General features: G+C 61.3%; 50 protein-coding genes and 1 pseudogene (1 of these 51 running past the window's edge). 31 read left to right on the top strand and 20 right to left on the bottom strand.

Annotation, left to right across the window (positions count from 1 at the left end):
- Positions 1–90 precede the first annotated feature (90 nt).
- From D109_RS0119795 to ureC, 15 genes and pseudogenes are all read left to right on the top strand, one after another.
- Positions 91–369, top strand: a pseudogene (locus D109_RS0119795) (TonB-dependent receptor domain-containing protein); the annotation flags it as partial.
- Between the two features lie 139 nt (positions 370–508).
- The gene (locus tag D109_RS0119790) at positions 509–1,297 is read left to right on the top strand and encodes an ABC transporter ATP-binding protein (RefSeq protein ID WP_017478397.1); all 789 of its coding nucleotides are present in this window, start codon (positions 509–511) and stop codon (positions 1,295–1,297) included.
- Positions 1,294–2,241 (top strand): ABC transporter substrate-binding protein, encoded by a 948-nt coding sequence (locus D109_RS0119785; protein ID WP_017478396.1) that lies wholly within the window; start codon positions 1,294–1,296, stop codon positions 2,239–2,241. Before D109_RS0119790 ends, D109_RS0119785 begins: the two co-directional genes overlap by 4 nt.
- Complete coding sequence (locus D109_RS0119780) at positions 2,238–3,248, top strand: iron ABC transporter permease (protein ID WP_017478395.1); 1,011 nt, start codon at positions 2,238–2,240, stop codon at positions 3,246–3,248. The genes D109_RS0119785 and D109_RS0119780 overlap by 4 nt, the downstream gene beginning before the upstream one ends.
- Positions 3,249–3,431: 183 nt before the next feature.
- Positions 3,432–4,697 (top strand): urea ABC transporter substrate-binding protein, encoded by a 1,266-nt coding sequence (gene urtA / locus D109_RS0119775; RefSeq protein WP_003217372.1) that lies wholly within the window; start codon positions 3,432–3,434, stop codon positions 4,695–4,697.
- Between the two features lie 132 nt (positions 4,698–4,829).
- Positions 4,830–6,332 (top strand): urea ABC transporter permease subunit UrtB, encoded by a 1,503-nt coding sequence (gene urtB, locus D109_RS0119770; RefSeq protein ID WP_017478394.1) that lies wholly within the window; start codon positions 4,830–4,832, stop codon positions 6,330–6,332.
- Entirely contained in the window at positions 6,332–7,411 is a 1,080-nt protein-coding gene (urtC, locus tag D109_RS0119765; protein ID WP_017478393.1) for an urea ABC transporter permease subunit UrtC, read from the top strand. The genes urtB and urtC overlap by 1 nt, the downstream gene beginning before the upstream one ends.
- Positions 7,408–8,268, top strand: a complete 861-nt coding sequence (gene urtD, locus D109_RS0119760) for an urea ABC transporter ATP-binding protein UrtD (RefSeq protein ID WP_003217378.1) — start codon at positions 7,408–7,410, stop codon at positions 8,266–8,268. The genes urtC and urtD overlap by 4 nt, the downstream gene beginning before the upstream one ends.
- A 127-nt stretch (positions 8,269–8,395) precedes the next feature.
- The gene (gene urtE, locus D109_RS0119755; protein ID WP_017478391.1) at positions 8,396–9,094 is read left to right on the top strand and encodes an urea ABC transporter ATP-binding subunit UrtE; all 699 of its coding nucleotides are present in this window, start codon (positions 8,396–8,398) and stop codon (positions 9,092–9,094) included.
- A gap of 30 nt (positions 9,095–9,124) precedes the next feature.
- On the top strand, positions 9,125–9,964 hold the full coding sequence (locus D109_RS0119750) for an urease accessory protein UreD (RefSeq protein WP_017478390.1): 840 nt from the start codon (positions 9,125–9,127) through the stop codon (positions 9,962–9,964).
- Between the two features lie 148 nt (positions 9,965–10,112).
- Complete coding sequence (gene ureA / locus D109_RS0119745; RefSeq protein WP_003217383.1) at positions 10,113–10,415, top strand: urease subunit gamma; 303 nt, start codon at positions 10,113–10,115, stop codon at positions 10,413–10,415.
- Between the two features lie 9 nt (positions 10,416–10,424).
- A complete protein-coding gene (locus D109_RS0119740; RefSeq protein ID WP_017478389.1) occupies positions 10,425–10,946 on the top strand; it encodes a GNAT family N-acetyltransferase in 522 nt (173 codons plus the stop codon).
- Positions 10,947–10,951: 5 nt separating this feature from the next.
- Positions 10,952–11,482, top strand: a complete 531-nt coding sequence (locus tag D109_RS0119735) for an N-acetyltransferase (RefSeq protein WP_017478388.1) — start codon at positions 10,952–10,954, stop codon at positions 11,480–11,482.
- Positions 11,479–11,787, top strand: coding sequence for an urease subunit beta (locus D109_RS0119730; protein WP_017478387.1), 309 nt, complete (start codon positions 11,479–11,481; stop codon positions 11,785–11,787). Before D109_RS0119735 ends, D109_RS0119730 begins: the two co-directional genes overlap by 4 nt.
- A 128-nt stretch (positions 11,788–11,915) precedes the next feature.
- A complete protein-coding gene (gene ureC / locus D109_RS0119725; RefSeq protein WP_017478386.1) occupies positions 11,916–13,616 on the top strand; it encodes an urease subunit alpha in 1,701 nt (566 codons plus the stop codon).
- Here the strand turns inward: ureC and D109_RS0119720 are convergent.
- A complete protein-coding gene (locus D109_RS0119720) occupies positions 13,613–18,778 on the bottom strand; it encodes a dermonecrotic toxin domain-containing protein (protein ID WP_026078092.1) in 5,166 nt (1,721 codons plus the stop codon). The two genes, ureC and D109_RS0119720, sit on opposite strands and share 4 nt — an antisense overlap.
- Positions 18,779–19,064: 286 nt before the next feature.
- Between D109_RS0119720 and D109_RS0119715 the strand changes: the two genes are divergently transcribed.
- Complete coding sequence (locus tag D109_RS0119715) at positions 19,065–24,950, top strand: NEL-type E3 ubiquitin ligase domain-containing protein (RefSeq protein WP_017478384.1); 5,886 nt, start codon at positions 19,065–19,067, stop codon at positions 24,948–24,950.
- Between the two features lie 4 nt (positions 24,951–24,954).
- Here the strand turns inward: D109_RS0119715 and D109_RS0119710 are convergent, their stop codons facing one another.
- Both D109_RS0119710 and D109_RS0119705 read right to left on the bottom strand, forming a co-directional pair.
- A complete protein-coding gene (locus D109_RS0119710) occupies positions 24,955–25,263 on the bottom strand; it encodes a chaperone modulator CbpM (RefSeq protein WP_003217397.1) in 309 nt (102 codons plus the stop codon).
- A 2-nt stretch (positions 25,264–25,265) separates the two neighbouring features.
- Complete coding sequence (locus tag D109_RS0119705) at positions 25,266–26,213, bottom strand: DnaJ C-terminal domain-containing protein (protein ID WP_003217399.1); 948 nt, start codon at positions 26,211–26,213, stop codon at positions 25,266–25,268.
- 288 nt (positions 26,214–26,501) lie between these two features.
- Here D109_RS0119705 and D109_RS0119700 point away from each other — a divergent pair, with 288 nt between their 5' ends.
- Complete coding sequence (locus D109_RS0119700) at positions 26,502–27,770, top strand: Hsp70 family protein (RefSeq protein WP_017478383.1); 1,269 nt, start codon at positions 26,502–26,504, stop codon at positions 27,768–27,770.
- 134 nt (positions 27,771–27,904) lie between these two features.
- Here D109_RS0119700 and D109_RS0119695 read toward each other — a convergent pair whose 3' ends face one another.
- The 3 genes from D109_RS0119695 to D109_RS0119680 all read right to left on the bottom strand — a co-directional run bounded on the left by D109_RS0119695 (position 27,905) and on the right by D109_RS0119680 (position 30,283).
- The gene (locus D109_RS0119695) at positions 27,905–28,918 is read right to left on the bottom strand and encodes an AI-2E family transporter (RefSeq protein ID WP_003217402.1); all 1,014 of its coding nucleotides are present in this window, start codon (positions 28,916–28,918) and stop codon (positions 27,905–27,907) included.
- A gap of 190 nt (positions 28,919–29,108) precedes the next feature.
- Positions 29,109–29,423, bottom strand: a complete 315-nt coding sequence (locus tag D109_RS0119685) for a PsiF family protein (protein WP_017478381.1) — start codon at positions 29,421–29,423, stop codon at positions 29,109–29,111.
- A gap of 71 nt (positions 29,424–29,494) precedes the next feature.
- Positions 29,495–30,283, bottom strand: a complete 789-nt coding sequence (locus D109_RS0119680; RefSeq protein WP_017478380.1) for a helix-turn-helix transcriptional regulator — start codon at positions 30,281–30,283, stop codon at positions 29,495–29,497.
- A gap of 97 nt (positions 30,284–30,380) precedes the next feature.
- On the opposite strand from D109_RS0119680, the gene D109_RS0119675 reads away from it, so the two are divergent.
- Positions 30,381–31,277: a DMT family transporter gene (locus tag D109_RS0119675; protein WP_017478379.1), complete on the top strand. Its 897-nt coding sequence runs from the start codon at positions 30,381–30,383 to the stop codon at positions 31,275–31,277.
- Here the strand turns inward: D109_RS0119675 and D109_RS0119670 are convergent.
- Both D109_RS0119670 and D109_RS0119665 read right to left on the bottom strand, forming a co-directional pair.
- Positions 31,270–31,575, bottom strand: coding sequence for a multidrug efflux SMR transporter (locus D109_RS0119670; protein ID WP_017478378.1), 306 nt, complete (start codon positions 31,573–31,575; stop codon positions 31,270–31,272). The genes D109_RS0119675 and D109_RS0119670 overlap by 8 nt on opposite strands.
- Position 31,576: 1 nt before the next feature.
- Entirely contained in the window at positions 31,577–32,218 is a 642-nt protein-coding gene (locus D109_RS0119665; protein ID WP_017478377.1) for an FMN-dependent NADH-azoreductase, read from the bottom strand.
- A 125-nt stretch (positions 32,219–32,343) separates the two neighbouring features.
- Here D109_RS0119665 and D109_RS0119660 point away from each other — a divergent pair, with 125 nt between their 5' ends.
- Together D109_RS0119660 and D109_RS0119655 are read left to right on the top strand one after the other, a co-directional pair.
- Complete coding sequence (locus D109_RS0119660) at positions 32,344–33,300, top strand: LysR substrate-binding domain-containing protein (protein WP_177325531.1); 957 nt, start codon at positions 32,344–32,346, stop codon at positions 33,298–33,300.
- 54 nt (positions 33,301–33,354) lie between these two features.
- Positions 33,355–33,885, top strand: coding sequence for a bacterioferritin (locus tag D109_RS0119655; RefSeq protein ID WP_017478375.1), 531 nt, complete (start codon positions 33,355–33,357; stop codon positions 33,883–33,885).
- Between the two features lie 127 nt (positions 33,886–34,012).
- On the opposite strand, the gene D109_RS0119650 is transcribed toward D109_RS0119655, so the two are convergent.
- Positions 34,013–36,082, bottom strand: coding sequence for an AsmA family protein (locus tag D109_RS0119650; protein WP_017478374.1), 2,070 nt, complete (start codon positions 36,080–36,082; stop codon positions 34,013–34,015).
- A gap of 368 nt (positions 36,083–36,450) precedes the next feature.
- Here D109_RS0119650 and D109_RS0119645 point away from each other — a divergent pair, with 368 nt between their 5' ends.
- On the top strand, positions 36,451–36,900 hold the full coding sequence (locus tag D109_RS0119645; RefSeq protein WP_017478373.1) for a hypothetical protein: 450 nt from the start codon (positions 36,451–36,453) through the stop codon (positions 36,898–36,900).
- 151 nt (positions 36,901–37,051) lie between these two features.
- Complete coding sequence (locus D109_RS0119640; RefSeq protein ID WP_017478372.1) at positions 37,052–37,684, top strand: TetR family transcriptional regulator; 633 nt, start codon at positions 37,052–37,054, stop codon at positions 37,682–37,684.
- 1 nt (position 37,685) lies between these two features.
- Here the strand turns inward: D109_RS0119640 and D109_RS0119635 are convergent, their stop codons facing one another.
- Positions 37,686–38,174 (bottom strand): C40 family peptidase, encoded by a 489-nt coding sequence (locus D109_RS0119635; RefSeq protein WP_026078090.1) that lies wholly within the window; start codon positions 38,172–38,174, stop codon positions 37,686–37,688.
- Between the two features lie 338 nt (positions 38,175–38,512).
- Here D109_RS0119635 and ureE point away from each other — a divergent pair, with 338 nt between their 5' ends.
- The 5 genes from ureE to D109_RS0119610 all read left to right on the top strand — a co-directional run bounded on the left by ureE (position 38,513) and on the right by D109_RS0119610 (position 42,232).
- Positions 38,513–39,013: an urease accessory protein UreE gene (ureE, locus tag D109_RS0119630; RefSeq protein WP_017478370.1), complete on the top strand. Its 501-nt coding sequence runs from the start codon at positions 38,513–38,515 to the stop codon at positions 39,011–39,013.
- Entirely contained in the window at positions 39,010–39,684 is a 675-nt protein-coding gene (locus tag D109_RS0119625) for an urease accessory protein UreF (protein ID WP_017478369.1), read from the top strand. Before ureE ends, D109_RS0119625 begins: the two co-directional genes overlap by 4 nt.
- 23 nt (positions 39,685–39,707) lie before the next feature.
- The gene (gene ureG, locus D109_RS0119620) at positions 39,708–40,322 is read left to right on the top strand and encodes an urease accessory protein UreG (protein WP_003217431.1); all 615 of its coding nucleotides are present in this window, start codon (positions 39,708–39,710) and stop codon (positions 40,320–40,322) included.
- Positions 40,323–40,346: 24 nt separating this feature from the next.
- Positions 40,347–40,919 carry a HupE/UreJ family protein gene (locus D109_RS0119615; protein WP_017478368.1) on the top strand — a complete coding sequence of 191 codons (573 nt, stop codon included), beginning with the start codon at positions 40,347–40,349 and terminating at the stop codon, positions 40,917–40,919.
- 182 nt (positions 40,920–41,101) lie between these two features.
- Positions 41,102–42,232 (top strand): AGE family epimerase/isomerase, encoded by a 1,131-nt coding sequence (locus tag D109_RS0119610; protein ID WP_017478367.1) that lies wholly within the window; start codon positions 41,102–41,104, stop codon positions 42,230–42,232.
- On the opposite strand, the gene D109_RS0119605 is transcribed toward D109_RS0119610, so the two are convergent.
- The 9 genes from D109_RS0119605 to D109_RS0119565 form a co-directional block, all read right to left on the bottom strand.
- Entirely contained in the window at positions 42,204–43,109 is a 906-nt protein-coding gene (locus tag D109_RS0119605) for a cation diffusion facilitator family transporter (RefSeq protein ID WP_017478366.1), read from the bottom strand. The genes D109_RS0119610 and D109_RS0119605 overlap by 29 nt on opposite strands.
- A gap of 158 nt (positions 43,110–43,267) precedes the next feature.
- On the bottom strand, positions 43,268–44,035 hold the full coding sequence (locus tag D109_RS0119600) for an SDR family oxidoreductase (RefSeq protein WP_017478365.1): 768 nt from the start codon (positions 44,033–44,035) through the stop codon (positions 43,268–43,270).
- Positions 44,036–44,840: 805 nt separating this feature from the next.
- Entirely contained in the window at positions 44,841–45,557 is a 717-nt protein-coding gene (locus D109_RS0119595) for an ABC transporter ATP-binding protein (RefSeq protein ID WP_010173912.1), read from the bottom strand.
- Complete coding sequence (locus tag D109_RS0119590; RefSeq protein WP_010173909.1) at positions 45,554–46,429, bottom strand: ABC transporter ATP-binding protein; 876 nt, start codon at positions 46,427–46,429, stop codon at positions 45,554–45,556. Before D109_RS0119590 ends, D109_RS0119595 begins: the two co-directional genes overlap by 4 nt.
- Positions 46,426–47,703 (bottom strand): high-affinity branched-chain amino acid ABC transporter permease LivM, encoded by a 1,278-nt coding sequence (gene livM, locus D109_RS0119585; protein ID WP_017478364.1) that lies wholly within the window; start codon positions 47,701–47,703, stop codon positions 46,426–46,428. Before livM ends, D109_RS0119590 begins: the two co-directional genes overlap by 4 nt.
- A gap of 2 nt (positions 47,704–47,705) precedes the next feature.
- A complete protein-coding gene (locus tag D109_RS0119580; RefSeq protein WP_003217447.1) occupies positions 47,706–48,620 on the bottom strand; it encodes a branched-chain amino acid ABC transporter permease in 915 nt (304 codons plus the stop codon).
- A gap of 209 nt (positions 48,621–48,829) precedes the next feature.
- Positions 48,830–49,966, bottom strand: coding sequence for an ABC transporter substrate-binding protein (locus D109_RS0119575; protein WP_017478363.1), 1,137 nt, complete (start codon positions 49,964–49,966; stop codon positions 48,830–48,832).
- Between the two features lie 376 nt (positions 49,967–50,342).
- The gene (locus D109_RS0119570) at positions 50,343–51,626 is read right to left on the bottom strand and encodes an FAD-binding oxidoreductase (RefSeq protein WP_017478362.1); all 1,284 of its coding nucleotides are present in this window, start codon (positions 51,624–51,626) and stop codon (positions 50,343–50,345) included.
- A 170-nt stretch (positions 51,627–51,796) separates the two neighbouring features.
- Positions 51,797–53,287 (bottom strand): aldehyde dehydrogenase family protein, encoded by a 1,491-nt coding sequence (locus D109_RS0119565; protein ID WP_017478361.1) that lies wholly within the window; start codon positions 53,285–53,287, stop codon positions 51,797–51,799.
- A 155-nt stretch (positions 53,288–53,442) separates the two neighbouring features.
- Between D109_RS0119565 and D109_RS0119560 the strand changes: the two genes are divergently transcribed.
- The 3 genes from D109_RS0119560 to nadE all read left to right on the top strand — a co-directional run bounded on the left by D109_RS0119560 (position 53,443) and on the right by nadE (position 56,610).
- The gene (locus D109_RS0119560) at positions 53,443–54,339 is read left to right on the top strand and encodes a LysR family transcriptional regulator (RefSeq protein ID WP_017478360.1); all 897 of its coding nucleotides are present in this window, start codon (positions 53,443–53,445) and stop codon (positions 54,337–54,339) included.
- 225 nt (positions 54,340–54,564) lie between these two features.
- Positions 54,565–55,779 (top strand): nicotinate phosphoribosyltransferase, encoded by a 1,215-nt coding sequence (gene pncB, locus D109_RS0119555; RefSeq protein WP_017478359.1) that lies wholly within the window; start codon positions 54,565–54,567, stop codon positions 55,777–55,779.
- Positions 55,780–55,782: 3 nt separating this feature from the next.
- Positions 55,783–56,610 (top strand): ammonia-dependent NAD(+) synthetase, encoded by an 828-nt coding sequence (gene nadE, locus D109_RS0119550; protein ID WP_017478358.1) that lies wholly within the window; start codon positions 55,783–55,785, stop codon positions 56,608–56,610.
- Between the two features lie 143 nt (positions 56,611–56,753).
- On the opposite strand, the gene azu is transcribed toward nadE, so the two are convergent.
- Entirely contained in the window at positions 56,754–57,200 is a 447-nt protein-coding gene (gene azu / locus D109_RS0119545) for an azurin (protein ID WP_008439083.1), read from the bottom strand.
- A gap of 337 nt (positions 57,201–57,537) precedes the next feature.
- On the opposite strand from azu, the gene D109_RS0119535 reads away from it, so the two are divergent.
- On the top strand, positions 57,538–57,671 hold the start of the coding sequence (locus tag D109_RS0119535; RefSeq protein ID WP_017478356.1) for a TIGR00730 family Rossman fold protein. The gene runs 454 nt beyond the window's last position; 134 of the gene's 588 nt are visible here — the first part of the coding sequence; the start codon lies at positions 57,538–57,540; the stop codon falls past the right edge of the window.

Raw genomic sequence — 57,671 nt, 5'->3', positions numbered from 1 at the left:
AAGTACCTTGCGTCCGGCCTGTGCCTGCTCGCCCTGCAAAACACTGCCAAGGCCCTGACGCTGGCGGCCTATCACATCGTCAAAAAGAAGCTGTTGGTGAGCAAGGCCATCGCTGACGACGTTCGCGCCGGTGCCGGCGTGCGTTATGTAGACTCGCGTTTCGCCAACGCCGCCAACACCAGCGAAGTGCCGAGCTACACCATGGTCGATGCCAGCGTGTCGTGGAAAGCCATGCGTAACACGACATTGGGCCTGCAATTGAATAACCTGTTTGACCGCACCTACGCCGTCAGCCAATACAATGACGGCCAGCAATGGATCCTGGGCGAGCCCAGGTCGTTCTTTGTGACGGCGGACTACACCTTCTAACTGAACGCAACACTGTCCAAATGTGGGAGCGGGCTTGCTCGCGAATGCGGTGTGTCAGGCACTGTATCGGTTACTGATCCACCGCTTTCGCGAGCAAGCCCGCTCCCACATTTGTCCTGTGTTGGACCTGAGAGTAAAGATGACCTCACTCAACCTCACCGACCTCGCCTGGGCCCCTGCCGGCCACGAGCACTGCCATCACCAGTTCCAACTGCGTGATGCCAGCCTGCGGGTGGGTGCCGGTGAGTTTGTCGGGCTGATCGGCCCCAACGGCAGTGGCAAGACTAGCCTGCTGCGGTGCGCCTATCGGTTCAGCAAACCGGCCGAAGGTGAGGTACTGCTGGAACACCAGAACGTCTGGAAGCAATCCTCGAAGTGGTGCGCGCAACGTATCGCCGTGGTGCTCCAGGAATTTCCCGATGCGTTCGGCCTGCGGGTGGATGAAGTGGTCGCCATGGGCCGCACGCCTCATAAAGGGCTGTTCGACAGCGACACCGTTGAAGACCGCAACCTGATCCGCCAGGCCCTCGAATCCGTCGGCCTGCTGGGCTTTGAAGACCACGCCTTTGCCACCCTCTCGGGCGGTGAAAAGCAGCGGGTGATCCTCGCCCGTGCCCTGGCGCAGCAACCGCAACTGCTGATCCTCGACGAACCCACCAACCACCTCGACCCACGCTACCAGCTGCAGTTGCTGCAACGGGTCAAGCGCCTGAACATCGGCACCCTGGCCAGCATTCATGACCTGAACCTGGCCGCAGCGTTCTGTGATCGGCTGTACGTGATCAACCACGGGCGTATCGTCGCCAGCGGCACACCTCACGAGGTACTGACCGCCGAATTACTGCGCGAAGTGTTCGGCGTTGAAGCTTTGATCGACACTCACCCCTTGTCCGGCTACCCCCGAATTACCTGGATAACCCAACCATGATCCTGCGCTCCCTGCTGTCTCTCGCGTTGCTGCTCGGCACTTGCCAGGCGTTCGCCGAAGCGACCCATTACCCGCTGAAAATCAAGAGCTGCAACCGCGAGGTGACCTTCGCCGAGGCGCCGAAACACGCGGTCAGCCACGACATCAACATGACCCAGATGATGCTCGCCCTGGGCCTCAAGTCGCACATGGCTGGCTACAGCGGCGTCACCGGCTGGAAGTCGGTCACCCCGGAAATGGCGCAGATCCTCGACGGCCTGCCGGAACTGGCGAGCAAATACCCGTCGGTGGAAACCCTGCTCAACGCCAACGTCGACTTCTTCTTCGCCGGCTGGGACTACGGCATGCGCGTCGGTGGCGACCTCACCCCGCAAACCCTGCAACCGTTGGGCATCAACGTCTACGAGCTGACCGAGTCCTGTGCCTTCGTGATGAAGCGCCCGGCGGCCACCCTGGAAGATACCTATAACGACCTGCGCAACCTGGGCAAGATCTTCGACGTGCAGGACCGCGCCAATGCACTGATCGCACAGATGCAGGCACAGGTCGCCGAAGTGCAGAAAAACCTGCCGGCCGACAAGCCTCGCGTATTCCTCTACGACAGCGGCGAAGACCGCGCCATGACCTCTGGCCGCCTGGGCATGCCCCAAGCGCTGATCGATGCCGCCGGCGGGCGCAATATCCTCGACGACGTGGACGCCAGCTGGACCCGGGTCAACTGGGAAACCGTGGTGGAGCGCAACCCGCAGGTCATCGTGATCGTCGACTACAGCGAAATCACCGCCGAGCAAAAAGAGCAGTTCCTGCTGAACAACCCGGCGCTGCAATCGGTGGACGCCATCAAGAACCAACGCTTTATCGTCATCCCCTACGTGCAAGCCACGCCGGGCATCGACAACGTGGTGGCGGTTGAAACCCTGGCCAAGGGGTTCCACGGCGAATGATCACCCGTCGCTATGCCCTGCTGCTGAGTGCCCTCGGCGCGTTGTTGCTGATCTCGTGCGTGGTCTCGCTGGGGTTCGGCTCGGCGCGGGTGCCGGTGGACGTGGTGTGGCGGATCCTGCTGCATAAAGCCTTCGGCATGGGCGAGGTGGACTGGAGCGCCGGGCAGGAACATATCGTGTGGCTGATCCGCGTGCCGCGCATGTTGCTCGGTGCCCTGGTGGGCGCCGGACTGGCGTTGATCGGTGCGGTGTTGCAGGCCGTCACACGCAACCCGCTGGCTGACCCGCACCTGCTGGGTGTGACCTCCGGCGCCACCCTCGGCGCGGTGATCGTGGTGTTGCATGTGGGTGAAGTGATCGGCTTGCTGACCCTGCCCATCGCGGCGTTCATCGGTGCCTTGCTGAGCATGATCGTGGTGCTGGCGGTGGCCAGTCGCAACGGTCGACTGGAGAGCGACCGGTTGCTGCTGTGCGGGGTGGCGGTGTCATTCGTGATGATGGCGGTGGCCAACTTGCTGCTGTTCATGGGCGACCATCGCGCGGCCTCGGCGGTGATGTTCTGGATGCTCGGCGGACTCGGCCTGGCACGCTGGGAACTGCTGGCGATTCCGTTCGCCACGGTGTTGCTGGGGCTGATGTTGCTGCTGGGCATGGCGCGTCCGTTGAACGCGCTGATGGCCGGCGAACAGACCGCCGTAACCCTGGGCCTGAACGCGCGCAATGTGCGGCTCAAAGTGTTTTTGATCGCCTCCCTGATGACCGGCGTGTTGGTGTCCATCAGCGGCTCCATCGGCTTTGTCGGGCTGATGGTGCCGCACATTGCCCGGCGCCTTGTGGGTGCCGAACACCGGCGTTTGCTGCCGGTGTGTGTGCTGTTGGGCAGCGTGTTCCTGGTGTGGGTCGATGTGGCCGCCCGCACGATGATCGCCCCCGAAGACCTGCCCATCGGCGTGGCCACGGCGGCCATCGGCGGGCTGTTTTTTATCGGTTTGATGCGCAAGCGCTGACGCCCTTTCGCCATCGCCCCGTTGTAGCGCACATTGGCGCACCAGCGCGCCTTCGGTGCCAGTTCATGGTGCGCCGCTGTCGCTGGCCAAGGCGCAAAAACGACCATTTCCTGCCTTTTGCCGACTAGGCACACCCCTTGCAATCACTCCCTCATCACAACGTTGAGTCATGGAGATTGCACAATGAAGCGTCGCAGCTTGATCAAGGCTTTCACACTGTCGGCATCCATCGCCGCGATGGGCATGACCTGGACGGTGCAGGCCGCCGAGACCATCAAGGTCGGCATCCTGCACTCGCTGTCCGGGACCATGGCAATCTCCGAGACCTCGCTGAAAGACATGGCGCTGATGACCATCGACGAGATCAACGCCAAGGGTGGTGTGAACGGCAAGATGCTCGAGCCGGTGGTGGTGGACCCGGCGTCGAACTGGCCGCTGTTCGCTGAAAAGGGCCGTCAGTTGCTGACCCAGGACAAGGTCGCCGTGGTGTTCGGTTGCTGGACCTCGGTGTCGCGCAAATCGGTATTGCCGGTGTTCGAAGAACTCAACGGCCTGCTGTTCTACCCGGTGCAATACGAAGGCGAAGAGATGTCGCCGAACGTGTTCTATACCGGTGCGGCGCCGAACCAGCAGGCGATCCCGGCGGTGGAATACCTGATGAGCGAAGAAGGCGGCGGCGCCAAGCGCTTCTTCCTGCTGGGTACCGACTACGTGTACCCGCGCACCACCAACAAGATTTTGCGTTCGTTCCTGCACTCCAAGGGCGTAGCGGATAAAGACATCGAAGAGGTCTACACCCCGTTCGGCCACAGCGATTACCAGACCATCGTGGCCAACATCAAGAAATTCTCGGCCGGCGGCAAGACTGCGGTGATCTCCACCGTGAATGGCGACTCCAACGTGCCGTTCTACAAAGAGCTGGCCAACCAGGGCCTGAAGGCCACCGACGTGCCGGTCGTTGCCTTCTCCGTGGGTGAAGAAGAACTGCGCGGCATCGACACCAAGCCGCTGGTGGGCAACCTCGCCGCCTGGAACTACTTCCAGTCGGTGGAGAACCCGGTGAACAAGAAATTCGTCGCCGACTGGAAAGCCTATGCCAAGGCCCACAACCTGCCGGGCGCGGATAAAGCCGTGACCAACGACCCGATGGAAGCCACCTACGTGGGTATCCATATGTGGGCGCAGGCGGTGGAGAAAGCCAAGTCCACCGACGTCGACAAAGTGCGTGAAGCCATGGCCGGGCAGACCTTTGCCGCGCCGTCCGGTTTCACCCTGACCATGGACAAGACCAACCACCACCTGCACAAGCCGGTGATGATCGGTGAGATCCAGTCTGACGGGCAGTTCTCGGTGGTGTGGCAGACCCAGGAGCCGATTCGTGCACAGCCGTGGAGCCCGTACATTCCGGGTAATGACAAGAAGCCGGATTACGCCGTCAAGAGCAACTAAGACCGCCGCGCTGATCGTTCCCACGTTCCGCGTGGGCATGCATCCCGTGACGCTCCGCGTCACACAGCGGACGCAGAGCGTCCAAGGCGGCATTCCCACGCAGAGCGTGGGAACGATCTATAGGAAACTGCCATGCCCACTGCCCTATACCGCTTCATCCTCGCCGCCCTGCTGTTGCTGCCCTTCGCCGCACATGCCAGCGACGCCGAAGACTTCATCAACGCCAACCCGATGCAACAAGCCAAGCTGCTCCAGGACTGGGCCGCCCAGCCCGACCCGGCGCGCATCGAGCTGGTGGACGCCCTGCAACAAGGCCAGATCACGGTCAACGGTGAGACCAAGACCGTACGCCTGAACAACCGCCTGCGCGGCTTGATCGACAACGTGCAAGCCAGCCAGCAATTACTCGCCGCCGACCCCAAGGTGCGCCTTGCCGCCGCGCAAACCCTGCAAAAAAGCGCACAACCTGCGCAGCTGAAATTCCTCGACCAGCAACTCGCCGGCGAAACCAATGACGACGTACACGTCGCCCTCAGCCTCGCCCTGGCCAACCTGCAACTGGTCGACCCCGACCCGGCCGTGCGCCTGGCGGCCGTGCGCTTGCTCGGCGGCACCGGCGACCCGCTGGCCCGCACCCGCCTGGAAGCCTTGCTCGCCCCCGGCGTCGAAGCCGACGCTACGGTACACACCGCCGCCGAGACCAGCCTGGCCCAGGTCAAACGCAAATTGATGGTGGGCGAGATTCTCGGCCAGGCCTTCAGCGGCATGTCCCTGGGTTCGATCCTGCTGCTAGCAGCGCTCGGCCTGGCGATCACGTTCGGCTTGCTCGGGGTGATCAACATGGCCCACGGCGAGATGCTGATGCTCGGCGCCTACTCCACCTATGTGGTGCAGTTGCTGATGCAGCGCTACGTGCCCCAAGCCATCGAGTTCTACCCGCTGATCGCGCTGCCGGTGGCATTTTTTGTCACCGCCGCCATCGGCATGGCCCTGGAACGCACGGTGATTCGTCACCTCTACGGCCGCCCATTGGAAACCCTGCTCGCCACCTGGGGCATCAGCCTGATGCTGATCCAGTTGGTGCGCCTGGTGTTCGGCGCCCAGAACGTTGAAGTGGCCAACCCCGAGTGGCTGTCCGGCGGGATTCAGGTGCTGCCCAACCTGGTGCTGCCGTACAACCGCATCGTGATCATCGCCTTCGCGCTGTTCGTGGTGGTGCTGACCTGGCTGCTGTTGAACAAGACGCGCCTGGGCCTCAACGTGCGCGCCGTGACCCAGAACCGCAACATGGCCGCCTGCTGCGGCGTGCCCACCGGGCGCGTGGACATGCTCGCCTTCGGCCTCGGCTCCGGCATCGCCGGCCTCGGTGGCGTGGCCCTGAGCCAGATCGGCAACGTCGGCCCGGACCTCGGCCAGAGCTACATCATCGACTCGTTCCTGGTGGTGGTGCTCGGTGGCGTCGGCCAGTTGGCCGGTAGCGTCATGGCCGCCTTCGGCCTGGGGATCGCCAACAAGATCCTCGAACCGCAGATCGGTGCCGTACTCGGCAAGATCCTGATCCTCGCGCTGATCATTCTGTTCATCCAGAAACGCCCGCAGGGACTCTTCGCACTGAAAGGACGGGTGATCGACTGATGAACCAGCCATTGATGCTCACAGCCGCGCAAAAGGCCGGCCCCAAGGTGACCGTCGCAGTCGGTGCAGTGGTGCTGATGCTGCTGCTGGCGTTGCCGTTGTTCTCGCTGTTGTCACCGGAAAACCCGCTGCACGTTTCCGCCTATACGCTGACGTTGGTAGGCAAGATTCTGTGCTACGCCATCGTCGCTCTCGCGCTGGACCTGGTGTGGGGTTATGCCGGGATGTTGTCCCTCGGCCACGGCCTGTTCTTTGCGCTGGGCGGCTATGCCATGGGCATGTACCTGATGCGCCAGGCGTCCGGTGATGAGCTGCCGGCGTTCATGACCTTTTTGTCGTGGACCGAATTGCCGTGGTACTGGACCGGCACCAGCCACTTCCTCTGGGCGATGTGCCTGGTGGTGTTGGCACCGGGCTTGCTGGCGCTGGTGTTCGGGTTCTTCGCCTTCCGCTCGCGGATCAAGGGCGTGTACTTTTCGATCATGACCCAGGCCCTGACGTTCGCCGGGATGCTGCTGTTCTTCCGCAACGAGACCGGGTTTGGTGGCAATAACGGCTTTACCAATTTCCGCAGCATCCTTGGGTTTGGCATCACCGAGCCGGGCACGCGGGCGGTGCTGTTCGTGGCCACCGTGGCGTTGTTGGTGGCCAGCCTGTACATCGGCTGGCGCCTGGCCCAGAGCAAGTTCGGCCGGGTGCTGACGGCACTGCGGGATGCGGAAAACCGCCTGATGTTCTGCGGCTACGACCCGCGTGGCTTCAAGCTGTTTGTCTGGGTGTTGAGCGCGGTGCTGTGTGGTTTGGCGGGCGCGTTGTATGTGCCGCAAGTGGGCATCATCAACCCCAGCGAAATGTCGCCGACCAACTCCATCGAGGCCGCCGTGTGGGTGGCCCTCGGCGGGCGTGGAACCTTGATCGGCCCGCTGCTGGGCGCCGGTGTGGTCAACGGCATGAAGAGCTGGTTCACCGTGGCGTTTCCTGAGTATTGGCTGTTCTTCCTCGGTGCGCTGTTCATTATCGTCACCCTGTATTTGCCCAAGGGTGTGATTGGCCTGCTGAAGAAAAGGGGCGACCAATGAGGATCACAGCGACGGCGGAATTTATGCTCGAACCTATCCTTGAACCCAACAAAGACCAGGGCAGCGCCCGCGATGCCATCGGCCTCGGCCAGGCGGCCGGCAAAGGCCTGAACACCCGCCACGGCACCATCCTGACCCTGGAAGACATCAGCGTCAGCTTCGACGGTTTCAAGGCGTTGAACGACTTGAACCTGTACATCGGCGTCGGCGAATTGCGCTGCATCATCGGCCCCAACGGCGCGGGCAAGACCACGCTGATGGACGTGATCACCGGCAAGACCCGGCCCAGCCACGGCAAGGCCTGGTTCGGTGAAACCCTCGACCTGACCAGCATGAGCGAAGTGCAGATCGCCCAGGCCGGCATCGGTCGCAAGTTCCAGAAGCCCACGGTATTCGAAGCCCTCAGCGTGTTCGAAAACCTCGAGCTGGCGCAGAAGACCGACAAGTCGGTGTGGGCCAGCCTGCGGGCGCGCTTGAGCGGCGAGCAGAAAGACCGCATCAGCGAAGTCCTCGACACCATCCGCCTGACCGCCTCGGTCAACCGCCCCGCCGGCTTGCTGTCCCACGGCCAGAAGCAGTTCCTGGAAATCGGCATGCTGCTGATGCAGGACCCGCAACTGTTGCTGCTGGACGAACCGGTGGCGGGCATGACCGACGCCGAAACCGAGTTCACCGCCGAACTGTTCAAGCGCCTGGCGGGCAAGCACTCGCTGATGGTGGTGGAGCACGACATGGGCTTTGTCGGCTCGATTGCCGACCATGTGACGGTGTTGCACCAGGGCAGCGTGCTGGCCGAAGGGTCCCTGGAGCAGGTGCAGGAAAATGAGCGGGTGATCGAGGTTTACCTCGGTCGCTGAACCTGATCGTTCCCACGCTCCGCGTGGGAATGCATCCGGTGACGCTCTGCGTCACACGGCGGACGCGGAGCGTCCATTGCGGCATTCCCACGCAGAGCGTGGGAACGATCATTAAGGGGAACTGAACATGCTGCAAGTCGACAAGCTGCACCAGTATTACGGCGGTAGCCACATCCTGCGCGGGCTTTCCTTTGAGGTAAAAGTCGGCGAAGTCACCTGCCTGCTGGGCCGCAACGGCGTGGGCAAGACCACATTGCTCAAGTGCCTGATGGGCTTGCTGCCGGCCAAGGAAGGCGCGGTGAACTGGGAAGGCAAGGCCATTACCGGCTTCAAGCCGCACCAGCGGGTGCACGCCGGTATCGCCTACGTGCCCCAGGGCCGGGAGATTTTTGGCCGCCTGACAGTAGAAGAAAACCTGCTGATGGGCCTGTCGCGCTTCCCCGGCTCCGAAGCCAAGGAAGTGCCGGCCTTCATCTACGAGCTGTTCCCGGTGCTGCTGCAAATGAAGCAACGCCGGGGCGGCGACTTGTCCGGCGGCCAGCAGCAACAGCTGGCTATCGGCCGAGCCCTGGCCAGCCGCCCGCGCCTGTTGATCCTCGACGAGCCCACCGAAGGCATCCAGCCGTCGGTGATCAAGGAGATCGGTGCGGTGATCAAGAAGCTCGCGGCACGCGGTGACATGGCGATTCTGCTGGTGGAGCAGTTCTATGATTTTGCCGCTGAACTGGCCGACCAGTACCTGGTGATGTCCCGGGGCGAAATCGTCCAGCAGGGGCGCGGAGAAAATATGGAAAGCGAGGGTGTGCGCGGGCTCGTTACGATCTAATCTGTAGCGTCCTAACGATAAGCACTGACCATGACCCTACCTGCCCCCACCGCGCTGTTCACCCCCAGCTGGCACGCCGAGCTGGAGCTCGGCTACGCGCGTTTCGGCGACACCACGCGCCCGGTAATGCGCCGCCACCTCGGCCCGCTGCGGGTGCAAAAGCACCTGTACGCCGAAGGCCCCGAAGTGTGCCAGCACATCATCGTGCACCCGCCGGGCGGGATTGCCGGCGGTGATCGCCTCGATATCAGCGCCCATGTCGCCGAGGGTGCCTGGGCGCAACTGACCAGCCCCGGCGCGGCCAAGTGGTACCGCGCCGGCGGGCCGGCCTATCAGAAGCTGGAGCTGACGGTTGAGGCTGGCGCGACGCTGGAATGGCTGCCGCAGGAGACCATCGTGTTCAGCGCCGCCCAGGCCGAACTCACCACCCGCATTGACCTGCAAGGCGATGCCCGGCTGTTCTACTGGGACGTGGTGGCCCTTGGGCGCCCCGCCAGTGGCGAGCGTTTCGACCTCGGGCACTTCCAGTCGCACCTGGATATCCGCCGCGATGGCCAGTTGATTTGGCATGAACGCCAGCGCATTGTGGGCGCCGACGGCTTGCTCGACTCACCCATCGGGCTGGATGGGCAACCGGTGTTCGCCACCTTGCTGGTGACCGGCGAGATCGACCCTGATCTACTCGAACAATGCCGCTCCCTGCCCCACGCGGTACGCGGCGACCTGACCCAATTGTCCGGCCTGCTGGTGGCCCGCTGCCTGGCCAGTGAAGCGCTGCTGGCGCGAGGCTGGCTGATCGCGCTGTGGCGCCTGCTGCGCCCGGCCGTGCTGGGCCGCGAGGCTGTATCACCGAGAATCTGGAGCACATGAAGATTAAAAATGTGGGAGCGGGCTTGCTCGCGAATGCAGTGGGTCAGCCAAAGATGCATTCACTGACACACCGCATTCGCGAGCAAGCCCGCGCCCACATTGGATCTCCGGTGTTTTTACGAATGTATTTCATAGTGGACCTTGAACGATGGACCTGACCCCACGGGAAAAAGACAAACTGCTGATTTTCACCGCCGGCCTGGTGGCCGAGCGACGGTTGGCGCGCGGTGTGAAGCTCAACTACCCGGAAACCATCGCCTACATCTCCGCCGCGCTGATGGAAGGCGCCCGAGATGGCCGCACCGTCGCCGAGCTGATGCACTTCGGCACCACCCTGCTCACCCGTGAACAGGTGATGGAAGGCATTCCGGAAATGATCCCGGACATCCAGGTAGAAGCCACCTTCCCCGACGGCACCAAGCTGGTCACCGTCCACCAACCCATCGCCTGAGGCCCGGCCATGTCCTTTTTGATTCGTGATGCGGTGCACGCCGATTTGCCAGGGATTCGCGATATCTACAACGACGCGGTGCTGAACACCACGGCGATCTGGAACGAACAACCGGTAGACCTGGGCAACCGCCAGGCCTGGTTCAGTGCCCGCCAGTCGCAGTTTTACCCGATCCTGGTGGCCGTCGAAGACGAGCAGGTCATCGGCTATGCCTCGTTTGGCGACTGGCGGCCCTTCGAAGGCTTTCGCCACACCGTCGAACACTCGGTGTACGTGCGCAACGACCAGCGCGGCAAAGGCCTCGGCCCACAGCTGATGCAGGTGCTGATCGAGCGGGCGAAAACCTGCGACAAACACGTGATGGTTGCCGCTATCGAAAGCGGCAACCAGGCCTCGATCCGCCTGCATGAGCGCCTGGGTTTCATCACCACCGGGCAGATGCCCCAGGTCGGCACCAAGTTCGGGCGCTGGCTGGACCTGACCTTCATGCAACTGACGCTCAACCCAGGCGCTACGCCGCCCAAGGAGTGACACCGATGAACGCCCAACTGCGTCGAGTCAATGCCGAAAGTTTTGCCCATTACCGCCCGGGTTTGATTGAGCTGTTGCTGGACGCCGTGAAGCACGGCGCCTCGGTGGGCTTCATGGCCGACTTCGATGAAGCCCAGGCCAGCGCTTATCTCAACGGCGTGCAGGCCAGTCTTAACGAGGGCAGCCTGCTGCTGTGGGTGGTGGTGCGTGATGAGCACGTCATCGCCAGCGTGCAATTGGCGTTGTGCATGAAAGCCAACGGCCTGAACCGTGCCGAAGTGCAGAAGCTGCTGGTGCACAGCGAGGCTCGGCGTCGAGGCCTCGGCCAGCAACTGATGAGCGCCCTGGAACTGAGCGCCCGCCAGTACAAACGCGGGCTGCTGTACCTGGACACCGAAGCCGGCTCCGACGCCGAAGCCTTCTACCAGTCGCTGCGCTATACCAAGATCGGCGAATTGCCCAACTACTGCCAAAGCCCGGACGGGCGCTTCACCCCGACCGCCATCTACTTCAAGACCCTGGGACAACCTGCATGATTCCTGGCGAATTTCAGATCCAGCCTGGCGACATCGAACTCAACGCGGGTCGGCGCACCGCCACCTTGAGCGTGGCCAACAGCGGCGACCGGCCGATCCAGGTCGGCTCCCACTATCACTTTTTCGAGACCAACGACGCCCTGACGTTCGACCGCGCCGCCAGCCGTGGCATGCGCCTGAACATCCCGGCCGGCACCGCCGTGCGCTTTGAGCCGGGGCAGAGTCGTGAAGTGGAACTGGTGGAATTGAGCGGCAAGCGCCGGGTGTTCGGGTTTGCCGGACGCATCATGGGCGACCTGGATTAACGATCGTTCCCACGCTCTGCGTGGGAATGCATCCTGTGACGCTCCGCGTCACGACCTTCAAGAGCGGACGCAGAGCGTCCAGGGCGACATTCCCACGCAGAGCGTGGGAACGATCAGGAACCAAACATATGAAGATTTCCAGACAAGCCTACGCCGACATGTACGGCCCCACCGTGGGTGACAAGGTCCGCCTGGCCGACACCGAGCTGTTCGTCGAAGTCGAGCAGGACTTCACCGTCTACGGTGAAGAAGTGAAATTCGGCGGCGGCAAGGTGATCCGCGACGGCCAGGGCCAGAGCCAACTGCTCGCCCATGAGGTGGTCGACACCCTGATCACCAACGCCCTGATCATCGATCACTGGGGCATCGTCAAGGCCGACGTTGGCCTGAAGAACGGTCGCATCGCCGCCATCGGCAAAGCCGGCAACCCGGACATCCAGCCCGGCGTGACCATCTGCGTCGGCGCCAGCACCGAAGTGATCGCCGGTGAAGGCATGATCCTCACCGCCGGCGGCATCGACACCCACATCCACTTCATCTGCCCACAGCAAATCGAAGAGGCGCTGACCAGCGGCGTCACCACCATGATCGGCGGCGGCACCGGGCCGGCCACCGGCACCAACGCCACCACCTGTACCTCTGGCCCGTGGCACCTGGCGCGCATGCTCCAGGCTTCCGATTCGTTTCCGATGAACATCGGCTTCACCGGCAAGGGCAACGCCAGTCTGCCGGAGCCGTTGATCGAACAAGTGAAGGCCGGCGCCATTGGCTTGAAGCTGCACGAGGACTGGGGCACCACGCCCGCGAGCATCGACAACTGCCTGAGCGTCGCCGACGAGTACGACGTGCAGGTGGCGATCCACAGCGACACCCTCAACGAATCCGGCTTTGTCGAAACCACCCTCGCCGCCTTCAAGGGCCGCACCATCCACACCTATCACACCGAAGGTGCCGGTGGCGGCCACGCGCCCGACATCATCAAGGCCTGCGGCTTCCCCAACGTGCTGCCCAGCTCCACCAACCCGACCCGGCCGTTCACCCGCAACACCATTGACGAACACCTGGACATGTTGATGGTCTGCCATCACCTGGACCCGAGCATTGCCGAAGACGTGGCCTTTGCCGAAAGCCGCATCCGCCGCGAGACGATTGCCGCCGAAGACATCCTCCACGACCTCGGCGCGTTCTCGATGATCAGCTCCGACAGCCAGGCCATGGGCCGCGTGGGCGAAGTGATCACGCGCACCTGGCAGACTGCCGACAAGATGAAAAAACAGCGTGGGCCACTGCCCGGCGACGGCGAAGGCAACGACAACTTCCGCGCCAAACGCTACATCGCCAAGTACACCATCAACCCGGCGATCACCCACGGCATCAGCCACGAAGTGGGCTCCATCGAAGTGGGCAAGTGGGCCGACCTGGTGCTGTGGCGCCCGGCGTTTTTCGGGATCAAGCCGACACTGATCCTCAAGGGCGGCGCGATTGCCTCAAGCCTGATGGGCGACGCCAACGCCTCGATCCCGACGCCGCAACCGGTGCACTACCGCCCGATGTTCGCCAGCTTCGGCAGCTCGCTGCACGCCACCAGCCTGACCTTTATCAGCCAGGCAGCGTTGGCGGCAGGCGTGCCCGAACAGTTGGGGTTGAAGAAGCAGATCGCCGTGGTCAAGGGTTGCCGCGAGGTGCAGAAAACCGACTTGATCCACAACGATTACCTGCCGCATATCGAGGTCGACCCGCAGACGTACCAGGTCAAGGCCGACGGTGTGTTGCTGTGGTGCGAGCCGGCGGATGTGCTGCCGATGGCCCAGCGCTATTTCCTGTTCTAGGTCCCGAGGATGGCTCTGATCGCCTGGTCGGTCAGCGTCTCGCCCAAGGCTTTATACTCGCTGTCGATGCGGGCAAACGAAGCGTTGTACTCCTGCTGGCTCATGACGGTCCCCGGCAAGCTGTCGTTGCTCGAACGGCCCAGCAGGCGAGCGGTCCGGTCGATGGTGAGGCGCAGGGTGTCCTTGGTCGCGTCCGACAGGTTGCCATCCCTGGCCCAATCCGTTTGCGCCGTTTCATAGTCGATCAGCGCCTCGAATTTGGCCTCGATCTTTGCGTAGTCCGCTTTATGGGCCCGTTGCAGGAAGTCGGTCCACATCGGCTGCTCCAGTATATTGGTACGCAGCTGCTCACCTTGATCCAGGGTCATGACGCGCTCAAAAGCCGCCTCAATCATCTGCGGCGTCACGTATTCCTCGCGGTACAGCATGCTCTTGGCCTGCCATGGCAAATCCAGACGCGTGGCCAGTCGTGCGGTATACGCCAGGTAGATCTCGACCTCATCAATGTCTGGTATCTCTTCACCCGCCTCATCGACGTGAATGACCTGCATGCCGGCCTCGTCGTACTCCGGGTACCTGACACCAAGCGCCACCAGTTGCGCCACGCGGTCGTGGGCGATGCGGCCCAATTCGTCCAGACGCCACTTGCCCCGGGCCAGCTTGAATACCGCACGCCTTACCACATTGAGGTCGTCGTTGAGATACGCCGCCCGCAGCAGCACCTCAACCCCCATCGCATTGAACAACTGCGCCCCGGCGTCCACGCAGGCCGTCGGTGTGCCTGCCATCCGGAACAATTCTTCGCGCAACTCGGCGTCTTCCCCCATGGCCTCCAGCATGCGCCAAACCTTCTCGGTCAGTTCCGGTAACAGTCGGCCACCATCAACCGAGGCATCACCGGAGTTGCGCAGGGCACGCAATTCGTTGAAAAAAGGCTCGGAGCCGAATGACTGCTCCAGAAAATCCCACAGCGGTTGCTTGCCCAGCCATTCATCCTCCGAAAGACCGGTTTTCCACAGACGACTGTCGTACTTGCCCCGGACACCGAACTGACGCTGCGGGTCAATACCCGCCGCCTCGACGTACAGGTTGAACTGATCGAGCAACGCCGGCGCCAACTGTTCCCGGGACAGCGCCGTTCGCGCCACGATCAGCGCATTATCGGAGCCCGGCGCAAATACTGGGATACGGCTGAGGACGTTGTCACGCATGTCCAAAATAAACTGACGCGGCCGGGGCAGGCGAAACACGCTGGCCGGCCATTCCTGCAAATCGGTGCCGCCCAACCACAGCATTTGCAACTCAGCCATGCGACTGACATCGGGAGCCATACCCAACGGGTTATTGTCCAGGCCCAGCTCCTCCAGCTGAGTCATGTCCTTGAGCTGTAGGACGGCTTGCGGGGTCAGCACAATCTGATTGGCGCCCAGGTACAGTTTTTTCAGATGAGGCATCCGTGCAATTGCTGCCGGCAAGCGTGTCAGCTCACAGACTTCCACGTTCAAACGGCGCAGCCTGCGAAAGTTGGCCAGAAATGGCTCAAGGTCATCGTTGGTCACGCTCATTTTCACCAGTTCGATGCGGCTGACGTGATTGAAATCGGCATTCAACGCCGGCAGTGTGCGCAGTTGCTCGTGCAATTCGACCTCATCCCAGATGATTTTCTGCCCCTGGTAAACGCCGTTCCTGTCGTCGTCCCGAGGGCCGACACGCCTCCAGGCGTCGTCCAGGGTTTGAATAATCTGTCTCTTGGCCTTTAGCGCTGCCCGGTCCTCCGGGCCGAATTGTTCCACCCCCTCCTTGTGCAGGGCGGCCCACCCCTGCAAGGTTGTCATCATGGTTCGGTGCTCGTTCTCAAGCACGGTGAGCCAGCCGACATTGAGCGGATTCTGATCGGGCTTGATGGCTTCGATTTCTTCATCGGTAATGTCCGGGTAGAGGTCACGGATACGGTCATTTATTTGTTGAACCCTGCTCCCCGGCCCGCGCCCACTCAACGGGTAGCCCCGCCGTCCATCAGCCAGCAACCGGGGCGGTTCGAAAAATGGCCGTTTGACCGGCTGCATCCCCAGGGTCGCCCGCAAACGGTCCCGTGGCAGCAGGTGCTGCTGGACCTTTTCCTGCAACGCCAGGCCCTGCCCCACGTCCCGCAAGCCCACCGCAATGCGGTGTGTATCGGTCAGCGCGTGCTGTAAGGACTCGTACAAACCATCGATGCCGTGCAGGGTTTGGCCGTTTGTGTCGTAGGCCTGGTATCGTCCGGCGCCCACCCGCACCAGCACCTTGCGAGCTGCCGCCTGCGGCGAGCCAGAGCTGGCGCGCAAGGTACCGTTGAAGGCTCCGTCGCGGACCTCAAGGCGCAGGCTGTCACGCCAACCCGGCAGTTGCTCCAGCGTATTGAGTACCAGGGCTTCGGTGTCGGGACCCGCCAGCCCCGGCAGGTATGCCCCCTCGTAGGCTCGGGTCAGGCGCAGTTGCGCTTGCAGCAGACGTGCTTGCCGGGCCACCGGGAAGGGAATTTTGCGTGTGCGGTTGAGCGCTTCCCGCTCGCCGGGCGTGGCGTTGCTCAAAAGCTCTTCGGCGACCACGTTCGGCAGCCCGGGAAAATCGCGCTGCACCGTCTCTACCTCAGGGCTGCGGGGCAAGTGCGCCTCGCTGTAGCGGCTTTGGAACAGTCGCCACACATTGTTTTGCGCATGGTCCGCCAAACGCGCCTGCAACTGCTCGCTACGCAATACCCTGCCCTCGGGCAGGTGCTGACCGAGCAGTGCCCTGAGCGGTTGCTCCCCCAGCGCGTCGACCACCCGCTCGGCCAACTTGCCAGCCATGAGGTCAGCGCGGCTGATGCGGATCAGGTCCCGCGCGGCCACATCGCCGTACTGAATCGGCTCCCCCGTGCCGTGAAACACTTCGATGGCCTTGCTTGCAGGCCATCCCCGCATATCCACCATCAGCAAGGCCGCGTAATCGCACAACGACTCGGACAGTCGCCCCGCGCGTATCTGCTCGCCGAGAACGCCCATGTCGCTGTAGGCCTGAAACCGGCGGGTCGTGTCACGCAATAGCGCAGGGGTTGGCTCGCTTTCCGCGTGCAGCCGGCGCAGCACGCTGTCGTCCACATCACTGATGCGCCGGATGGCCTCCAGTTGCCCATCACTCATGGCATTCAGCACCGGCCCAAGACGACGCATCAGCGTCGGGCCTCGCCAGCGCAGCGGTCGCTGCGCCTCGTGTGACCAGGCGCCCGAACCGTTATGGCGGATCTGCGGCTGATAAGCCTCGGCCCGCTCAGGGTGCAGGATGCGGTATTGCTCGGAATAGGGATCTTCGTTCAGCACATAGTGCCTGTCGGACAGGGCCAGCACCCGGCGTCCGGGAAGGTGGTGCACGCCCACCTCGTCAGGCGTCGAGGTGGCGGGCGGACCGGCTTTGAGCGCGTACGGCTCGATGTTCGGCTTCCACAAGCGCTGCGCCCCGGAAGGCAACCTGACCGACTTCAAACCTTCGATAAACGGTGACACGGTGAAATGAAACGCTGCCCCGCCCACTGCCAGCATGGCCACGTTTTCCAATACGTCGCCTACATGTGACCAGCCTGCCTCCCGGTCGCCTTCACTCAGTTCGATCGCCCCCTCCAGCACCTCGTACAGCAGCTGGCCGGCAGTGACCACCGCCATCAACGCCCCCAACGGCGGAATGGCCATCGACACCAGGTTCAGCACCAGCAGGCCGAGGTTCAGGTAGTGCGACAGGCGACGATGACGATGGTTGGCATCCGCCATGATCGTCGGTACCGCCATGACCAGGGCGTCCTCGAACATACGCTTGCGGCCGCCGTCGTAGAGTTCTTCCCACAGGTCCACGTCGACCCACAGGCCTTTCATCGAATCGCACTGGATATTCAGGTTGGGCCCTTGCTGCGGCACCCTTACGGTATGCCCCGGCTCCCCCAGCACTGATGCGATGGGCCGCATGCTCGGCTCCAGGATCGAGGACCAGAACTGGCCCTTTTCTGAACGCAGCCACGTCACGGCCCAGCCTCTATCAGGCGCGTCTTCGACCTCCTCGGTGAAGCGTCGATAGAAATACGCCAGGTCTTTGCGAGCGATGAAGCGGCTGAGGAAATGCTGGTAATCAGTCGGTACGGGTACGGTCGGCCTGGCACCGGCCGGGTTGGGCCACTGAGTCAGTTGCCGGGTCAGTTCCTGACGAAACTCGGCAAACGACTCGTAGCGTTTGATCGGGTGCTCCGGGTCATCCGGAATGTAGGCGATAAACCAGTTTGAATAGCGGTACTGCACACAGGGATCAATGATTACGCAGCCATGCAGATGCAGGTTCATGATGCAGGGCCGGCGATACCAGATTTGCTTGTCGCCGAGCATGACCCGCCGTTCCCCACTGGCGACCCGCATCAGCAATGCGTGGTCATCGGCACCGATGTCGCCCTTGAGCAGCGCCACGTAGGCCGCGGCCTTGAAGGCGTCCTTTTGCCGGGCAATGAAGCGGTCATGCAGCAGGTTTTTCGAGACGGTCTGGGTGGGCCGCAAAAAGGTGGTGAGGTGATCCTGGTACTGACGCCCCAGGTCCAGCGTGCGACACAGCTGGGCGAACACCTCAACGGTCAGTGACGTGGGATGGCGCTCGAAGTGGCCCTCGGCATCCGGGGCGGTGATAAAACCCGAGGCGCTGTTAAAGAAACCGGCACGTGTCGCGGGCTCCTCGAAGTTGTTCAAGGCGGCTTGCAACAGGGAAAAGGTCTGGGTTTTGAAGCCCCCCGTGCGCCGCCCGAAGCTGTCCTCGACCGGGTTATAGAGGCGCACATAGGTCTGGTTCACATCCAGCACATAGCCCTTGGCCCTTAACGCGGCTTCCAGCAACGGCTGGCCAAAGGCACTGGCCTCCTGCACCTTGTGCATGGACTGCTCCAGGGCAGCATGGGACTTGAAACTGGCCTCGATCAGCCTTTTGAGTTGGTCCTTCTGCGCCGGGGAAATGGCCGAGTACCAAGCGGGGATCTCTGCTGCTTTGACTTGCCTGATCGCAGCACGCAGAGAAGGTGACGCGTTGATCAGACTTTGGGGAATAGCAGCCTTGATCTGTTCATAGTGGCGCCCTTCACTGCCCGGCAAGAGGGGCGCTGGGGCTTGAGGTGCTGGCATATCCAAGTACCTTGGTGGAAATAAAGTACGGACCTTAGCCAGCCCCTGCCGGTGTTCGGTGGTAGCTATATAAATCAAAGGAAGATGCACAACCCCATAGCTCATGCGACCTCATAACTTGAAACTTCCGCGTGGTACTTAACTATGCGTCGCATTGATAAAGCCGGGCTATTTCATTAACTATTGCAGGTCACCCAACACCTTTTCGACTTATTAATCTTTCGCTCAACTCGGTACTCTTTTCCTTTGTTTATCAAAGGAATGAATCATATCAGAGACGTCCGCAGTGCCCGCCGTTCATGGGAACGACGACAACAGTGAATTTATCAAACAGTCCATCCCGGACTGGCTGGCCCAGTCGTCAGTCCAGCGCATCAGTGCGTTTAGCTCGGTCGATCTCGAGCGTTCGCTATGGATGGACAGCCTGTCGCCGCTGCAGCGCAGGACATTGAAAAGCGTTAACGAAGCCTGCTTGAAGTCTCAACAGGCGGTGGATAAAGAGCTGGAAAATGTACAGACACTCAAGGCGTTCGCTGCGCCTTTGTTAAATAAGGCGCTCAAGGACACGTTCAACATCAGCCTGGATATAGAAGGCACTTATCTTCGCCTGTACAAGCCCTTGAAACTGGGCACGCTCGGCGTAAAAGTGAACACGTTTAAAGTCATGGAGGTTTCGCTGTTACAGGCGGCCCTGCATAACTTTGAAGCCAGCGAATGTGAAGCCGGCGCCTTTGATGTTTCCTCAGGGTTTACCCAGTATCCAGACAAGACCGGCACCTCGCCTGGCATTACCCCCACATTGGAGGTGCCGGCTTTTATAACGCTGTGCCGCACACTGGACATCGGTGCCCGCTACCAGGCGCACCTCAAGGAGACCCTGCTGCCCGCCGATGAAGCCATCGCCACCCAGCGGCGCAACAAGGTGATCACCAGTCAGAAAGACGCCCTCAGGGCCGCGGCCTACCTGGCACTGCTCAAGCAGGATATTCGCCCCGCAGACTTCATCCTGATGCAGCAAGTCATCGACGGCGAACGCAACCCTACCCTTGCAGGCAAGCCGGTGTGGTTCAGTTGCCTGAGCTTGGCAAACCGTGTGCTCAAGGGCTGCGTGGTCTTCACCCCGGTGGAAAAATACCGTTATGCCGAAGACTTCATCGTCTACATCCCCCACGACCCGGAGCACCCACTCAAGCGCTATGACAGCTTTGCCGATCTGAAAACAGCGCTGAACCGCCAACTGCTTGCACAGGATAAGCAACCCGTCGAAGCCCACACCGAAGGCCACCCGGCCCCCACCCGCTATCAGCGTTTTATCAGCCAGTTTTTCGACGAAGCGGACAAGGCCCCCTTCTTCAACCGCTTCACCGAACCGGCTCCCGGCCCTCTCTTGACAGGCGAAGCGGTTGCGCGCTCACCGATCACCCAGACGCTGCTGCAAATTGCCTTCCCTACACTGACGCAGTTGGCCGTGCCGCAGGAGTTTCCGCCGCCACAACCAGGCCCCCGGGTGAGGGCCGAAAGCCCCAATCTCTATCCGATGGTGGTTTCAAGGCGCGGCCTGTGGGCGGCCAATGTCGACCTGTGGAACGACCTGTACGAACAGGGTCGCGACAAACACCTGAGCGACGCCCGCACGCAGGCCGTGCCGACTGCCGATGTCGACGCGCGGGTACGTGCGGAAAAGATTGCGCATCTGCTGGAGGGCGGCGCGGCCGTATTGGGCCTGGTGTCGATGTTCGTCCCGGTACTCGGTGAATTGATGATGGCAACCATGGCCGAACAGTTGCTGTATGAAACATTCGAGGGCGTGATGGAGTGGAGCGAAGGCGACCGGGAAGCGGCGAAACAGCACGTGCTTGATGTCGCCCAGAACCTGGCCGTCATGGCTGTGCTGGCCGGCGCCGGAAAAGGCCTGCAAAAACTCACTCTCCCGCCGGCGCCAGCACTGATTCAAAGCCTCAAGCCAGTCAAATTGCCCAGTGGCGAGCAGCGGTTGTGGAAGCCGGACCTGGCTCCTTACCGCAGCGAGGTCACCCTGCCCGAGGACGCCGTCGTCGATGACCTGGGCCTGCACCGTCATGAGCAACAACCCCTGCTGCCCCTCGACGATCAGCTCTACCAACTCAAGCCCGAGCCAGACAACGACACCTACCGTGTGCAGCATCCGACGCGACCGGACGCCTATGCCCCCGAAGTGGCGCATAACGGTGCCGGCGCCTGGCGCCATGAAGGCGAAGAACCGTCGACCTGGGACGGCCCAATGCTGATGCGCCGCCTGGGTTACCGCACCCAGGGCTTGAGCGACGCGCAACTGGAACAGGTGCGCCTGGCCAGTGGCACCAGCAAGGATCAACTGCGCCAACTGCACGTCGAGCATCAACCGCCACCCGCGCTGTTGGCCGATAGCCTGGAACGGTTTCGGATCAACCAGCAGATCGACACGTTTATCCAGCAAATGAGCAGCGATGATCCCCTCGTCTATACCCAGGCAGACCCACTGTTGCAGGAGCAAGTCGTCGATCACAGCGGGCTCAGCCATGAACCGGCTCCTGGCAGCCCCCGGCAGGAACTGGCTGAACAATTGGCCCGTTGGCGTCGAGATATGGCCCGCGAGGCGAGCAAGATCCGCAGGTCGCTGTTCGACACACGCTATCGTGCGTATGACGCCACACGGGACCCGCATGTACAGCGCCTCAAGGATGAGTTCAGCGACTTGCCAAGCCGCGTGGCCAGCCGATTGCTGGAAACCACCACCGAGGCGGCACAGCCGGGGATATCGCCGCGCCTGAGAGCGTTGGCTCGCGAATACCAACAGGAAGTGCGCCTCGATCGGGCCTATGAAGGACTATTCCTTGACGCCCTGGAAAGCCAGGACAGCCGGCGCCTGGCCCTGCATACCCTGGAAACCCTTCCGGGCTGGCCGCAAGACCTGCGCCTGGAAGTCCGCCTGGGCAGCGAGCGAGGGACACTGGTAGATGCCATCGGCGCGCAATCCGCTCCCTATAAAAGGGTGCTGGCCATGGACCCGGATAACCTGTTCGGCCAAACCGACCTCTATGGCGCGGTGCTGGCAGCACTCAACCATGTCCAGCGGCGCGCCTTGGGCAATACAGCACGCGACGCCGGAACCCTGAGAGCGCGAGTACGGCAGGCGCCGTTGAACCGCGATGCACTGCGCCCCGTACTGCTGGAATACCCCGTGTTCAGGCAGCCCCTGACAGGAAATCCAAGGCTGTTGGGGGGCATGCCGCTACTGTCACTGAACCAACTACGCAGCCCCGCCGGCCGGGTACGCAAGCTGTACCCGGGCTTCACCGAAGAGCAGGTCAACGGGTTTATCGAAACCCAGGGTGCTGACGTACGCAACGAGCTGACACGCCGGGAAGAGCAATACGCCACCCTCAAGCGCGAGCTGAAAGCCTGGGTGACCCAAAGCGCCCGCGAGGAGCGCTCCCGCGACTCGGCTTCCTATTCGCCCGGGAGCAGGGAGCAAGCAGTTGCCGGGCGGTTGAAGGACTGCTGGCGCCGTCAGTCCATCGATAGCGCAGGTGAGATGACCGGGCGCCAACTGAAAATCAATGCGCAGGTGAAGCTGCCGAGCTTGAGCGCCGACTTCAGCCATGTTGACGAGTTGATACTCGACCAAGTGAGCCTTACCGATACGCCGGAGCAGTTCCTGAGCCACTTTCCGAACCTGAAGCGTCTTACCCTGCAGTTTCTCGGCGGCCTGGAGCAACACACACTGACGGAGTTGCCCGAAGCCATCACGGCCATGAAAGAACTCACCTATCTGGACCTGAGCGACAATGCCATCCGCCTTACCGAGTCCACGGCCACCCGACTGGCGGGCCTGACCCGGCTTGAAGTACTGAACCTGAAAAGCAACCCGTTGGGCCAACTGCCCGACTTCAGCGGCATGACCCGACTGCGCACGCTCAATCTTCGCCTCACCGGCATTGATCAATGGCCGCCAGGGTTGCTCGACCTGCCGGCGCTGGAGGTGGTTGATCTGTCGGCCAATCGCCTGACAGCAGTGCCCGAGAGCCAGCTTAACCCTCCCGCCGCTCAGGTTGAGGCCAGCATCCGGCTCAACCGCGTGACCCTGCTGCACCACAACCCGTTCACCCTTGAAGCCAACGAGCAGATGCGCGCCTACCTTTCACGCATGGCGCGTACCCGCCCCGGATGGCGTAACACCGGGTTGCCAGAGGCGTTCCGGGTGCCCATGAGCAACGACCCACAGGTGGCGCGCCTGCGCAATCTGTTCCCCGGCTTCAACCAGGCAGACGCCGAGCGCTTTGTGCTGCAGGCAGGCACCGATGCGCAACCGGCATTGACCCGCCTGGAAACCGAGTGGCAAGCCCTGAGCACCCGCCTCGATACCTGGGTCGAGGAACACTTCATGGTAGACGCCGGCAATGATCACATCCGCCGCGGCAACGCCGGTGAACGGCGCCAATTTTCCGAACGGCTCAAGCAATGCTGGCAACGCAGCACCCCCATCGCCCGCTCCAACGACGGCAGGCCCATCGGTCACGAACTCGACCTGTCCGGCTTGAATATCGGCGAGCTGCCCACCCTGGAGGCGGACTTCAGCCATGTCGGGGTGCTCACTGTCCGTGACATGCCGTTGAATGCCGGGCTGGATCGCTTTCTGGACTACTTCACCTTCACCCGCTGGCTCGACCTGTCACAATCAAGGTTGAGCGCGATCCCACCTTCGCTCGCAAGGCTGACCCGGTTGACCCGGCTGAACCTTCAACGCCTGCAATTGACGATGACGGAGGCCGACCTGGCCGTGCTTGAAAGCATCACGACCCTCAAATCCCTTGACCTGAGCAGTACCCCCCTGCCCCGTGCGCCAAACCTCGGCGCGCTGACGCAGTTGCGCGGCGTGATGCTGAGAAACACCGGCATCACCCAGTGGCCCGACGGGCTTGGCGTACAGCCGGTGCTGGACCTCATTGATCTGCGCGACAACCACATCAGCACGCTGCCACAGGCCCAAATCAACCCGACACCCGACCAGGCAGTGGCTGCCATTCGGGCCAACAACGTGACGTTTATTGAGGGCAACCCACTGACGGAGGACGCTCAGGTCGAGCTGATGAACTACCGGCTCAATACCCTTGCACAGTACCCCGAAACAGCCACCGGACGGCTGCAGGGAAGCATGCGCTATCAAGCCCCCCGGCCCCGCCCGGCAGAGGAAGAGCCCATTGAAGCGTCTGACGAGTCGGAGGTGGAAACGCAATCCAGGCATTGGATGGAGGGTCTGGCGCCCGAGCAGGTCACTCGCCGAAAAGCCATGTGGGAGACCATTGCCACCCAGCCGGGCGCCGAGGTGTTCCTGGGTATCCTGAACAATCTTCGCGAGTCGGCGGAATACCGCTCCGCGTATGCCGACTTGCAGGCGCGTGTCTGGGCAATGATCGAGGCCGCTGGCGCTCACGACTTGCGCGAAGAGCTGTTCGCTATAGCCGGCGACCCACGCTGCGGCGATCGCGCGGCGCTGGTGTTCAGCGACATGGAAATCAAGGTCATGACCTGGAAAGCCACGCGCATGGCAGGCGACGGCGATGTCGGCACGCCCCTGCTGCACCTGGCCCGGGGTCTGTTTCGCCTGGACGAGGTTGAAAAGGTCGCCAGTCGGAACATCGGCAGCCGGGAAGCACAAATCCGCCTGTCGAACCGCACACCTGAACAGAAGCTCGCCGATATCGCCAAACTGGAAGACATCGAAATCCGCCTGGCCTACCGCATGGGCCTGAGCGAACGCCTTGAGCTGCCCGGCCAACCCTCGGACGCGCGTTACACCGCATCGGGAAGGGTGTCCCAAGCGATGCTCGACAGCACTGCCACACAGATTGAAAGACTGGATAACACCGAACTGTACCTGCACTCGCTACTGGGCAGAGAGTTTTGGCAGACCTTTATCCGTAACCGATATGCCGAACAGTTCGAGGCCCTCAGGAAGCCGTTCCAACTGCGTGAGCAAGGGTTGTCCGAGCAACACGAGGCGGGCGTGCTGACCGACGCCGACTACGAAACCCAGGCGCAGGATGTGCAATTGCAGCTGTCGATTGAAGAGGCAAGGCTGGTTGAATCACTGACCCTCAAGGATTGGATCGGCGCCCTGAAGCCATGCAAAGAAGGTTGCCTCATCGTCTGACGCGTCAGGGTGTCTGCACCAACCGCCCCAACCGTTGCTTGAGCATCTGGTTCTCGGCCCGCAGTTGCTGGACTTCCTCCAGCAGGTCGAGCGCCAGGGCGACGCCTTCCCATTCCAGCTCCAGGTCCTTTTGCAGCGCCGAGGCACGCTTGGCCAGGGCCAGTTCGTAATCGGTGAAACGCCAGGACTCGGGACTGGTCCCCACAGGTTCAACGATGCCGTGCTCGACGATTTCGATCACGTAGGCCACCGACAGGTCGGTGGCCTCACAGAATTCTGCCATGTTCACTTGAACCAAACGGGGACTGCTCATCGTTAGCTACTCCATGATTCTCTTGGATCGAAGGCGGCTTTTTGTGCCAGTTCCTGCCACAACGCCTTGACCTCGTCGTCGGTGTTTTTCGGCATCACCGCCTTGAGTTGCACAAACAGGTAACCGCGCTGCCCGGCCTTGTTCAACAAGCCGTGACCCTTGGCGCGCATGCGCTGGCCGTTCTGGCTGCCGGCCGGCACCTTGAGGTTGATCTTGCCAGTGAGGGTCGGCACCGCCACTTCAGTGCCCAACGCCAGCTCCCACGGGGCCAGCGGCAGGGTAATGATCAGGTTTTCACCTTCCACATCGAATTTCGGATGTGGCGCGAACTTGATGATCAAGTACAGATCACCATTGGCCCCACCGCCAATCCCCGGCGCGCCCTGGCCCTTGAGGCGGATGCGCTCGCCGTCGGCCACACCGGCCGGGATCTTCACGTTCAGGCTCTTGGTGGTGTTGCTGACGTGCTGGCCGGCCGCGTTGTATTGCGGCACCTGGAAGTTGACCTGTTTGGACTCGTTGGACAGGGTCTCTTCAAGGAAGACCGGCAGTTCCATTTCCACATCTTGCCCCCGGCGCCCGGCGCTACGGCCCTGGGCACCACCAAAACCATTGCCGCGCGAACCGAAGATCGAGCTGAAGAAGTCCGAGAAGTCGCCGGTGTCCTGGCCACCGCCGCCATAGCCACCACGGCTCTGCCAGCCTGGCGGGCCCTGGAACGGCTGGCCATGCTGGCCGTATTTGCGCAAATCGTCGTATTCGGCGCGCTTGTCGGCGCTTTTCAGCGCTTCATAGGCTTCGGACGCGTCCTTGAACTTGGCTTCGGCGTCCTTTTCCTTGCTCACGTCCGGGTGATATTTGCGCGCCAGCTTGCGATAGGCGGCCTTGATCGTCTTGTCGTCGGCAGTCGGCTCGACGCCAAGAATCTTGTAATAGTCTTTGAAGTCCATCGGGAGTATCACCGTCCGTTATCGATATCGCACTGCCAGCGTCACAGCATGCGCCTGTTTGCGGCGTCTGGATTGACCGATCTCAATCTTGTGACCGAAGGGTGCGTCAGAAGTTTATCGGCGCTGCGGGCAGAATCCTGCAGCCACCAACCGTATGGGGAGGATTTGGGGGCAAACACCGGGCTTTCAAGGTAACAAGTCCGTTGTATTTAGCGGATAGTCGGCCTACGCATCTGCACGCGGGTGGCATACACTGCGCGGCCGTTTTTCAACCGGAACCCGATTGACATGAAAAACCCATCCCCAGCCCGTGCCTGCGGTATCGACTTCGGCACGTCCAACTCCACCGTCGGCTGGATTCGTCCCGGCATGGAAACGCTTATCGCGCTGGAGGACGACAAGATCACGCTGCCGTCGGTGGTGTTCTTCAACTTCGAAGAACGCCGCCCGGTGTACGGACGCCTGGCCTTGCACGAGTACCTGGAAAACTACGAAGGCCGGCTGATGCGCTCGCTCAAGAGCCTGCTGGGTTCCAAGCTGATCAAGCACGACACCAGCGTATTGGGCACGGCCATGCCGTTCACCGACCTGCTGGCGCTGTTTATCGGCCAACTCAAGAGCCGCGCCGAGACCACCGCCGGGCGTGAGTTCGACGAAGTGGTGCTGGGCCGCCCGGTATTTTTCGTCGACGACGACCCGATGGCCGACCAGGAAGCCGAAAACACCCTGGTGGACGTGGCCCGCAAGATCGGCTTCAAGGACATCTCGTTCCAGTACGAACCGATTGCCGCGGCCTTCGACTACGAGTCCACCATCGAGAAAGAAGAACTGGTGCTGATTGTCGACATCGGCGGGGGTACGTCTGACTTCTCCCTGGTGCGCCTGTCGCCCGAGCGTCGCCAGATCGATAACCGCCACGACGACATCCTCGCCACCGGCGGCGTGCACATCGGCGGGACCGACTTCGACAAGCAACTCTCCCTGGCCGGCATGATGCCGCTGTTCGGCTACGGCAGCCGCATGAAAAGCGGCGCCTACATGCCCACCAGCCACCACATGAACCTGGCAACCTGGCACACCATCAACTCGGTGTACTCACAGAAATCCAAGCTGGCGCTGGGCAGCATGCGCTACGACATCGAGGACACCGGCGGCATCGACCGCCTGTTCAACCTGATCGAACAGCGCGCCGGGCACTGGCTGGCGATGGAAGTGGAAGAAACCAAGATCCAGCTGACCCAGCAGGACAGCCGCCATGTGCTGCTGGACCGGGTCGAGCCAGGGTTGAGCGTGGAACTGAGCCGGGCGTTGTTCGAGTCGGCCATCGACGGCCTGCTGGAGCGGGTGCGCAATGCGGTGACGCAACTGCTCAACGACGCCTCGGTGGACGTGGCCCAGGTGGACACGGTGTTCTTTACCGGGGGTTCCAGCGGGATTCCGGCGCTGCGCCACAGCATCTCAGCGATGCTGCCGAATGCGCAGCATGTGGAAGGGAACATCTTTGGCAGTATCGGCAGTGGTCTGGCGATTGAGGCCAGCAAGCGCTACGGCTACTGAGTTTTAGCTGAAACCGTGGCGCGCCCTTCGCGAGCAAGCCCGCTCCCACATTTGACCGAGTTCCAACTTTGGAATGCAGCCGAATGTGGGAGCGGGCTTGCTCGCGAAGGGGCCAGTCCAGGCAACATCAATGCCTAAACCATCCCCGCCAGCTTCAACTCACTCTTCAAGTACGCATAATAAATCGGCCCCGCCACCACCCCCGGCAGGCCAAAGGCGGCTTCGAACACCAACATCGCCAACAGCAATTCCCACGACTTGGCACTGATCTGCCCGCCGACGATCCGCGCGTTGAGGAAGTACTCGACCTTGTGGATCACGATCAGGTAGCCCAACGCCGCCACCGCCACCCAGATCGACAGCGACAAGGCCACGATGGTGATCAGGGTGTTGGACATCAGGTTGCCGATCACCGGCAACAGGCCCAGCAGGAACGTCAGCACGATCAACGTCTTGGTCAGCGGCAGGTGAATCCCGCACAGCGGCAGCACCACGGCGAGGAAGATCGCGGTGAACGCGGTGTTCAGCGCGGCGATCTTGATCTGGGCGAAGACGATGTTGCGAAAGGCCTGGACCAGCAGGTGCAGGCGGTCGAACAGCGCGGCCGCCAGGGGTTTGCGCTTGGTCAGGTCCGGCACACGCTGCAGGGCGATGATTGCGCCAAGGACCATGCCGATGAGCAAGGTCACGAACATGTGCGCGGCGTCTTTGCCCACCAACTGCAATTCGCTGAGGTGTTTGCTCAGCCATTCGCCGATGGCCACGCGGAACTCGGCGGCGCTGGCCGGCAGGTAGGCATCAAGGAACGGCGGCAGTTGGCCGCGGGCACGGTCGACCACGCCCATGAATTTATCGAGGGAAGCCCCCGGGTTTTCCGCTTCGTGCAGCAGGAAGCTGATGGCCCCGGCAAAGATCAGGGTGAGGATGCTGACGATCAAAGTCCCGAGCAACGCCACCGCCAACCAGCGCGCACGCCGGCCTTCGATCAATCGCTGCAACTGCGGGGTGAGCATGTTGACCAGCTCATACACCAGCAGCCCGGCCAGCAGGCTCGGCAGCAACTTCAACGGCAAAACCAGCAGCAGCCCGCCAAAAATCAGCACGCAACTGACCAACAACAACACGTGACGCTGAGAAAACGTTGGCATACAGCCTCAAAACGAACGGCGTTAAAGGATGCTGTTACTTGTAGGAGCGAGCTTGCTCGCGAAAAACGCAAGGAAGCCACGTTTATTCAGGATGAACGCGTTTTCGTTGACGTTCTTCGCGAGCAAGCTCGCTCCTACAGATAACAGAGGGCTGTGTGCGAGTGTCGCAGCCTTCTATGGCACCCGGCTATTATTTCTTCAGGCAGGTGCTCATAAACGTTTTACGTGCATCGCCGGTCAGCGCCTGGGTTTTCGCCGTGGCGTTGCAGTCTTTCATCTTTTGCTGCTGTGGCGTGAGGGTCTTGGCGTCGTTGGCGGCCGGGGCGGCCTTCAGGCAGGTGCTCATGAATGCCTTGCGATCATCACCGGTTTTGCCACTGGTCTTGGCTTCGGCGTTGCAAGTGGTCATTTTTTGTTGCTGAGCCGTCTGTGCGGCAGTCGCGGCAAAGCCTTGGGAACACAACAGCAAGCCCATCATCAACAGCGGAATACGCAGCATCTTCATGGAGTTTTCTCCCTGTTACCGTGCCGAGGGGCACGGCCTCCCCAGCAGTGTAGTCAAACCCTGTTACACGTTCACCTGCTACGAATATTCGTCCGACGGTACTGCTCCGGGGTGCAGCCGGCCTGGCGCTGAAACATCGCGATAAACGCCGAGGCAGTGCTGTAGCCCAGGTCAAAGGCCACTTCCTGGACGCTGCGCGGGCTGTCCAACGCTTCGATGGAGGCAAGGAAACGCAGGCGTTGGCGCCATTCGCCGAAACTCATCCCCAGCTCCCGCACAAATTGCCGGGCCAGGGTGCGCTCGCTGACATGTACCTGCTCGGCCCACTGGGCCAGCGCGCGGTTATCGCCTGGATCGGCCTGCATGCCCTCCAGCACGCTGAGTAACCCGGGATGGCTGGCATACGGCAGAAAACAATCGTGCACCGGGGCCTGCCGAAGCTGGTCCACCAGCACCTGGGCCAGGCGCACATCGGCTTCACTCTCGGGAATGTTGACGTCACGTTCGGCGAAATCACTGAGGATCGCCTTGAGGATATCGCTGATGGTCAGGGTGCACGGCTGCGCCGGCAATTGCTCGCACAGCGCGGGCGCCAAGTACACAGAGCGATAGACAATCGCCTGGGCATTGTAGGAACTGTGCTGGGTATTCGGTGGAATCCACACCGCGTACTGCGGCGGCGACATGAAGCGGCTGCCGGCTACTTCAAAGCGCATCACGCCTCGGGCCGAGTAGTCCAGGGAACCCCAGGCATGCTGGTGGGCACTGGCATGGGTGTCGGCCTCGAATTCCGAATAGCGGAAATACACCGGTGACGGCAACTGGTCGAAATCGGGAAGGTTGATGTACTTCTTGAGCATATTGTCTGGATACAGAGGTCGGATGGCTGGATCGAAGTATAGGCTTCGATCCAGACAAAGGATAATCGCAGCTCATAGACGCAACGGGTTCTTTTCAATGCAATACGCTTATCCATTACTGGCCATTTTTATCTGGGCCGGCAATACCGTGGTCAACAAACTCGCGGTGGGGACGATTTTCCCGGCCGAGATCGGCTTTTATCGCTGGCTGCTGGCCGGCGTGCTGTTTACCCCGTTCATGCTCAAACCCGTCATCGCCAATTGGTCGCTGATTCGCCCCAACCTGGGCAAGATTTTCATCCTCGGCGTGCTGGGCATGGCGGTGTATCAAAGCCTGGCGTATTACGCCGCGAACCTGACCTCGGCCACCAACATGGGCATCATCCTCTCGCTGATGCCGCTGATGGCCCTCACTGCCGCCATCATCAGCCTCGGCCAACGCCTGACCTTCGGCGCGCTGACCGGTGCCGTACTGTCGTTCGCTGGCGTGGTAGTGGTGGTTTCCGCCGGCAGCCTCAGCGCGCTGCTGCAACACGGGCTGAACATGGGTGACGCGATGATGCTGGTGGCCACCCTCGCCTACGCGGTCTACAGCACCCTGCTGAAAAAATGGCAGCTGCGGTTGCCGCCGCTGGTGTTGCTGTATTTGCAGGTGTTGGTGGCGGTGGTGGTGCTGTTTCCGCTGTTCCTGTTCTCCGACAAGGCCGGCCTTGGCTGGTCGAATATCCCGCTGGTGCTGTACGCCTGCCTGCTGGCCTCGATGCTCGCGCCGTTGGCGTGGATGCATTCGGTGAAGACCCTCGGCCCAAGCCGCACCACACTGTTTTTCAACCTGCTGCCGCTGATCACCGCGTTGATTGCCGCCGTGGTGTTGAAGGAGCAACTGGCGATGTATCACCTGGTGGGCGGCTTGCTGACCTTGGGCGGGGTGATTTTGTCGGAGCGCTGGACGACACCGGTTCGCAGCAATGTCAGCGCGCCTGAAGCTACTTGAGCCCCACCACACCGGCGACGATCAAGCCCACCGATACCAGCTTGATCATCGTCAGGCTCTCTCCCAGCAAAGCGAACCCGAGAAAAACCGTGCCCAGTGAGCCAATGGCGGTCCAGATCGGGTAAGCCACGCTCACCGGCAACTCACGCATGGCCAGGGTCAGGAAGTAGATCCCGCCCACGGCCGCGATGACGGTGACCAGCGATGGCCACAGCCGGGTGAATCCCTCGGCGTACTTCATGCCCATGGCGAAGGTCACCTCAAAGCCGGCGGCGATCAGCAGGAAAAGCCACGACACTTCAGAAGCTCCCGGCCAGGTCGCGCAGTTGCCCTTCGACTGCATCGCAGGAACGGCGGAAAACGCTCGGGTCCGACTCCTCGCCCTCTGCGGCGATCACTGTGACGTCTTCAATGCCGATAAACCCCAGCGCGGTCCGCAGGTGCGAATCGGCGTGGTTCATCGCCTCGTTTTCCCCGCCCGGGCCAAAGCCGCTGCCGCCGCGACTGGAGATGATCAAGGCCTTTTTGCCTAACAATAACGGCTGGTACTGGGCGATGCCCTGGCTGTCGTGGGTGATATCCACGGTATGACCCATGCGCACGATCTGGTCGATCCAGGCCTTGAGGCCGCTGGGAATCCCGAAGTTGTACATCGGTACGGAAATCACCAGCAGTTCGTGCTCGACCAACTCGGCCACCAGCTCATTGCTCAGTTGCAAATCGGCGTGCATGGACAACGGCATTGCCTGGGGCTCCGGGTGGAAGCTGGCGGCAATGAACGCTTCACTGACGTGGGGGATAGACGCCCGGCCCACTTCGCGGCGGGTCAGCTGCGCGTCGGGATTGGCGGTGTGCCAGGCGGCCAGGAACACCTCGGCCAGGCGCCGGGAGTGGGAACGTTCGCCGCGGGGACTGGAATGGATCGCAAGTATTTTTTTCATCTGTATGACCTTCATGCGCTAGACTCAGGCAACCTGAATGGCCGCCTATCTTGCCAACAAATCTAGAGATGCCTGGCTCACCTCACAAATGAGCAATAGTTGTTTTGGATGAACTGAACTCATCCATGGAGCCTCACATGTTTGCCTCGCTGCCCCTGACCGCCCTGCGCGCCTTTGAATCGGCCTCGCGCCTGCTGAGCTTCAAGGCCGCCGCCCAGGAGTTGTCGGTAACGCCGACGGCGGTGTCCCATCAGATTCGCTCGTTGGAAACCTGGCTCGGCGTGCTGCTGTTCGAGCGCCTGCCGCGCCAGGTGCGCCTGACGGAACGCGGCGAGCGCCTGTTCCACAGCCTGCATGGCGCCCTGCTGGACGTCGCGCAAAGCGTCGACACCCTGCGCCCGCAACGCAGCGCCGGCAATCTCACCTTATCCACCACGCCGGCGTTCGCTGCTCTGTGGCTGGTGCCGCGACTCGGCCGCTTCTATGCCGCTCACCCGGATATAAGCCTGCGCCTGGACACCAACTGCGCCGTCGTGGATTTACAGCAAGACGCCAGCGTCGACTTGGTGATCCGCTACAGCATCGACGACTACATGAACCTGTACGGTTTGTGCCTGTTCGATGAGTGTTTTGCCGTGTATGGCTCCCCCGAACAAGTCGCCCTGGCGCGCGAGCGCACCCCGACCCTGATCAGCGTGCGCTGGCACAACTCCAAGCTATACGCCCTGGGCTGGCAGGCCTGGTGCGAAAAGGCCGGGGAAGATTGGTTGCAATCCGCCTCGCCACTGCGCGAATACGACGAAGAACACTACGCCTTGCAAGCAGCGATTGCCGGCCAGGGCCTGGTATTGGCGAGCAATATCCTGGTCTCGGAAAGCGTCGCCAGCGGGTTGCTGGTGCCTTACCGGCCACAGATCCGCGTCAACGGCGCCGGCTACAGCGCCCTGTGCGTGCCGGGGCGGGAACGGCACCCGCCGGTCCGGGCGTTTTTTGAGTGGTTGCAGGAGGAAGCGCGGCTGTCGGGACACACGCTGGAAAATCCGATAAAACTTTTCGGGTTACCTGGGACTCACAACCAGTGAGCGATCACGCCGGCAGAGCGTGGCGCAAAACCGGATTAGTACCAGGAGAATGAGATGACTGACTCACATTTGTCTGACGTAGCCACTTTACGTGACCGCGCCCGCAAGAACGTCGAAAACGGTGCCGTGACTGAAGGCTATGACGCCGACCGCCAGGAAATCCTGCGTCTGCTCAACGAATCGCTGGCTACCGAACTGGTGTGTGTGCTGCGCTACAAGCGCCACTACTTCATGGCCAATGGCGTCAAGGCGCATGTCGCCGCCGAGGAATTCCTCGAGCACGCCACCCAGGAAGCCGAACACGCCGACAAGCTGGCCGAGCGCATCGTGCAGTTGGGTGGCGAACCGGAGTTCAACCCCGACCTGCTGTCGAAAAACTCCCACGCGCAGTACGTGGCGGGCAATACGCTGAAGGAAATGGTCTACGAAGACCTGGTGGCCGAGCGCATCGCGGTGGACAGCTATCGCGAGATCATCCAGTACATCGGCGACAAAGACCCGACCACTCGCCGGATCTTCGAAGAGATCCTGGCCCAGGAAGAAGAACACGCTGACGACATGGCGGATATTCTGAAGGACCTGTAAGCCTTTCCCCGATCGTTCCCACGCTCTGCGTGGGAACGCATCTTGTGACGCTCTGCGTCACGCCCCAAGAGCGGACGCGGAGCGTCCAAGGCGGCGTTACCACGCGGAGCGTGGGAACGATCATCAGCTAGCCCTTCACTGTTTTAGGCGCCTTGCCTTCCTTCATCTGTTGCAGCAGCGGCGCACACTGGTTCGGCTCATCGCCGCTCGGCGCTACCAGCGCCAGCAAACCCGCCGCCGGGCCGGCAATCACACCCAGTGCAACCATACCCGCACCACGCAACATCAGCGGCACCGCCTTCACGCCAGCATTCGGCTTGATAAACGGCCCGTTGACGTACAACGGCGAGCGCAGGGAGAACAGGCGGAAGCCTTTGGACTCTGGGGTAATCGTCAGGTCAAGCTGCTCGCTGGCCATGTTCGCGGTGCCATCGATGTAGATGATCGCGTTCTCGGTATCGAACACAAACAGACGAGTCGTCGCCAGGCCCGACTTGATACCGAAGTCTGCGGCCGCACAGTTGATCTTCACTTCCTTATCGCCAAACAGGCGGCCGACCACGTAGTTGCCGACGTTGAGCCCGGCGATTTCCATCAGTCCGCGGCTGATGGCGCCGTCGTTGATCAACATCTTCAGATCGCCATTCGACGTGCCAAGCAATGCCGCGACGGAGTTGCCGCGCCCGGAAATATCCGCATCGCCGTTGAGTTCACCAAAGCTGGTTTTCATGGGTTCGAAGGTCGGGAACAGCTGCTTGAGCTTGAAGTTGCGCGCGGTGAGTTTCGCCTGGCCTTCCATCGGCGTGGTGCGCCCGTTGAGGCGAATCTGCGCGTCGAGCTTGCCACCGGCCACGCCGAAACGCAGGGGCTCCAGGCTCAACTGGCCGTCGTTCAACACCAGGTGGGTGTAAAGGTCGGTGAACGGCAATTCAGCACTGTGGACGATGCGCTTGCCGGTGAATTCGACGTCAGCATCCATGTCGCGCCAGCGCTCGGTGCGGAACTCTTCCACCGGCAGCACCTTGGTTGCCGGCTGCTTGCTTTCGCCGCCACGGGCTTTTTGCTTGGCGTTGGAGTCGGCGCCAATCAGCGGCGCCAGGTCGGTCATCAACAACTGATTGGAAACCAGCGCGCCGGTGAGTTTGGGCCGCGGCTGACTGGCGACGTAGCCAAGGTTGCCGTGGATGTCGCTGTTGCCGATCTTGCCGTTGAAGTTTTCATACTGGAACGACGCGCCACTGGCCTCGTGCAACTTGGCGATCAGGTGGCCGTCGGTGGAATAGGCGGGCGAATCCGGCAGGGTCACGCCGGTGAGCGGGTAGAGATTGCCCAGGCTGCTGCCGGAGAGCTTGAGGCGCAGGTCGAGGGCGCCGAGGTTCATCGGGTCGGTCAGGGTGCCGGCCAGCGCGATGCTGGTGTCGCCGATCCTGGCCTGGGCTTGCAGCGGGAACGGCTTGGCCGCGTCCTGCAACGCCAGCAGACCACCGATCTTGCCGGTGCCATCAAGCTTCTGGCCGTGGTACTGGCCTTTGACCTTGAGACCGAACGCGTAATCCTGCGGCGCCGAGCCTTTTTCCAGGGCTTTCTTGGCGTCGGCATCCCCGACGATCTCGCCGAAGGGGATCGGCTTGCCGAGCAAATCAATCACTACGTCGAGTTGGGTCTTGAGGGTTTGATCGTCAAGGGTTACGTGGCCTTTGTCGAAACCAATCGCACCGATATCCACCACCCAGTTGGACGGTTCGGCATTCGGGTCCTTGGGGTCGAACTTGAAGGTCCAGTTGGCGCGGCCGTCGGCCAGGCGCTGCAACTGCGCACTCGGCTCGGTGAGGTCGATACGCGGGATCACCACGCGCTGGGCCAGCAACGCCAGGGGCGAGATGCGCAATTCCACGCGCTTGAGGGTGACCATCTGCGGGGTTTTCGACCAGTCGGGGTTGCCCAGGGTCAGGTCTTCGGCAATCACATGGGGCCACGGAATCCAGGCGCGCCAGCCGCCTTCATCGGGCTCACGCTGCCACACCACCGCCAGGTTGCCATTGATGGCAAACGATCGATGCAGCTCTTCGGAGACCTTGGCGTTGAGCGGCGGCTTGATCCGGTTCCAGTCAAAGAACACCAGGACCAGCACCACAATGGCGATTAACAACACGAAGCTGGCGCAGCTCCAGGCGAGAATTTTACGAGTGCGCGTCATTGCACAGGACTCCAGGTTACGACTGAGCGGGCGCCTTGCGGCGCACGTTTTGACTACAGCTTATATGGCTACGACTGACAAACGGCACGGGGGTTTAACCCCATTGATGAATTAGCGGTAAAAATCGCCTTTCCTGACCAACCAGACAGTTTCACTCATCAGCCACGCACCGTTGTTACCCACGTTCGTGTCGAAAATACCCACCTCGGTGCAAAAGCGTGGGTTTGAGACCTGCGAGATAGAGCCTTCGCAGGGAACAATCAATTCTGTTGATTATTACCATTGTGTTTATGAACTTTTATATCGACTTATCAAGAGTAGCATTAGCCCTGTACCCAATTTATCGCCCTCCCAAGGAGCAACCCATCATGAAACGCCAATTACTCGCAAGCTTTGTACTTTCCGTCCTGGCCACCAGCGCATTTGCCCTGCCAGCTGCTGAACAGGCTACTCCGCAAGTGAAAGCCGACGCTTCCCACGTAAGCCAAACCCTGGCTCGCAGCGGCGCTTCGGACAAGAACAACACCGACTACAACGGCAGCATCACTGAAAACGGTTCGGACCAAGCCAACAAACGCGCTTACACCGAAGGCGTTGCTGAAGGTGGCCGTGATCGTCTGGAACAGAAAGGCCTGGTTGAAGGTGGCGCTGATCGCCTGATGGAACGCAACGCTGTTGCCGAAGGTGGCCGTGATCGCCTGGAACAGAAAGGTCTGGTTGAAGATGGTTCGAGCCGTGCCAACAAACGCGCCTATGCTGACGGCGTAGTGGAAGGCGGTGCTGACCGTCTGCAAGAACTGCATCAAGCACAGAGCTAAGCCCGTGCTGGCCCTGGAAAAAAGCCCGATCAGCCGATCGGGCTTTGACTTTGTGTGAACCGCAACGCCCTTCTCCCTTTTGAAGTTCGACGCTGGCAAAGCTGATTTGCTAGAGTGCGTCGCTGTCCTTGTCCACAAAGCCCGCCTGCCAATGCTGCCCCGTGCCGAACAGAAGCAACAGACCCGACTCGCCCTGATGGACGCAGCCCGCCATCTGATGGAGTGTGGCCGTGGGTTTGGCAGCCTGAGCCTGCGTGAAGTGGCCAAGACCGCCGGCATCGTGCCCACCGGTTTCTACCGTCACTTTGCCGATATGGATCAGTTGGGCCTGGTACTGGTCAGTGAAGTCGGCCAGACCTTCCGCGCGACGATTCGCCTGGTGCGCCACAATGAATTCGTGATGGGCGGCATCATCGATGCCTCGGTACGGATTTTCCTGGATGTGGTCGCCGCCAACCGTTCGCAATTCCTGTTCCTGGCCCGCGAGCAATACGGTGGCAGCCTCGCCGTGCGCCAAGCAATCGGTGCCCTGCGCGAAGACATCACCAGCGACCTCGCCGCCGACCTGACCCTGATGCCCAAGCTCCAGCACCTGGATGCCGACGGCTTGCACGTGATGGCCGACCTGATCGTCAAGAGCGTGTTCGCCACCCTGCCCGACATCATCGACCCGCCCGCCGAAGCGCTGCCTGCGCACCTCACCCCTCAAGCCAAGATCACCCAGCAACTGCGTTTTATCTTCATTGGCCTCAAGCATTGGCAGGGGCTGGGCAGCACAGAATAAATCAGCGCACGGCGTGGAAACGCTTGGCGGTGGTGTAGTTCTTGTTCCAGTAACTGTTGGCCAGTGAATCGATGCGCACGCTTTTGCCAGTGCGTGGCGAGTGAATGAATTTGCCCTCGCCTATATAGAGACCGACGTGGCTGACCTGGCCGCGCCCATTGCCTCTGAAAAACACCGCATCGCCCGGTTGCAATGCTTCGCGCTTGACCGTGGCTGCCGTTGAGCGGTGCATCGCCGAAGTGGTGCGGGGCAGATGAATGTCGGCTTCGGTCTTGAACAGGTATACCAGGAAGCTGCTGCAATCGAAGCCCTGCCTCACCGAGGTTCCGCCCCACTTGTAGGGCGTCCCCAGCAGCGCATGAGCACGATCGATCACATTGTCGATAGCAGGCCGCGGGACAAAGGCTGGGGCCCGCTGGAGATTGGCCGAAGCGGATGAAAGAGCGAGTGACAAACTGACAATGATTAAACAGAAAAATGACTTGTACATGGTGGAACCGCTGAGAATTAAACACGGAGCGGAATCCTAATGAAACAGCGCGTAACCTGATGACCGCCCAATCCTACAATTACGTAGGAAAAATCCGAAACCGCTCACCCACCCGCCAAAGATGAAAGAAATTTCATGCAGTACGCCATGGAATTCAACGCTGAGCGCCCGAATCCGGTGCTATAAATCCACTCACGCACCAAAATGAAACATTTTGGAATAATTTCCTGCGCCATCAGGTGGCATAAGTCGCCTGCCTACAGGGAATTCCTACTCCCCGCGTGGTTGGCAAGACCCTTGCTCTAGCTTGCTTATCGCTCATAGCTGGAAGCTTTCTGATGCTGGTGATCCACCGCCGAATCGCCCCCGAACCCGTCTGGGCCGCAGAGTTGCTGCTGAATTTCGAAGCCCGCAGCAAAAGCCGCCTGCGCTGTTTCAGTGCCGACGGAGAAGACGTTGGCCTGTTTCTGGAGCGCGGCCAACCGCCGCTGCACGATGGCGAATTCCTACAGGCTGAAGACGGACGTGTCGTACGCGTGTGCGCCCGGCCTGAACAACTGCTGCACGTCACCTGCAGCAGTGCTTTTGAACTGACCCGCGCCGCCTATCACCTGGGCAACCGCCACGTGGCGCTGCAAGTGGGTGACGGCTGGTTGCGCCTGCTGGATGACTACGTGCTCAAGGCCATGCTCGACCAGTTGGGCGCCACCACTGAAACCATCGAGGCTCCGTTCCAGCCGGAACACGGCGCCTATGGCGGTGGCCACCATCACTCCCGCCATGGCGACGAAGACTTCAACTACCCACCCAAGCTGCATCAGTTCGGCGTACGTCTATGAACCCAGCCTGGGCGCTATTGCGTCTGGCCAGTCCGCAGTTGCCGATTGGTGGCTACAGCTATTCCCAGGGCCTGGAAATGGCCGTGGAGCAAGCCCGCGTGACCGACCCGGCGAGTGCCGGGCGCTGGATCAGCGATCAACTGTTGCTCAACCTGGCACGCTTCGAAGCGCCGCTGCTGCTCGCCCACTGCAAGGCCGCCGCTGAACAGGACTGGCCACGCCTCGCGCAGTTGTGTGAGGAACACCGTGCCAGCCGCGAAACACGCGAGCTGTACCAGGAAAGCCGGCAGATGGGTTACTCCCTGCACCAACTGCTGAACGGCTTGCCGGAACTGGATGACGCCGCGCGGGCGTTTCTCGCCCAGCGACCCGAACCGCACCTGGCCCTGGGCTGGGCGCTGGCCGCCCGCGCCTGGCAGATCAGCCCCGACGACGCCCTGGCCGCCTGGCTGTGGAGCTGGCTGGAAAACCAGTTGGCGGTGCTGATGAAAACCTTGCCACTGGGCCAGCAAGCCGCCCAGCGCTTGACCAGTGAACTGCTGCCGCTGCTGCAACAAGCCCAGCAGAACGCCAGCCAACTCGACCCCGATCACTACGGCAGCGCCGCGTTTGGCCTGTCCCTGGCGTGCATGGCCCATGAGCGCCAGTACAGCCGCCTGTTCCGTTCCTAGGGCCTTTTATTTTGGAGAATCATATGAACACCCAACCCCTGCGCGTCGGCATCGGCGGCCCGGTCGGCTCCGGCAAGACCGCCCTGACCCTGGCCCTGTGCCTGGCCCTGCGTGATCGCTACAACCTGGCGGTGGTCACCAACGATATCTACACCCGTGAAGACGCCGACTTTCTGGTGCGCAACCAGGCCCTGGCGCCCGAGCGCATCATCGGCGTAGAAACCGGCGGCTGCCCCCACACCGCGATTCGCGAAGACGCCTCGATCAACCTCGAAGCAGTAGACCAACTGAACCGGCGCTTTCCCGGCCTGGACCTGATCCTGGTGGAATCCGGCGGCGACAACCTGTCGGCCACCTTCAGCCCGGAACTGTCGGACCTGACCATCTACGTGATCGATGTGTCGGCCGGCGACAAGCTGCCACGCAAAGGCGGGCCCGGGATTTGCAAATCCGACCTGCTGGTGATCAACAAGATCGACCTGGCGCCGCTGGTGGGCGCGTCCCTGGAGCTGATGAACAGCGACACCCAGCGTATGCGCGGTGGTAAACCTTTCGTCTTCAGCAATCAGAAAACCGGCGTCGGCCTGGAAGAAATCGTCGCCTTCATCGAACGCCAGGGCTTGCTGACCGCAGCCTGATCAACCTCAACAAGGAGCCTGTCCATGCGCCTCAATACACTTCTCGCAGCCGCAGCCTTGCTGCTCACTCCCGCCCTCGCCTTCGCCCACCCCGGCCACGGCGACAACGGCCTGGTGGCCGGTATCAGCCACCCGCTGGGCGGCATCGACCACTTGCTGGCGATGCTCGCCGTGGGCCTGTGGGCCGCCCAACAGAAAGGCTCAGCACGCTGGGCGCTGCCGTGCACCTTCGTCGGCACCATGCTGATCGGCGGGATGCTGGGCTTTGAAGGGCTGGAACTGCCGGCGCTGGAAAGCGGGATTGCCGCGTCGGTGCTGGCGCTGGGCTTGGCGGTTGCGCTGGCGGTGCGGCCACCGTTGTTCGTGGCGGTGGCGGCGACTGCACTGTTTGCGCTGTTCCATGGCGTGGCGCATGGTTTGGAACTGCCTGATATGTCCAGCCCTTGGGCGTATGCCGTAGGGTTCGTGGGTGCGACGGCGGTTCTGCATGCGGCGGGTTATGCCGTGGTGCGCTTCCTGCCGGCGGCGGCAGCGCCGTTGGTGCGGGTGGCGGGTGCGGCGTCGGCGGCGACTGGGGTTTGGTTGCTCGCGGCCTGATTTTCGTTGCTCCTGAGGGCCTCTTCGCGAGCAAGCCCGCTCCCACATTCGACTGCATTCCAACAATGGAACTCGATCGAATGTGGGAGCGGGCTTGCTCGCGAAGGCGGCAGTAAAGACAACACCGATCCCAAGCCTGATACCATGTCGCGCAAACACCCCTGCCGTGACGACGCCAGCCGATGCCCATCGCTCCAAGCTCCGCCCTCAAGCCTCAATTGACCGCTGTGTTGACGCACTTCCACGACCTGATCGTGCCGCTCTGGCATGGCCCGGGCTGGAATGCCGACCTGGCGCTGCCCTATGAGGCCCTGGATGCCGACCATCGGCCTTTGCCCCCGCAGCGCTACCGCGCCATGGCCTGCGCACGGCAGTTGTACCTGTTCGCCAGCCTGATCGGCGAGCCCGGCGCAGCCTTTGCCGAGGAACGCGCCGCTGCGCTGTTCCGCTCCCTGCAACGGCACTTCCACGACGCCGAGCATGGCGGCTGGTTCTACAGCATCGACGCCCACGGCAAGCCGCTGGACAAACGCAAGGACCTCTACACCCACGCCTTCATCATCTTTGCCTGCGCCCACTATTGGGCCAAGGTGCGTGAATCGTTGGTGGAGTCGGTGCTGGACGCAGCCCTGGAAGTGGTCGCCGAACGCTTCGCCACCGGCGACGGCCTGTACGAAGCGGTGCTGGAGCGTAACTGGTCGTCCCTCAAGTCCGGCCCTCTGCAAAACCCGTTGATGCACCTGGCCGAAGGCTTCCTCGCCACGCTGGCCGTGCGTGAACACGCCGTCACCCAGGACGCATTGCTGGACCTGGCCAACGCCCTGCAAAAGCGCTTCATCGACCGCCAACACGGCGTGATGATGGAAAAACCCCTGGGGGCTGTGGATAACTGGTTTGAGCCGGGACACCAGTTCGAATGGTTCTTCCTGCTGGAGTCTTCGGACTTGTTGCGAGGCACACCGCTGCACGCGTCCCTGAACAAAGCGTTCAGCTATGCCGAGCAAAAGGGTGTGGATAACCTGACCGGCGCGGTCAGCGGCATGCTGGCCCTGGACGGCAGCCTGCGTGACGGTACCCAACGCATCTGGGCCCAGGCCGAATACCTGCGGGCGCTGACCTTGCGGCCCAACAGTGAAGCCGTGCTGCAACGCCAATTGCTGGCGCTGCAACAGCGCTTCCTGCACGACAAAGGCTGGAATGAGTGCCTGGATGCCAAGGGGCAAGTCAGCCGACGGGACATGCCGTCGACCACGCCTTACCACTTGGCGACGTGCTACCTGGGCCTTACGCAATCCATTTGCGATCCCCGGTAAAACTGATCGTCAGCCAGCGGGCCGCGTCCGGTTTGCCCAGCCCTGTGGATATTTCTTCGCGCAGTCCGTCCAGGGTGGCGACGTTATCCACCGGGTAATCCGCCGGCAGCACCACATGAATCTCGATAAACCGCGCCCGCCCGTGCTTCTGCACGTAGGACACGTAGTCGTCAAAACCATGCTTGGCCTGGGCCGCGTCCATCACTTCGCGGACTTTGCCGTCCAGTTGGTCCGGCACAATTCCCAGCACATCCCGTAGCGCCGGACGCAGGATCTTGAAGGCCGGCGCCAGCATGCTCAACGCCAGCAGGATCAGGATTAACGGGTCGACATACACCGCCCACTGCCCGTAGCCCTGGGACTTGAGCAACAGCGCCGCCAGGAAGCTCACCAGCAACCCCACCGACAGCATCGCGTCCACCAGCCAGCTGATGTTGTCGAACTGGATCAGCGACGACTTGAGCGTTCGATTGCGATAACGCACGTAGAAGAAATAGGCGAACTCGACGACGGTAAATACCGCCGCATAGATGATCACCAGACCCAACTCGATATCGCGCCCGCCATTGATAATGCCGAACACACCGTTGAGAAACGCATAGATGGCGATCAACAGCAGGAAGCTGCCTTCGATCAGCAGCACCATGGGTTCCAGGTGCCAGTAGCCGAACTGGAAACGTTCGTTGCTTTTCTTGGCGATCAGCTTGGCCGTGATCAGCATCAGCACCTTGATGGCGGTGGCGATCAGCGAGAAAAAGCCGTCGAATAAAATCGATTGGGCGCCCGACACCACACCCGTGACAATCCCGGCGATCGCCACGGCGAACATCAGGATGGTCGATTGTTTGAGCAGCGACTGCTCACCTCGGTTACTCACATATCCTCCTGTCAAAACCTTTGAACCGCACAGCGCGGCGGGGTTTTCAGGGGTGGAGTGTACCTTATGTCCTGTTTTGGCCGATTTGCCGCATATTCAAGGCTGACAAAAATCTGTGGCGAGGGAGCTTGCTCCCTCGCCACAACAGCTCGACGAGCTTAGCCCTTGGCACCACGCTCAATCGCAAACCCGGCCCAGGTCTGGCTGACCGGCATCAGTTCCAGGCGGTTGATGTTCACGTGCGCCGGGGTGTTCAGCACCCAGAAGATCGTGTCCGCAATGTCCTGTGGCTGGATCGGCTCGGCACCGGCATAGGTCGCGTCATAACGCGCCTGGTCACCGGCAAACCGCACCAGGGAGAACTCGCTTTCGCACAGGCCCGGCTCGATGTTGGTCACGCGCACGCCAGTGCCCTGCAAGTCGCAACGCAGGTTCAGCGAGAACTGTTTGACGAAGGCCTTGGTGCCGCCATACACGTGGCTGCCCGGGTACGGGTAGCTGCCGGCGATGGAGCCAAGGTTGATGATCCCGGCGCCACGGCCGTGGGCGATCAGGCGCGGCAACAGCAGGCTGGTGGTGGTCAGCAGGCCCTTGATGTTGGTGTCGACCATGGTTTCCCAATCGTCGAGGCTGCACTTGGGCGCAGGGTCGGTGCCCACCGCCAGGCCGGCGTTGTTGATCAGCCCGCGCAGCGTGGCAAAGGAAGGCGGCAGGTTGGCAATTGCCTCTTCCATGGCTTTGCGGTCACGCACGTCCACCACCAGGCCGAGCACTTCGGTCTGCTTGGAAAGCTCGGCGCACAGGGCATTCAGACGCTCTGCGCGACGGCCGGTGAGCACCAGTTTCCAGCCGGCTTCGGCAAAACGGCGGGCACAGGCTTCGCCAAAACCGGAGGTCGCGCCAGTAATAAACAGCGTATTGGACATGGTGTTCTCCTTGCGGGGCTACGAGGTAAAAAATCAGCCAGCAGAATGCCCGGCTGCCGGGCTGGCGGCAACTGATACACGCTGTAGACACAGGTGAATGCCGCTCATACTGTACGAAATTCAACCAATCACTTGGGAGCCATACAGGCCGTGGCGTCCAGCCATGTGCGCGCACCTTATCCACAGCCCCGTCCACAGTCTTTGGGGGCAAGTGCAAAAGCTGAAAGCCGCAGTACACAAGGCTTTCAGCGCGATTCAAAAAGTTTTTTGCTTGACCTTGAGCGAGCCATATGTAGCCCGCTTCAAAACGGTGCAATCAGGACGATGGCTCCGGGCCAGTCGTTCCGGCCTCTGCGGCACTCTTTCCAGAGTTTAGTCACAGACTTATCCACAGGCCGGAGTGACATCTTCCGGTCATATACCTGTGTCTTTAAACAGGTTGACAAAACCCTCGGGCGGTCGCGAAAAACTCACTGATCAATAAACAACCACCGCGCTACAAGCCACGGAAACAAAGGGCTACAGCCAGCTACTCCCACGTTACCCACAGCCGGTTCCACAGTGGTTGGGGACAAGTCAAAACTGTGACAAAACAGGGATTTGCGGCGGCTATATGTCGCGCTTTGGCAGGTGTCTGGATTTGTTGTCCACAATTTCAGGAAAGCACTGTGGATGAGCGTTCCCACGCTGACCGTTCCCACGCTCTGCGTGGGAATGCAGGCCGGGACGCTCTGCGTCCCAAAGCGTGACGCAGAGCGTCACAAGAGGCGTTCCCACGCGGAGCGTGGGAACGATCAGAGTTACATCAGTGCCCGCCGAGGTAGGCGTTACGCACCTCCTCATTCACCAGCAGCTCCTTGCCGGTGCCTGTAAGGCGAATCTCGCCGTTGACCATCACGTACGCCCGGTCAGACAAGCGCAGCGCATGGTTGGCGTTCTGCTCCACCAGGAAGATGGTCATGCCGGTAGACGCCAGCTCCCGCAGCGTGGCGAAGATCTGCTTCACCACAATCGGCGCCAGCCCCAGGCTCGGCTCGTCCAGCAGCAAAAGCTTGGGCCGGCTCATCAGCGCACGAGCGATGGCGAGCATCTGCTGCTCACCACCGGACATGGTCATTGCCCGCTGGTTACGCCGCTCCTTGAGGCGCGGAAACAGCTCGAACATCCGCTGCATGTCCTCGGTGGCGAACTTGTCGCCAATCGGGATGGTGCCCATCAGCAGGTTTTCCTCGACGGTCATGTCGGGGAACACCCGCCGCCCTTCCGGCGACTGCGCAATGCCGTTGGAGGCGATGTAGTGGGACGACTTGTGGGTAATGTCGACGCCGCGGTAGATGATCTGCCCGGACTCGGCCCGTGGCTGGCCAAAGATCGACATCAGCAGCGTGGACTTACCCGCGCCGTTGGAGCCGATCAGGCTGACGGTTTCCCCTTCGTTGATGTGCAGCGAGACTTTTTTCAAGGCCTGGATCGGGCCGTAGAACACGTCCAGGTCTTTCAGTTCGAGGATTGGCTCACTCATACCAGCTCCTCTTCGTCAGCGCCCAGGTAAGCCGCGATCACTTTAGGATCATTGCGGATTGCTTCAGGGCCACCCTCGGCAATCACGTTGCCGTGGTCCAGCACCACGATGTGGTCGGAAATACTCATCACCATGCCCATGTCGTGTTCGATCAGTACCACCGTCAAGTCGTGCTCGTCCCGCAGCAGACGAATCATCGCGCTGAGGGCTTCGGTTTCCTGGGGGTTGAGGCCGGCAGCCGGTTCGTCGAGGCAGATAATCTGCGGCCGGGTGCACATGGCGCGGGCGATTTCCAGGCGGCGTTGTTGACCGTAGGACAACTCGCCGGCCAGGCGGTTGGCGCAGTCCACCAGGTCCACCACTTCCAGCCAGTAGAAGGCATGGTCGAGAGCATCGCTTTCTGCCTTGCGGTACCCCTTGGTGTTGAGGATGCCCGCGAGCATGTTGCGGTTGACCCACATGTGCTGGGCCACCAGCAGGTTCTCCACCACCGACATTTCCTTGAACAGGCGAATGTTCTGGAAGGTGCGCGCCAAACCGGCACGGTTCACCAGGTGGGTGCCGCCGAACATTTTGTAGAACACCCGGCTGAAGAAGCTTTTCGGTGAAACAAAGTCGGTGGCCTTGAAGCGCTCGCCCAGCAGCTGGATCACGTTGGTCTGCTTGCCGCGCACATTGAGTTCGATCTTGCCGCCGGAGGCTTTGTAGAAACCGGTCAGGCAGTTGAACACCGTGGTCTTGCCGGCACCATTGGGGCCGATCAGGGCGAAGATCGAGTTGCGTTCGACCTTGAGACTCACATCGCTCAAGGCCTTGATGCCACCGAAGTGCATCATCAGGTGTTCCACGGAGAGGACGACTTCCTTGCTCATGGCGCCACTCCTTTACGTGGGACTACACCGGTACGGCTGATGCGAATCAAGCCCCGTGGTCGCCAGATCATCATCACCACCATCAACACGCCGAACAGCAGCACGCGGTATTCAGAGAAGCTGCGCAGCAGCTCCGGCGCCACGGTCAGCACGAACGCGGCAATCACTACGCCGACGGTCGAGCCCATGCCGCCCAACACCACGATGGCGAGGATCAGCGCCGACTCGAAGAAGGTGAACGACGACGGGTTGACGAAGCCCTGGTAGCTGGCAAAAAACACCCCGGCCAGGCCGGCAGTGGAAGCGCCGATGGTGAACGCCGAGAGCTTCACCAGCACGTGGTTGAGGCCCATGGAACGGCAGGCGATTTCATCTTCGCGCAAGGCTTCCCAGGCGCGGCCCACCGGCATGCGGGTCAGGCGGTGCTTGATGTACAGCACCAGCAGCACCACCAGGAACAGCACGATGTAGATGAACAGGAATTTGAAGTTGGGGTTGTAGTCGATGCCGAAGAACTCGTGGAACGGCACCCCGCCATCCTTTGCCTTACGCACGAACTCCAGGCCGAAAAACGTTGGCGACGGCACTGGCATGCCGTTTGGGCCACCGGTAAACGACAGCCAGTTGTTCAGCACCAGGCGGATGATTTCACCGAAGCCCAGGGTCACGATCGCCAGGTAATCCCCGTGCATTCGCAGCACCGGGAACCCGAGAATGCACCCCGCCAGCGCCGCGCAGATCGCCGCCAGCGGCAGCACTGTCCAGAAGCCCAGGCCGAGGTATTGATAACCCAGCGCCAGCCCATAGGCACCGATGGCGTAGAACGCCACGTAACCCAGGTCGAGCAGCCCGGCCAGGCCCACCACGATGTTCAGGCCCAGCCCCAACAACACGTAGATCAGCCCGAGGATCACCACGGTCAACAGGTACTTGTTGGCGAAGAACGGGAACACAATGGCAATCACGATCAACGCCGGGATGATCCAGCGCAGGCGCGATTTGTAGTCGGGCTTGAGTACATGCACACCGGAACCGGTGCTTTCAAAACCTTGCAGAATCCGCAGGCCCCTGGGGGTTTGCAGGAACAGGCTCATGGCAAAGCGGCCGACCATCACAATGGCCACCAGGATGCCGACACGCGCCGGTTGCAGGTTGAAGCTGTAGCCGTCGAGGACCACGCCGACGATCGGACCGAACACGATCAGCGAAATCAGCCCGGCGAGTACCGCATCGACCACACTTTTCTTGATATCGATAGAGTAGGCAGCAGACATAGTTATACCTTCGCCACGAGTGGGCGACCGAGCAGGCCCTGGGGACGGAAAATCAGGATCACCACCAGCAGGGAGAAACTGAACACGTCTTTGTAGTCAGAGTTGATCAACCCCGAGAACAGCGACTCGGAAATACCCAGGATGATCCCGCCCAGCATGGCCCCAGGCAGGGAACCGATGCCACCGAGTACCGCTGCGGTAAATGCCTTGATGCCGATGATGAAGCCGGCATAGAAGTCGAACGTGCCGTAGTTCAGGGTGATCAGCACACCGGCCAACGCGGCCATGGCGGCACCAATCACGAATACGTAGGAGATGACCCGGTCGGTGTTGATGCCGAGGATCGACGCCATCTTGCGGTCTTGCTGGGTTGCGCGGCACATGCGGCCGAGCTTGGTGTACTTGATGATGTAGGTCAGCAGGCCCATGCCGACAAACGCGGCCACCAGGATAAACACCTTGGTGTAGGTCAACTGCACGAAGCCGGTGCCGATGTCGACTCTCCAGGCGCCGGCCAGCAGCGTCGGGATGCCTTGTTGCTTGGCGCCCTGGGCGATCTGCGCGTAGTTCTGCAGGATCAGTGAGATACCGATGGCGCTGATCAGCGGGGCCAGTCGGGTGGAGTTGCGCAGCGGTTTGTAGGCGACACGCTCGATGACCCAGCCGTAAACGCCAGTGACGACGACGGTGAAGATCAGGGTGCCAAGGATGAGCAGCGGGAAGGATTCGATGCCGAAGTAAGCCAGCAGTGCCAGACTGATCGCCGCGAGGTAAGCGGAAATCATATAAACCTCGCCGTGGGCGAAGTTGATCATGCCAATGATGCCATAGACCATTGTGTAGCCGATGGCGATCAAGCCATAGACCGACCCGAGGGTCAGCCCATTGACCAGTTGCTGCAGGAAAATACCATCCATAACGCAATCTCACGCAGTGAGAGCCTGCACACTGGTGTGTGTGCGGATCTTCTAGGAGGAAAACAGAGGCTCGGCACTCGCCCACTGTAGGAGCGAGCTTGCTCGCGAAAAACCCGAGAGCGACGCATGCATCCAGGATGCCCGCGTCATCGTTGACGTTCTTCGCGAGCAAGCTCGCTCCTACAGAGAGGTCATGCAGTCAGTTCGGATTACTTCTGCTTTTCCAGCTGGTGATACTTGCCATCCTTGTCCCACTGGTAAACCACATAGTCGGAGACTTTCAGGTCGCCCTTGGCATCCCAGGTCTTCTCGCCCATGACGGTTTTGACCGGGTGGGCTTTCAGCCACTTGGCCGCGTCTTCGCCCTTGTTGGACTTGGCGCCATTGAAGCCAGCGGCCAGGGCCTGGAGCGAAGCATAGGCATACAGGGTGTAGCCTTCAGGCTCGGTGCCACTTTTGCGGAACTCTTCCACCACGGCCTTGCTGTCTGGCAGCAGACGCGGGTCGGCGCCAAAGGTCATGTACACGCCGTCCACATACTGTGCGCCGCCGGCGGTCGCTACCAGTTCGTCGGTGACCACGCCGTCATCGGACATGAACTTGACGTCTTTCAAGCCGGCTTCACGAATCTGGCGAACCAGTGGACCGGCTTCCGGGTGCAGGCCGCCGAAGTACACGACATCAGCACCGGTGGAGCGGATCTTGGTGACCAGGGCGCTGAAGTCTTTCTCGCCACGGGTCAGGCCTTCTTCCAGCACCGGCTTCACGCCACGCTTGGTCAACTGCGCCGCGGTAGCGTCTGCCAAACCTTTGCCGTAGGTGTCCTTGTCGTTGATAACCGCGACTTTCTTGCCCTTGAGCACGTCGACAATGTAGTCGCCGGCCACGATGCCTTGCTGGTCGTCACGGCCGCACATACGGAACATGGCGGTCATGCCGCGCTCGGTCACTTGCGGGTTGGTGGAGCCTGGAGTTATCGCAATCACACCCGCGTCGTTATAAACCTCGGAGGCCGGAATGGTGTTCGAGGAGCAGAAGTGCCCGACCACGCCGATCACTTTGTCCTGGTCAACCAGACGGTTGGCCACGGCCACGGCCTGCTTGGGTTCGCAGGCATCGTCGCCGGCAACCAGCACGACTTTCTCGCCATTGATGCCACCGGCCTTGTTGATGACGTCGGCTGCCGCCTGGGCACCTGTCATGTACTGCTTGCCAAATGCCGCGTTGGCACCGGTCATCGGCCCCGCTACGCCAATCTTCACATCAGCTTGAGCAAACGCAGAAACACCCAGCGCCGCAGTAACGGCGAGGGCCAGAAAACCTTTCTTGTAAAACGTCTGGGACATGAGTGGTGCTCCGAGGTTTTTGTTGAATTGGCACTGCAGCTTCACTTCAAAAACTTTCAGCGAAAGCCCAGAGCAAGCGGCGTGCCATTACGTTTTTATTATTCAAAAAGACACGGTGTCATTGTAATTACAGGTTTTTGGGCGCCTTTTGATTGGACGTGCAACCGTCTAACTCAACCAGGTGCAACCATTGGACTCATAAAGTGCAACCCGGCCGATCAAGCGCTGCAACCCGGCCATCAAACGGCCACCCTTGAACCTGTAACAGCATGCGTAACGGAAGTGCACATTTACAGTGCGTTACTGCTACGACTCGCACCAATACAGATTAGTAGCCGGCGAGGAAAATGCAGGCTTCTGAGCGGTATTTCGTTGATCAGATCACGATCCGCAGGCATTGGCCCGCGTGATACAGCGAGAATCCCGCTTCATACAAACAGCTGCGCAGGCCCACACCGGCCAGCGGCTGCATCGGTGCGAAGGGGATCGGCAGTGCCTGTGGATCCTGGTGACACAGGTAGTCCGCAAAGGCTTTGCCCACCACACTGCCGGTCGTCACGCCGCGCCCGTTGTAACCGGTAACCGCCACCAAACCGGGAGCCGGCTCGAACAGACGCATCAAGTGGTCCGGAGTGAACGCGATGCAGCCGGTCCAGGTGCATTCCCACTGCACCGGCTTGAGGTACGGGAAGTAGTGCTGCTGCACCCGATCGGCCCAGGCCTTGAGGAACCAGGTGGGTTTCTGGTTGCCGTTGCCCAGGCTGCCAAGCAACAGCCGGCCCTCGTCGTCGCGGCGGATGCTGCTGAGTACCTGGCGGGTGTCCCAGGAGCCTTGGCCGCCCGGGAGAATTTGTTGTGCCGCTTCGTCGGTCAGTGGGGCCGACGCCACCTGATAGTAATAACCGGGGAAAAAGTTGCGGCGCAGCTCGGTCCACTCGCCTTCGGTGTAGGCATTGGAAGCAATCACCACCTGCTCGGCCTGCACCGAGCCTTGGGCAGTCTGCACAGACCAGTGCTGGCCCTGGCGTTCCAGTTGAGTGACCGGGGAATGGTCAAACAACTGCCCCCCCAGCCCGACTGCGGCATTGGCCAAGCCGCTGGTATAGGCCATCGGGTTCAAGGTGCCAGCACGCCGGTCGAGCAAGGCGGCAGCAATCTTTTTGGTACCGGTGGCTTGCTCGCAGGCCGCGCCGGTCAATAGTTCTACCGGTGCGCCGCGACGCTTCCATTGTTCTTCACGACTGCGCAGATCCGCCTCACCACGAGCGTTATGCGCCATGTGCAAAGTGCCCTCGCGGCGCAATTGGCAATCGATGTTGTATTTGTCGATCAGGCTGAACACCAGGGACGGTGCCGCGCCGAGCATGCGGTTGAGCTGGCTGCCCACCGCTGTGCCAAAACCGGCTTCGATCTCGTCCGGGGGAATCCACATCCCGGCGTTGACCAGGCCCACGTTGCGCCCCGAACCACCGTGGCCGGTACGATGGGCTTCGAGTACGGCGACGCTTTTACCTTGTTCCAGCAGATGAATGGCCGCCGACAAACCGGTGATCCCGGCGCCGATCACGCACACATCCACCTTGACCTCGCCCTTGAGCGCGGCGCGATCCGGCCGGCCAGGGGTCAGTTGTTCCCACAAACATGCTTCGCGTAATGCCATTGCCAGACTCCGATGAGACCTAACAAACCACTTTTCCGAATTGTAAATACGATCAACTGTGGGAGCGGGCTTGCTCGCGAAAGCGGTGGATCAGATAAGTATTCGTTGACTGACACACCGCTTTCGCGAGCAAGCCCGCTCCCACATTGAACTCACTCCGACTTGAGGTATCAGTCGAAGGTAATACCTTGGGCCAGCGGCAGTTCCAGCGAGTAGTTCACGGTGTTGGTCTGGCGACGCATGTACCCGCGCCATGCATCCGAACCCGACTCACGCCCGCCACCGGTCTCTTTCTCACCGCCAAACGCGCCACCAATCTCCGCGCCGCTCGGGCCGATGTTGACGTTGGCGATCCCGCAATCACTGCCCACCGCCGACATGAACTGCTCAGCTTCACGCACGTCAGTGGTAAAGATGCACGAAGACAGGCCTTGTGGCACCGCATTGTTCAGGCGCAGCGCTTCAGCGAAATCGGTGTAGCCCACCACGTACAGAATCGGTGCAAACGTTTCGGTGCACACCACATCACTCTGCTCCGGCATTTCCACAATGGCCGGCGACACGTAGTAAGCGTTGGGGAACTTGTCTTCCAACTGACGCTTGCCGCCAAACACCCGGCCGCCTTCGCTCAAGGCTTGCTCCAGGGCGTCCTGCATGTTTTCGAAGCTGTGCTTGTCGATCAGCGGGCCGATCAGGTTGCCTTCCAGCGGATGGCCGATGCGCACTTTGGAATACGCGGCCTTGAGGCGGGTGACGATTTCCTCTTTCACCGACTCATGGGCGATCAAGCGGCGCAGGCTGGTGCAGCGCTGCCCGGCGGTACCGACGGCGCTGAACAGGATGGCGCGCACGGCCATGTCCAGGTCGGCGCTTGGGCCGAGGATCATCGCGTTGTTGCCGCCCAGCTCGAGAATGCTGCGGGCAAAACGTGCGGCGACTTTCGGTGCCACTTCGCGGCCCATGCGGGTGCTGCCGGTGGCGCTGATCAGCGCAACGCGCGGGTCATCCACCAGTGCGGCGCCGGCATCGCGGCCACCGATGATCACTTGGCTGAGATACGGCGGCGCATCGCTGAAGTTCTTCAACACGCGCTCGAAGAGCGCCTGGCAGGCCAAGGCGGTGAGCGGGGTCTTTTCTGAGGGTTTCCAGATCACCGCGTTGCCGCATACCAGCGCCAGCGCGGTGTTCCACGCCCATACGGCGACCGGAAAGTTGAACGCGCTGATCACGCCGACCACGCCCAGCGGGTGCCAGGTTTCACGCATATGGTGGCCAGGGCGCTCGGAGGCGATGGTCAAGCCGTACAGTTGACGCGACAGGCCGACGGCGAAGTCGCAGATGTCGATCATTTCCTGCACTTCACCCAAACCTTCCTGGGTGATCTTGCCGGCTTCCCACGACACCAGCTCGCCGAGGTCGGCCTTGTACTCGCGCAACACGTCGCCGAACTGGCGCACGAGCTCACCACGACGGGGGGCCGGCACCTTGCGCCAGGCGTCGAATGCATGCTCGGCGCGACTGACCTGCTGCTCCACCTCGGCGGCACCTTCCCAGTGCACACTGGCAATCCGGCTGCCATCAATGGGCGAATGCACGGGCTGTTTTCCCGACTGGTACAGCGCCGGGTTTACCCCGAGACGATCAAGCAATGCGGCAACCATGGGTCACTCCTTCAAGCTGTAAAAACAAAATATGCGCCGCCAACGCTCGCGGCGATCCAGGCCTTATTTGTAGCTGGCCCAAGACTTGCCAACAAACGACGATTAGGCGAGATATCATTCCGTTTATTCATGCTAAGAACAAAAAGAGGCGTGCCGTGCTGAATAAAAGACATTTGCCCTCGATCACCGCCCTGCAGTGTTTCGAAGCGGTCACCCGCCACCTGAGTTTTACTCGCGCCGCCGAAGAGCTGAACCTTACCCAGAGCGCCGTCAGCAAACAGGTCGCGCAGCTGGAAGAACTGCTGCAGCACCTGCTGTTTCGCCGGGTGCGCCGTCGCTTGCAGATGACCCCGGCGGGCGATCTGTACCTGGTGGAAGTGCGCAAGATCCTCACCCAGGTGGAGATGTCCACCCATTACCTGCGCTCCTACGGCGGCGAGACTGAAGTGCTGCGGGTCTCCACGCCCTACACCTTCGGCGCGCGCTGGCTGGTGCCGCGCCTCAAGGGCTGGCGACTGCGGCATCCGCAGATTCACCTGGACCTGTGCAACGAACAGGAGCCCGACGAACTGCTGCAAGGCAAGGCCGACCTGGCCTTCTACTTCGGCCAGGGCTCACGGCCTGGCACTGAAAGCCTGAAGCTGTTCAGCGAAGAACTGGTGCCCGTGTGCTCGCCCGACAGCCTGCCCGCGCAACCGTTTACCGACCCCACGCAACTCAGCGAACTGGTGCTGCTGCAAAACGCCTCGCGCCCTCAGGGCTGGCACGACTGGTTCGCCGCCCAGGGTTATCACACCGAACACAGCTACCACGGGCCGCGCTTCGAAACCTTTTATATGTGCATCCGCGCCGCACAAGTGGGCTGCGGCGTGGCGCTATTGCCCAGGTTTCTGGTGGAAGAAGAGTTGGCCGAAGGCAAGCTGGTGATCCCCTGGCAGCACGCGATGCCGAGCCAGGATGCCTATTACCTGGCCTACCCCGAGCACTCGGCGGAAGTGCCCAAGGTGCGGGATTTTGTGAAGTGGATGATGGAGCAGGTTGAGTCTGATTGAGGCGCGTCGCCTGCAATACCGCCTTCGCGAGCAAGCCCGCTCCCACATTTGAAATGCATTCCAAATGTGGGAGCGGGCTTGCTCGCGAAGGCGTCAAGGGCCAAACAACAATGCCCAGCTGAAAAAACACTGGCAAAACAGCACAGGTCTATGCGCCACTAGCGCCATTCCTTAATTGTGCGTAAAGGTCGGTGCCCATCGCCGACCCGTCTGGAGATTCCCGTTATGAGCGAGAGTGTGTTTGCCGATCGCATCGTGCAGAACCTGCTCGACACCGACTTCTACAAGCTGACCATGATGCAGGCGGTGCTGCACAACTACCCGAACGTGGAAGTTGAATGGGAGTTTCGTTGCCGTAACAGTGAAGACCTGCGTCCGTACCTGGCGGAGATCCGCTACCAGATCGAGCGCCTCGCCGAGCTGAGCCTGAGCCCCGACCAGTTGGGTTTCCTGGAGCGCATCAGCTTCATGAAGCCGGACTTTCTGCGCTTCCTCGGGTTGTTTCGCTTCAACCTGCGCTACGTGCACACCGGCATCGAAAACGGCGAGCTGTTTATCCGCCTGCGCGGGCCGTGGCTGCATGTGATCCTGTTTGAAGTGCCGATGCTGGCCATCGTCAGCGAAGTGCGTAACCGCTATCGCTACCAGACCGTGATCCTCGAACAGGCCCGCGAGCAGCTGTATCGCAAGTTCGACTGGCTGACGGCGAATGCCAGCGTCGAAGAACTTTCCGAATTGCAGGTGGCGGATTTTGGCACCCGTCGGCGCTTCTCCTACCGCGTGCAGGAAGAAGTGGTGAACGTGCTCAAGCACGATTTCCCCGGGCGTTTTGTCGGCACCAGCAACGTGCACCTGGCCCGCGAGCTGAACATGAAGCCGCTGGGCACCATGGCCCACGAATGGATCATGGCCCACCAGCAACTCGGCCCGCGGCTGATCGACAGCCAGATCGCCGCCCTCGACTGCTGGGTGCGCGAGTACCGTGGCCTGCTGGGCATCGCCCTGACCGATTGCATCACCACCGATGCGTTCCTCGGCGATTTCGACCTGTACTTCGCCAAGCTCTTCGACGGCCTGCGCCACGACTCCGGTGACCCGGTGCAATGGGCCGAAAAGGCAATCGCCCACTATCACAAGCTGGGGATCGAGCCGATGAGCAAGACCCTAGTGTTCTCCGACAGCCTGTCGCTGCCCAAGGCGCTGGAGATTTTCCGCGCGCTGCGTGGTCGGATCAATGTGAGCTTCGGCATCGGCACCAACCTGACCTGTGATATTCCCGGTGTGGAACCGATGAGCATCGTGCTTAAAATGACTGCCTGTAATGGCCAGCCCGTCGCGAAGATTTCCGATGAAGCGGGCAAGACCCACTGCACCGATCCGAACTTTGTCGCCTATTTGCGCCACGTTTTCAAAGTACCTGCCCTACCCAGCAAGGAGTGAATCATGCAAGCCGTACAGCGCCAGATTGCTGAACAGCTCAAGGTCCAACCACCGTTCAAGGACCAGGCCGCCCTTGAGGCGGAGGTCGCCCGGCGCGTTACCTTTATCCAGGACTGCCTGCTCAATTCAGGCCTCAAGACGTTGGTGCTGGGCATCAGCGGCGGCGTCGACTCCCTGACCGCCGGCCTGCTGGCCCAGCGTGCGATGCAAGAGTTGCGTGCTGCCAAGGGAGACGACGCCTACCGCTTTATCGCGGTGCGCCTCCCCTACGAAACCCAGTTCGACGAACACGACGCCCAGGCATCCGTGGACTTTATCGAACCCGACGAGCGCCACACGGTGAACATCGGCCCGGCGGTGAAAGCCCTGGCCAATGAAGTGGCAGCGTTTGAAGGCAAGGCCGCCGTCTCCCGGGACTTCGTACTGGGCAACACCAAGGCGCGCATGCGCATGGTGGCGCAGTACACCATCGCCGGCGCGGCCGGTGGTTTGGTGATCGGTACCGACCATGCGGCGGAAGCCGTGATGGGCTTTTTCACCAAGTTCGGTGATGGCGCCTGCGACCTGGCGCCGCTGAGCGGGCTGGTGAAGAACCAGGTACGCGCGATTGCCCGGCACTTTGGTGCACCGGAATCGTTGGTGGAGAAAATCCCGACGGCTGACCTGGAAGACCTGTCGCCGGGCAAGCCGGACGAAGCGTCCCATGGCGTGACCTATGCCGAGATCGATGCGTTCCTGCACGGCGAGCCGGTGCGCGAGGAAGCCTTCAAGATCATCTGCGACACCTATCGCAAGACCGAGCACAAGCGGGTGATGCCGTTTGCACCCTGAGCTGACGTAGCCGTTCATTGTGGCAAAAGGGCTTGTTGTGCTGAGGGACTTTGCTGTGGTGAAGGAGCTTGCTGTGGCGAGGGAGCTTGCCCACAGCCCAAAAAAAGCGCCCCGACGGGCGCTTTTTTTTGCCTGAAAATTGCTTACTTCAGGGTCACAGTGCCTTTCATCATCGAGATGTGGCCTGGGAACGAGCAGAAGAACGCATAGTCAGTGCCTGCCGCCAGCTTCGACACATCGAAGGTCACGGAGTCTTTCTCGCCAGCACCGATGATCTTGGTGTGGGCGATGATGCGGGTGTCGCCGTCTTTCAGGTAGTTCTTGTCGATACCGGCGGCCATGCCGTCGCTGGCGATCCCAGGCATGTCGGCGGCGGAGCTCAGCACCCAGTTATGGCCCATGACGTTTTTAGGCAAGCTGCCGGAGTGGGTCAACTCAACGGTGAACGTCTTGCAGCTCTTGTCGATTTCGATGGCCTTGGTGTTGAAGGACATCTGGTCAGTGGAGTCGACAGTGACCTTGCACTCTGCAGCAAGCAACTGGCCGCTAGCCAGAGTCAGCAGGGAAACAGCAACGAGTTTGGCAAACATGTGAATCTCCAGGGCAGGGTTTAAAAAACGCATATTGCGACAAGGGTGCCTGAGGCAGGCGGGAATTCTTATGATCTGCATCAACAGATTGTATACAACTTCAGGCTATCAGACTCATCGACACAATCTACCGGCCAAAGTCCGGATGCCGGCCTATGATCGGCCCATCACCCTTCCGGAGTCCGAGCCATGCCCCTCAATAGCCTGTTCCGCAGCCTGCTTGCCGCCTATGCCTGTGGCGCCAGCGGCACCTACGAAACGCCTCAACGCGAGGTTTAATCCTTTGAGAGACGCAAGCCAGCCTTTACTCTTTAGCCACAACTGAGTGGAGTCAGGTATGTCCTTGAAGTCTGTCTGTGTGTTTTGCGGTGCCAGCAGCGGCACCCACCCGGCCTACCGTGAAGCAGCCGTAGCCCTCGGGCGCGCGCTGGCCGAGCGCAAGCTGACCCTGGTGTACGGCGGTGGCGCCGT

This window comes from Pseudomonas sp. PAMC 26793 (assembly GCF_000313235.1).
In the GTDB taxonomy this organism is placed as follows: domain Bacteria; phylum Pseudomonadota; class Gammaproteobacteria; order Pseudomonadales; family Pseudomonadaceae; genus Aquipseudomonas; species Aquipseudomonas yamanorum.
This window is presented reverse-complemented; position numbering and strand designations above follow the sequence as displayed.

Excerpts from the sequence above, each read along its gene's own strand:
- pncB (WP_017478359.1), top strand. The coding sequence starts at position 54,565 with ATGAGCGAGAGTGTGTTTGCCGATCGCATCGTGCAGAACCTGCTCGAC.
- D109_RS0119730 (WP_017478387.1), top strand. The coding sequence starts at position 11,479 with ATGATTCCTGGCGAATTTCAGATCCAGCCTGGCGACATCGAACTCAAC.
- nadE (WP_017478358.1), top strand. The coding sequence starts at position 55,783 with ATGCAAGCCGTACAGCGCCAGATTGCTGAACAGCTCAAGGTCCAACCA.
- urtA (WP_003217372.1), top strand. The coding sequence starts at position 3,432 with ATGAAGCGTCGCAGCTTGATCAAGGCTTTCACACTGTCGGCATCCATC.
- D109_RS0119575 (WP_017478363.1), bottom strand. The coding sequence starts at position 49,966 with ATGTCCCAGACGTTTTACAAGAAAGGTTTTCTGGCCCTCGCCGTTACT.
- ureA (WP_003217383.1), top strand. The coding sequence starts at position 10,113 with ATGGACCTGACCCCACGGGAAAAAGACAAACTGCTGATTTTCACCGCC.
- D109_RS0119685 (WP_017478381.1), bottom strand. The coding sequence starts at position 29,423 with ATGAAGATGCTGCGTATTCCGCTGTTGATGATGGGCTTGCTGTTGTGT.
- D109_RS0119665 (WP_017478377.1), bottom strand. The coding sequence starts at position 32,218 with ATGAAAAAAATACTTGCGATCCATTCCAGTCCCCGCGGCGAACGTTCC.
- D109_RS0119705 (WP_003217399.1), bottom strand. The coding sequence starts at position 26,213 with ATGGACTTCAAAGACTATTACAAGATTCTTGGCGTCGAGCCGACTGCC.
- D109_RS0119675 (WP_017478379.1), top strand. The coding sequence starts at position 30,381 with ATGCAATACGCTTATCCATTACTGGCCATTTTTATCTGGGCCGGCAAT.
- livM (WP_017478364.1), bottom strand. The coding sequence starts at position 47,703 with ATGTCTGCTGCCTACTCTATCGATATCAAGAAAAGTGTGGTCGATGCG.
- urtE (WP_017478391.1), top strand. The coding sequence starts at position 8,396 with ATGCTGCAAGTCGACAAGCTGCACCAGTATTACGGCGGTAGCCACATC.
- D109_RS0119595 (WP_010173912.1), bottom strand. The coding sequence starts at position 45,557 with ATGAGTGAGCCAATCCTCGAACTGAAAGACCTGGACGTGTTCTACGGC.
- D109_RS0119635 (WP_026078090.1), bottom strand. The coding sequence starts at position 38,174 with ATGTACAAGTCATTTTTCTGTTTAATCATTGTCAGTTTGTCACTCGCT.
- D109_RS0119655 (WP_017478375.1), top strand. The coding sequence starts at position 33,355 with ATGACTGACTCACATTTGTCTGACGTAGCCACTTTACGTGACCGCGCC.
- D109_RS0119785 (WP_017478396.1), top strand. The coding sequence starts at position 1,294 with ATGATCCTGCGCTCCCTGCTGTCTCTCGCGTTGCTGCTCGGCACTTGC.
- D109_RS0119660 (WP_177325531.1), top strand. The coding sequence starts at position 32,344 with ATGGAGCCTCACATGTTTGCCTCGCTGCCCCTGACCGCCCTGCGCGCC.
- urtB (WP_017478394.1), top strand. The coding sequence starts at position 4,830 with ATGCCCACTGCCCTATACCGCTTCATCCTCGCCGCCCTGCTGTTGCTG.
- D109_RS0119615 (WP_017478368.1), top strand. The coding sequence starts at position 40,347 with ATGCGCCTCAATACACTTCTCGCAGCCGCAGCCTTGCTGCTCACTCCC.
- ureG (WP_003217431.1), top strand. The coding sequence starts at position 39,708 with ATGAACACCCAACCCCTGCGCGTCGGCATCGGCGGCCCGGTCGGCTCC.
- D109_RS0119735 (WP_017478388.1), top strand. The coding sequence starts at position 10,952 with ATGAACGCCCAACTGCGTCGAGTCAATGCCGAAAGTTTTGCCCATTAC.
- D109_RS0119590 (WP_010173909.1), bottom strand. The coding sequence starts at position 46,429 with ATGAGCAAGGAAGTCGTCCTCTCCGTGGAACACCTGATGATGCACTTC.
- ureC (WP_017478386.1), top strand. The coding sequence starts at position 11,916 with ATGAAGATTTCCAGACAAGCCTACGCCGACATGTACGGCCCCACCGTG.
- D109_RS0119600 (WP_017478365.1), bottom strand. The coding sequence starts at position 44,035 with ATGTCCAATACGCTGTTTATTACTGGCGCGACCTCCGGTTTTGGCGAA.
- ureE (WP_017478370.1), top strand. The coding sequence starts at position 38,513 with ATGCTGGTGATCCACCGCCGAATCGCCCCCGAACCCGTCTGGGCCGCA.
- D109_RS0119650 (WP_017478374.1), bottom strand. The coding sequence starts at position 36,082 with ATGACGCGCACTCGTAAAATTCTCGCCTGGAGCTGCGCCAGCTTCGTG.
- D109_RS0119645 (WP_017478373.1), top strand. The coding sequence starts at position 36,451 with ATGAAACGCCAATTACTCGCAAGCTTTGTACTTTCCGTCCTGGCCACC.
- D109_RS0119790 (WP_017478397.1), top strand. The coding sequence starts at position 509 with ATGACCTCACTCAACCTCACCGACCTCGCCTGGGCCCCTGCCGGCCAC.
- D109_RS0119565 (WP_017478361.1), bottom strand. The coding sequence starts at position 53,287 with ATGGTTGCCGCATTGCTTGATCGTCTCGGGGTAAACCCGGCGCTGTAC.
- D109_RS0119780 (WP_017478395.1), top strand. The coding sequence starts at position 2,238 with ATGATCACCCGTCGCTATGCCCTGCTGCTGAGTGCCCTCGGCGCGTTG.
- D109_RS0119640 (WP_017478372.1), top strand. The coding sequence starts at position 37,052 with ATGCTGCCCCGTGCCGAACAGAAGCAACAGACCCGACTCGCCCTGATG.
- D109_RS0119610 (WP_017478367.1), top strand. The coding sequence starts at position 41,102 with ATGCCCATCGCTCCAAGCTCCGCCCTCAAGCCTCAATTGACCGCTGTG.
- urtC (WP_017478393.1), top strand. The coding sequence starts at position 6,332 with ATGAACCAGCCATTGATGCTCACAGCCGCGCAAAAGGCCGGCCCCAAG.
- azu (WP_008439083.1), bottom strand. The coding sequence starts at position 57,200 with ATGTTTGCCAAACTCGTTGCTGTTTCCCTGCTGACTCTGGCTAGCGGC.
- D109_RS0119740 (WP_017478389.1), top strand. The coding sequence starts at position 10,425 with ATGTCCTTTTTGATTCGTGATGCGGTGCACGCCGATTTGCCAGGGATT.
- D109_RS0119710 (WP_003217397.1), bottom strand. The coding sequence starts at position 25,263 with ATGAGCAGTCCCCGTTTGGTTCAAGTGAACATGGCAGAATTCTGTGAG.
- D109_RS0119695 (WP_003217402.1), bottom strand. The coding sequence starts at position 28,918 with ATGCCAACGTTTTCTCAGCGTCACGTGTTGTTGTTGGTCAGTTGCGTG.
- D109_RS0119720 (WP_026078092.1), bottom strand. The coding sequence starts at position 18,778 with ATGCCAGCACCTCAAGCCCCAGCGCCCCTCTTGCCGGGCAGTGAAGGG.
- D109_RS0119700 (WP_017478383.1), top strand. The coding sequence starts at position 26,502 with ATGAAAAACCCATCCCCAGCCCGTGCCTGCGGTATCGACTTCGGCACG.
- D109_RS0119580 (WP_003217447.1), bottom strand. The coding sequence starts at position 48,620 with ATGGATGGTATTTTCCTGCAGCAACTGGTCAATGGGCTGACCCTCGGG.
- D109_RS0119625 (WP_017478369.1), top strand. The coding sequence starts at position 39,010 with ATGAACCCAGCCTGGGCGCTATTGCGTCTGGCCAGTCCGCAGTTGCCG.
- urtD (WP_003217378.1), top strand. The coding sequence starts at position 7,408 with ATGAGGATCACAGCGACGGCGGAATTTATGCTCGAACCTATCCTTGAA.
- D109_RS0119750 (WP_017478390.1), top strand. The coding sequence starts at position 9,125 with ATGACCCTACCTGCCCCCACCGCGCTGTTCACCCCCAGCTGGCACGCC.
- D109_RS0119570 (WP_017478362.1), bottom strand. The coding sequence starts at position 51,626 with ATGGCATTACGCGAAGCATGTTTGTGGGAACAACTGACCCCTGGCCGG.
- D109_RS0119680 (WP_017478380.1), bottom strand. The coding sequence starts at position 30,283 with ATGCTCAAGAAGTACATCAACCTTCCCGATTTCGACCAGTTGCCGTCA.